We start from the raw sequence: 57,671 nt of genomic DNA on the forward strand, positions 1-57,671 counted from the left end.
TCGTCCCGTTTTAGCACCGGAGCGATGCTTCGCGCTGCCGCAAGCACGTAGCTGACATCCGGCTTGCGGTCCGGGGTGATCGGAGTTGGAACGGCAATAATATAGGCATCGGCCGGCTGAGGCGTGCTGAATGCCTTGAGCTTGCCATTGGCGACGACTTTCTGGATCAAACCATCCAGGTCCGGTTCGATGATGTGGATTTCGCCGCGGTTGACCTTCGCGACCACCGCCTCATTGATATCGATACCGATGACTTCGAGTCCGCGGCTGGCAAAAATGGCGCAGGTCGGCAGGCCGATATAGCCCATGCCGATAACGGAAACGGTTTTGATTTCAGCCATGATTCAGCAATTCCTCAACGATCCGGGTCGCAGCTTGGCCATCGCCGTATGGGTTGTGCCTCTCCGCCATGCCGCGATAGACGCTCTCATCATCGAGCAGGCTATTGGCATTGGCCAGAATTTTTTCGATATCGGTACCGACCAGCCGGGCAGTACCAGCGGCGATCCCTTCGGGTCGCTCCGTGTTTTCCCGCATCACCAGCACCGGCTTGCCGAGTGAAGGCGCCTCTTCCTGCACGCCGCCGCTGTCGGTCAACACCAGGTAGCTCTGTTTCTGCAGGTACAGGAACGGCAAATAGTCCTGCGGGTCGATCAGGTGGATGTTCGGCACCGTCCCGATTTCGGCGTCGACCACGGAGCGCACATTCGGGTTGGGATGGACCGGGTAGATGATCTGCACATCCCTGCGCGCCGACAATGCCTTCAGCGCGGTGCAGATCCTCTGGATGCCGCCATCGAAATTCTCACGGCGATGACCGGTGACGAGGATCATTTTCTTGGTCGGATCGATGAAGGGGAAACGAGCGGCGAGCTTGGCGTTCATCAGCTTGTCGGCATCGATCTCGCTGGAGAAATGCAGCAGCGTGTCGATCACGGTATTGCCGGTTACGAAGATGGTGTTCGCAGCCTTTCCTTCGGCGATGAGATTGTCGCGCGCCTCGGTGGTCGGCGCAAAATGCCAAGTGGCGATGTTGCCGGCAATCTTGCGGTTCAGTTCCTCCGGAAAGGGAGAGTTGATGTTGTGGCTGCGCAATCCCGCCTCGATATGGGCAACCGGAATCCGCTTGTAGAAGGCAGCTAGAGCCGCGGTCATCGCGGTGGTTGTGTCGCCCTGGACGATGACGATGTCCGGCTTCGCCTTCTCCAGCACCCCCGCCATTCCGAGGAGCACGCGCGAGGTCACGTCGAACAACGTCTGACCTGGCTGCATGATGTTGAGATCGTAGTGCACCGGCAGGCCCGTCAATTCAATGACCTGATCGACCATCTCGCGATGCTGGCCCGTCACACATATTTCCGTGGTAAAGCCTGGATGGGCGAGCGCGGCGCGCGCCACCGGAAAACATTTGAGCGCCTCCGGCCTCGTGCCGAACACGATCAGCAGTTTTCGCCTTGAGGGCAATCTCGGATGTGAAACGGCGTTCATGGTTGACCCTGGTCACCGAAAGCGTGGGCGCCCGGCTGACATGTGCTTTCAGCCTAACAATAGCGCCCTGAACCGCCTTCGTGTTCAAAAAAATTAACGTATGATTAACGCTAGAGTCCGCAGCCCCCCTTGGGCAACCCTTGCCAGGAACTGTGGGGAAAGATACCAGAGCAAGCCATTTTTGCTTTAACGAGAATAACTTGGGTTGACTAATATTTTAATCATCGGCCACGCCGTCGGATCCCGGCGCTGGGAAAATGAGCTTTTTATGCGGTTGGATGCGGCAGGTTACGTGGTCTCGAGTTGCCACGCGCCGGCGCCGGCGCCAACCGCTCGGGGGCTGGACACTGTCTTGGCGATCGAGAGCCGGCGTTTCGGTCCCTCGCTGGCGGGCCGGTCCGAGCCGTTGCCGCCCATCGATCGCGGCCCTCCGGACCTCGTCATAGATCTCACTGCCAGCGCAACGGGGCAAGACGCGCCAGTCCTGAGGCTCGAATTTTGCGGTCGCAACAGCTTTCCAGCCGGCGTTGCCGCAATGTTGGCGAGCGGACAATTGCCTGAACTTGGCGCTCGCCTCGATGGCGTTGTCGTGGCCCAGGCTAGACCGATGCTGGCAGACAGGCTCTGGCTATCCCGAAGCTGCAACGACCTGCTCGCCGGCGCCATGTCGCTGATCATGCAAACCGTCGCCCGCTTCTTTGCGGGCAAGCTTGTGCCGGTAAGCGACAACCCGGTGCCGATCCTGAAGAACGACAGTTTTGTTCGACACTATGTGCCCTTTTTTGGCAGGGCTTTGATCGATCGCGCCGTGCAAAAAATCAGGCGGGGACGACGCCCCTTCTATTGGCAGGTTGCCTATCGGGTGATCGACGGACCAGGCATCGCCGAAACCGGGCAACTCGACGGCAAACCGTTCACAGTCCTGCCGGACGATGGCCAACGCTTCTATGCCGACCCGTTCGTCTTCGAGGCCGACCGCCGCCATCATCTGTTTGTCGAGGAATTCCCCTACGCGACGAGTCGCGGCGTGATTTCCGTCGCCGAGCTCGGTGACGATGGCACTTTCGGTGTTCCAAGGGTTGTATTGGAGGAAGCGCACCACCTGTCGTATCCGCAGGTGTTCGCACACGATGGCGAGATTTTCATGATCCCCGAAAGTGGTTCGGCTCGCGAACTTGTGCTCTATCGCGCCGCGCAGTTTCCCGACCGCTGGGTCCGCGACACGGTGCTGATGGCGGACAGGGATTTCAACGACGCGACGCTGCTCGAATCCGACGGTCGCTTCTGGCTGGTTGGAACGGAGCGGTTCGGCTACGGCAGCGCGTCGGACACGATGGCGGTCTATTGCGCGCCCTCGCTGCGCGGGCCATGGGTCGCCCATCCGCTCAATCCCATTGCCGTCGATCATTCGGCCACCCGGCCGGGCGGCGCCTTTATCCGCCAGGACGATGCCCTGGTGCTGCCGGTGCAGAACGGAGCGAGGGCCTATGGCGGTGGTCTGGGGCTGATGCAGCTTGAGCGACTCGACGCGTCCGATGTCCGCTTCGCCTCGCCCCGGCCGATCGGCGCGGGTCCGGCATGGGCACGCACGGGCATTCATACGCTTAACCGCGCCGGCAATGTCGAGGTCGTGGACAGCGCGGGCTGACTGAAGCGCTGAAAGCCGTGACCGTCCCGTTGCTTGGCCTGCTTATTTGTTCTCCGTGGCAATATGAGGAAGCGGTGTGTTTCTCGTCTTCCTTTTGCCGTTCAGGGTCTGAAGAATCGGCTTCTCGATCATCTGGTAAATCACCAGACTGACGAGGCAGGCTGCCACGATGCTGACCACCGACACCAACAATACCGTTGTCGGATGCTCGTATCCGACGGTGCGTCTGGCCAGGTACGCCACAGCGCCGATCACGAAGATATGCGACAGATAAAGCGCGTAGGAAGCGTCGCCCAACTGCTCGAGAAGGCTCCAGTGCTTGAGTTTCGGCTCCAGAATGAGGCTGAGATGAAGTAGGCCCGCCGCCCACATTGCTTGTCCCGCGAAGCTGATCTGACCCAAGAGCGGCGTACCGTCATCGACGAATGAAAGCACCCCGCCCGCAGCGGTCATTACGCCGAATATCCAGGCATGGCGTATGTCGGAAGTGAAATCACCGTCCAAATAGCGCCGCCCTATCCACATACCGATGACGAATGCCACCGGAGAAGGGTTGAGATAGAACTGGATAACAGGGTTGGTGGGAGCCAGCCACAGCCCGGCTATCCACATCGCAATGAAAAAGACCGTCAGCACAAATACGCGCGAGGTCACGGACAGGAATGCGAACACCGCAAAAGCGATATAGAAAAATACCTCGTAATTGAGCGTCCAGCCGAGTGAGAGGATTGGACTGGCGCTATCCCGTCCAGGCGCTTCGTGAACAATGAAGAGGAGCGACTGAAGATAGTGGGGCCACGTAAAGACGGTCTTCTGGAAGAGACTTGGCGCGAGCGCCGCCAGAACCGCGGCGAGGCTGGTGAAAAGCCAGTAAAGGGGGATGATCCGGATTGCTCGGCGTTTCAGGAAGGTGGCAGCGGAAAACGGACCATCTCCCGTAATATGGACCATTATGAAACCGCTGATGACAAAGAACAGAACGACGCCCAGGCGGCCCGCCGTCACAATAATCAGATTGTCCACGCCAATCTGATAGGAAAAGGCGTGTGCGAACAGAACCAGCAAGGCGGCGCAGGCGCGAAGATACTGAATCGAATAGAACTTCTTCACCTTGATCTCCTGCGCTTTGCCGGCGCCTGATGCCATTGTGCCGTCCACAGGCAGCGCGTCGGGCGCCGTGCAAAGCATCGCCATCAATACGACCGGCCAATTAAGTGTGGGTTACCGACTTCATGAAATAGCCCATGCCGGGCATCGCCACTGTTAAGATCGGGTTATCCATATTCCTTTACGTTCGTGCAGGAAAATGTACCCGGGGGTGCGTTCGTCCCCTGCCATCTCAATCGCAAGCCGCAACGCTGGTCGGATAATCGTGAGTGTCACCCCCACAGAGCAACAGTTCGTGACCGCGCAGGCCAGCCGCCAAGACGCCCTCACACTCCTGTTCTTTCTCCTCGCGGCCTTCGCTTTCCTGCTCCGCTCGACCATCTCTCCGCAATTGATGAATATGGTGATGTCCTATTCGACGGAGGGGGGGTCGTTTCCCGAAAAGCTGCATATCGGGACCTATGCCATCTTTCTGCTGCTTGTCGTCATCGCCACGACCCGGCCAATTCGGCTCGAAGGCGATGAAGTCAGGCTGTTCAAGGCGACATTGTTATATTCGCTGCTGCTGTTGTGGCTGGTGCCTTATCTCTTCGTGATAGGCCGTGCCGGCTCGGCCGGCTTCATAATCGATTCCTATCTGGTCTCTTGTGCCGCGGCGATGATCATGCTTGCCCTGGGTGACCATGTGCGCAGGGCGCTTGGCAATGTCATCGTCGGCATGATTGTCCTCAGCGCCATCATCGGAACGATCGAGGCCGTCACCCAGCATCGATTCCTGCCCTATCCCCTCGTTGAGCTGGACTTTCGGCCGATCGGACTGTCGGCCCATCCGCTGGCGCTGGGCGCGCTTTGCACCACCGCCATAGGTTTCGTTGCATTGACGCGGTGGCGTATCTGGGTGTGCGCGCTTTGCATCTTCCTTCTCTTCATCGGCACGGCCGCTTCGGGCGCGCGCACCGCCCTGCTGCTCGCTTGCGGCGAGATCCTGTTCCTGCTCGTGTTCCTGCCTTGGCCGGACTTGTCACCCAGACATCAACGCCAGGCCAAACTCCTGGTGCTGATGCTGACGCTGGCCGGTGGCGCCATACTGATTGCGATACTCTTTTCGGCGGGGCTGCTGAACCGCTTCAGCAACACGCTCTTTGATCAAAATTACGACGCGCGCGTCAAGATCTACGATGTATTCAAGTTCGTTGAATGGAGGGACATCCTGCTTGGCATGAATCCCAACGAGTTGTTGAAGATCGTCAACGAAAAGCTCAACCTCCCCTTCATCGAAAGCACGCCGGTCGTTCTTACGCTTTTGTTCGGCCTGCCGATCGCCCTGCTCTTCGCGTTTGCTTTCTTCCGGTTCCTTTTCAAGCTCCTGCGCAATACGCCTCGGGCCGCCCATATCGCAGCGGCCGCGTCCATCCTCGCGGCATTGTCAAACAATGCCCTTTCTTCGAAGGCGCCGGATATCATGCTGCTCGTCATCTTGTTGCTCGCTTATCGAAAGCCGGATGGGCGCCAAACCGGCACGCCCCTTCAAGGCCAACCAGCATCAACAGCGACATGACGCCAAGCCCGCTCCTTGCGGGTGCCCTCGCGACGACCTCTTGTATTTCCATTTGAAACGCCTGCACGCTTTGCCAGGCTACGACGGGCGTGGCAGAATACCGACCAAGGGTGGATAGATCGCTGTTCCGGAACGCGCCTGACACGCCTGGAAAATGAAATGTTAACGATGTTTCCGTAAAGCAGGCTGTGCGTATTGAATATTAAAGGGTTAGCATGATGTCCGCCGCTTCCGGTCCTCCTCCAGCCGCGGCCGCCGCCGGCATTAGCCCCTATGAACGGATCGAAAATGCGCGGCGCGCCAGCAGGCCAAAGCCGCAACAAACCGCGCCGATCATGGCACATGCGGCGGCACCCGCTGTAACGTCGGCCCCTGTAACGTCGGCCCCTGTAACGTCGGCCCCTGTGTCGCCTGCACCCGTGGCGCCGCCTGTAGCCGAGCCCGTCACGACGGTGACGCTCAACAAGATCGGAACCTTTCTCGAACTCGATTTCGGGCGTCTGTTTGTCTGGCTGCGCGCCGGCCTCGCTCTGGTATGCCTGCTGGCAATAGCCGGCGGGATCATCGGCGGTGCCTACGCTCTGCTGAGCAAGCAGCGCTACACCGTGACCACGGACATCCTCATCAATCCCGCCAATCTTCAGGTTGTTCCGAACGATCTTTACCCGCAATCGGCCCAGGTCGATGGACAGCTGCTCAGCGCGCGCAGCAAAGAGCGCATCTTGACCTCGGGCAGCGTGCTTTCACGTGTTGTAGACGATCTTGACCTGGCCAGTGACCCGGAGTTCTTCGACGCGGACCGTAGCCGCACAGGGACGGACGGCGCCAAACCCGATCCAAAGCTTACCGCCCTGAAGAACCTGGCGGAACGGGTTGGCAGCATCGCGGATGAAAAGTCGTTTGTCACGACCTTGATGGTATCGGCGGAAACCCCCGCCAAGGCGATCCTGATTTCGCAGGATATCGTCAAGACTTTCCAGGAAGAGCTGGCCAGCGCCGAGGCTTCCGGCGCCAGCCGTGCCGCGGCGGCGCTGGACGGGCGGCTGGGCCAGCTCAAGAGCGATGTGCAGGCGGCCGAAGAGAAGGTCGAAGCCTATAGGCGCAGCCACAATCTGGCCACCAGCAATGGGCAGCTTGTTTCCTCGCAAACCATGACCCAGCTCAACGGCCAGATCGTGGAGACGCAATCGCGCGTCATCGCCGCGCAGGCAAGTTACGACGCCCTGCTTGCCGCCGGCGCAAACGGCACCAATTCCGGTCCCGCCACGTCGGAGGCGCTTGTGGCGCTGCGCGCAACGGCCAACGGCCTGCGCCAGCAGATCGATTCGCAGTCGATGACCTTTGGCCCCCGTCATCCGTCGATCGTCAGGCTGAAGACGGAGTACAACACGGTCAGCGCGCAACTCAGCGCCGAATACGCGCGCACCCTGCGCCTGGCGAAGGTCAATCTCGATGCCGCCAAAACCTCGTCGGCCTCCCTCAATGCCAAGATGAATGACTTGAAGGGCAACGTGTTCTCGGATAGCGATTCCGAGGTCGCCTTGCGTGAGCTTGAACGTGACGCCGCGTCGAAGACGGCTATCTATGAGAGCTTCCTGTCGCGGGCACGCCAGATAACCGAGCGCGAACAGATCGACAGCACCAATGTGCAGGTGATTTCCACCGCAGTGCCGCCAAAGGGCCGTTCATGGCCCCCGCGCACCGTCGTGATGATCGGCCTGGGGGCCATTGGCGGCATGATCCTCGGCATGTTGCTCGCCATTACCCTGGGTATCGTGCGCGACATGCGGCTTCCGCCGAACCGCCCGGATGTCATTGCCAGCCGCGCCTGAAATGGCGAAGCGGATTGTCTTTCACATTGCCAGCCTCAGGGGCGGCGGCGCCGAGCGTGTGTTCGTCCTGATAGCGAACGAGCTGGCATCGCGCGGCCACAACGTCACGCTTTTTACCTGGAACGCGCAGGGGCCCAATGCCGCCCTGCTTTCGCCTGCCGTGCATCTGGTCGATTTCGGCCTCCCCATTCGCGGCGAGGGTTATGGCAAGTGGGCGACATTGAAAGGCATCGTGCGAAGCGCGGGCCTGCTTGGCCGCCTTTCTCCCGACGCGATCTACAGCGCCCCGGAATTCGCCAATCTGGTCGTGGCGCTGGCGCTTTCCCTCGCGCGAAGCAGGGCGCGGTTCTTCCCGAGTTTCCACGCCGCCGCCTCACTGCCTTCCGGCAGCCTTGGCGCGAAAATGGCGGTCTGGCTTTCGGCCCTGGTTGCGGCCCGCGCCACCAGGGCCATCGCGGTTTCTGAGGGTGTCGGCGGCGATCTTGTGGCCCGAGGCTTCCCGAAATCCAAGGTCGTGGTCATCAACAACCCGCTGCCGCCGGCTGCGGCATCCCAGCAACGCGCCTACGCCTGGCAGGCAGAGCTCGCGGCGATGGGCGACGGCCCCATCATCATCACCGCCGGACGCCTGGTGCCCGTTAAGGATCATTGGACGTTGCTGCGGGCCTTCGCTGTGCTGCGCGCCGGGCGCCGGGCCCGGCTTGTCATCTTCGGCGAGGGTCCGCTGGCCGACGAGCTGCGCGCCTATGCCGAAGAATCCGGTATCGGCGCAGACGTTCTGTTTGCGGGCTATGTCAATGATCTGGCGGCCTGCTACGCCGTAGCTGACTTGTTCGTCCTATCATCGACCAGCGAGGGCTTCGGCAATGTTCTGGTCGAGGCCATGGCAGCGGGGATTCCGGTGGTCTCCACGGACGCGCCGCACGGCCCGCGCGAAATACTTGATGACGGCCGCTTCGGCGCCCTGGTGCCGGTCGGCGATGCCGCGGCCCTGGCAGTGGCGATGGCCGGAATGCTCGACCAGCCGACAACCGCCGCGATCCTGAAAAGCAGGGCGGCGGATTTCGAAATTGAAAAGATCGGAGACCGGTACGAGGCGTTGCTCTGAATTAGCGCATGGATCGGCTTGCGGCGGCACAGGAATCCGCCATTGATGGGACAGGACGCCGCCAACATAGGCCGGTTACTCCCAATCCAATCATGATCTTTAACATCAATTTACCCGGAGTTGGTAACAACAGGGAACCCGCGTTTTATCCTCAGGATAGGGATTTTCCTTGCCGCAGCATCACAGCCTTCCTGCCGGCCGTGCAAACGATCGCAATTGGCCGCGATTGCACCGCTTCATGCGGGTTGAGCTGGAACTCGCGCCTGACGTCCTGGTGCCGCGAGCCGAAACGGAACTGCTTGGCCGGACGGCCGCGGCCATTCTTGGCGAACAGGCGCACGAAACGATCCTGATCGACATGTGCTGCGGCAGCGGCAATCTTGCCGTGGGCATCGTCAGCGAATGTCCTCGGGCTCGGGCGTGGGCGGCGGACCTGACCGACAGCACGGTTTCGCTTGCCCGCCGCAATGTTGTGCGCCTCGCCCTGCAGGACAGGATCAAGGTCCGGCAAGGCGACCTATTTGCCGCGATCGAGGGTGACGGCCTCCGCGGCGCTGCCGACATGGTTGTGTGCAACCCGCCCTATATTTCCTCATCCCGTCTCGATAGCGAAAGCGCGCATCTGTTGGAGAACGAACCTCGGGAAGCTTTGGACGGCGGCCCTTACGGTATTTCGATCCTCCAAAGGCTGGTCCGGGATGCCGCAGCTTTCCTCAAGCCAGGCGGATGGCTGCTATTTGAGTTCGGCGAAGGTCAAGATCGTCAGATAGCAACCCTTTTATCGAGATCGAAATCCTACGAAACCCCAACCTTTGCCGTGACGGCCGACGGCCAGCCCCGTGTCGCCATGGCGCGCAAACATGGTGGCCGGGTTCCCGGAACCGGGAGCCCGGCGTGAGCGTCGTCCGCGCCCTCGATCAGGCCGACCTTGCGGCCGTCGCGGGCATGTTTCAACGCATGCTGCGCAAGAAGCGGGGGCCAGCGCCGGCCTCCCTCGTCGATTACATGAGGCGGTTTTATCTGGACGCACCCGACTGGGGCAGCGGGCTCCGTTCGCTTGTCCATGTCAATGACGCCGGCCAGGTTTCCGGGTTCGTCGGCGTTCATGCGCTGCCAATGAAATTCAACGGCCGGCAGCTCTACGCTGCCATCTGCAGCTCGCTGATGGTCGAGGATCACGAGACCGATCCGATGGCCGGTGCCCGCCTGTTGAAGGCCTTCCTCGATGGTCCGCAGGACATCTCCTTCAGCGAAACCGCCAATGATACGTCCGTGAAACTGTGGACGCGGCTTCGCGGCGTTGTGCTGCCGCAATACAGCCTTGACTGGGTTCGCGTGATGCGGCCGGCGACCTTCATGCTCAGCCTTTTTGCCAATCACATGAAGCTTGCCTGGATGTTCAACCCGCTCGCCCGGATCGTCGACCGGCTCTACCTTCGCAAAATGAAGGGCAGTCAACGACGCTGGACCGGCGTCGTCGCCAACGCATCGAGCCGGGGGGCATTTCGGGCCTCCGAGATCGACAGCGGCAGCTTTGCGGGGCTGCTGGAGCCGCTTTGCGCCCAATTTCCGCTACGTCCGCAGTGGGCGGAAGGTCAGCTCAACCATATTCTGGGCGATGCGGCGCAAAAGCCGGATTTCGGAGAGCTTGTCTACGTGTCGGTGGCATCGCCGAACGGCGCCAATGTCGGCGCTTTCGCCTATTACGCGCGACCGGACGGGATCGGCCGCGTGCTGCAGGTCCTCGCTCTTCCCGGCCAGGCCGGGCCGGTGATCGATTGCCTGGTCGAGCATGCCGCCCGGCGCGGTGTCTCCGGCTTGCGCGGCCGCGTCCAGCCCGCGCTTCTGGACGCCATGCTTGTAAGACGCATAGCCTTCATACCGGTCGCCTCGACCGTCGTGCATTCACGCGATCCCGAGCTTCTCGATGCCATGAAGAACGCGCAGGTCTTTCTGAACGGGCTTGCGGGCGAGCAGTGGAGCCAGTTGATCGGCGGCCGCTTCACCTGAAGCGTTCCGCCTACAGCAATTCCAGGAAAGGGTGCGCGGCTTTCCGTCCGGAATTGCGTAAAGACAAGAGCTTAGTATTTCTTTCATGCATGTCGTATCGCAAGACCGGATCACTTTTGCTCGATATGCATAGGTCAGGAGCCGACTTCGTCCACGCCGTCAACGAGCTGCGGGCGCAGGTGCAGATAGCGCGTTGCCTTTCGCTTGGCGGCGATGTCGGCCCAGACGCGTTCGATCTGTGAGGCGGTCAATCCCGCCGCTTGCCCTACCACCTCGGCGGACACGCCGTTGTTGAGGCCGTAGAGACACAGATCCATCCGATCGTAAGGCAGGGAGAAGTAGAATTCTTCCTGCGTCTGCGCCAGCGAGTAGGTGTCGGTGGTCGGCGGCCGGTTGCGGACCTCTTCCGGAATGCCGAGATAGGCGGCTAGCGCATAGACCTGCGTCTTGTAGAGATGCGCGATCGGCTTGACGTCGGCGGCGCCGTCGCCGTTCTTGACGAAGAACCCCTGGTCGTATTCCAGCCGGTTCGGTGTGCCGAGCACGGCGAAGTTCAGCCGGTCGGCATGATAATATTCGAGCTGCTTGCGGGTGCGCTGCTTCATGTTGGTGGCGGCAACGATGCCGAGATAGACAGCCACCGGCATCCGCAATTTCGTCTGCTTGCCTTGCGGGTCCTGCACCACCAGCGACGAGATGTTGTAGCCCTCGCCTTCGAGCACGTTCGCGATCACGATCTTCGAGGCCCAGCCCTTGCCATAGTCCGGGACCAATTCGCGGATGAAGGCGTCGCGGCGTTCATAGCAGCCCATTGCCCGCAGGGTCGGCCCGATATCCTCCACAACGGCCTCGACGCCGAAAGTGTCGGCGACCAGATAGCCGAGCCGCAGGCTTTCGGGGTCGGAATCGCTTTCCGGCATGAGGACGCACAGCACATTCTGGTGGCCGACGGCCCGCGCGGCCAATGCAGCCGAAACGCTGGAATCTACACCGCCCGAAAGACCGAGCACGAGTCCGCGCTTGCGAATGCCGCGCAACTGCTCGCGCAGGGCCGCCACGATCCTGTCCGTTTCGGCGGCGGGATCGATGGCCAGGGCTTGCGTGAAGGCCGGCGCATCCTGGGTTGAGCCGATGTTCATTGCTCGGCCTCCATCATCTCAGCCGCGAGCCGGCGGCTGACCTTGCCCGACTCCGTCTTCGGTAATTCGCTCCGGAACTCTATGATTTTGGGGACCATGAAATCCTCCAGGTGGCGCGCGCAGTGACGAATGATGTCCTTTCCGCCAAGCGCCGGATCGGACCGCACGACGAGCGCGCCAATCGCATGCCCCAGCACCGGATCCGGCACGCCGACGACCACCGCTTCCGCGATACCTGGATGGGCGTGGAGCACGGCCTCCACTTCCTTGGGGGCGACCTTCTCGCCACGCGTCTTGATGATGTCGTCCTTACGCCCGACAAAATAGAGAAAGCCGTCCTCGTCGGTCTGGAACAGGTCGCCCGTATAGAGCACCTTTTCCCAAGGGTTAGGCCCCGGCCGGAGCGCTCGTTCCGTCGCGGCCTTGTTGCGCCAATAGCCCTGCATCACGTGCGGACCGCGGATGACTAGCTCACCTGCCACGCCCGCCGGCACGCGTTGTCCAAGGTCGTCGACGACAAAGGCTTCCGTGTTGGGGATGGCTATGCCGACCGACCCTGGCCGGCGGTCAAGTTCCTCGGGTGGCAAATAGGTGCAGCGCTTGCATTCGGTCAGCCCATACATCGAATAGATCCGGACGCCGGGCAGCAGCGAGCGCAGGCGTTCTATGTGGGCTGGCGGCAAGGCGGCCGCGGTGTTGGAAATATAGCGGAGGCTGGGCAGGAAACCCGGCGCCAGATCACGCATCTGCAGGATCATCGCCGCCATGGTAGGCACCAGCGGAAGGCCGGTGACGCCCTCTTTGCGGATGCGTTCGAAGATCTCGTGCGGGAAGGCGAAGGACTTCTCGAGCACCAGCGTGGCCCCGAGCCTGACTGCCATCAGCAACTGGTAGAGGCCATAGTCGAAGGCAAGCGGGAGGACGTTCAGGATGATGTCGTCCGGCGCGTTGCGCAGATAGGTGGCGATCGACCCCGCGGCGGCGTCGCAATTGCGATGCGTCATCATCACACCCTTGGGCCGGCCGGTCGAACCTGACGTGTAGATCAGCATCGCAAGGTCGACGTCGATGCCGCGATGGTTTACCTCCGCGCCATCGAACGTCAGGCAGTCAGTCAGGGACGCGGCCCCTGCCGGGCATTGCCCGTCGGCCCCAGGGGTGGAAGCCACGAAGATGCCGGGCTTGCCTTGCGATGCGCAGGCTTCGGTGACCACGGGCATCAGCTTCGCCTGCGTCAGGACCGCCCTGGCGTCGCAATCGGCGATGACGTAACCGAGCTTGTCGGCCTTTGTGGAGGGGTTGATCGGACTGAAGGTCGCACCTGCCTTGAGTGCGGCAAAGATCGATACGGCGGCCTCCCAGCAATTGTCCATGAAGATCAGAACGCGGTCGTCGCGCCTGATCCCATTCATGAAGAGAGCGGTGGCCAGCCGGCTCGAAAGGTCGTCGAGTTCTTCGTAGCTCAGCCTTTTGCCCTTGGTGACCAATGCCGTCTTGGCCGGGTGGGCAGCAGCCTTCGCCACCAGAAAATGCTCGATCCGCACGGGACGTTCCTCGCCGTTGGCGCTTACGCTGCCAGCGTTTGTGCTCTCGCCTCGATGAAGGACGAGATGCGGTCAAGCGAGTCCAGGTTGGCCGGAACGATGTCGGCATCCACCATCGCGATGCCGAAATTGTCCTCGATGAAGGCCACCAGCTCAAGTACCGCAGTCGAGTCGATAATGTCGTTCTCGATCAGCGAGGCTGAATCCGACAGTTTGTAGGAGGTGTCGCCGAACAGGAAGTTGTCGACGATAAAGCTTCTGACCCTGTCCTTGATTGCCGTCATCATGTCTTTCCTTTTCCTCGCCGTCTCAGGCCGCTCTTGCCGCGCCGGCCGCTTGGCCGGCGAAATTCTTCTGCCACAGCTGCGTCGACAGAATGCCGACGAAGGCGGCGTTGTCGCGAAATCCGGTCGCGGTCTCAATGCGGCATTTCTCGTGGAGCTTGGCCACCGCCTTGGCGTTGAACAGGCCGCCGGCGGTAATGCTCGCCTCGCCCAGGCAGTCACGAACATAGTCTAGTTCCTCCGCCCCGACGAAGGAGCGGGCCTCCGGGGCGCGGTAAGGTTGCTTGGTGCGTTTACCGATCGCCGCCGGAAGGTGGTGCCTGGCCACCTTGCGCAATATGTGCTTCTCCATCAAGCCTTTCAGTTTCATCTCCGGCGGAAGTCTTGCCGCGAACTCTACCACGCGATGATCCAGGAAAGGAAACCGCCCTTCGATGCCGTGCGCCATGGCCATCCGATCGCCTTGGCTGGAGAGGATGTAGCCGGGCAGGAGGAAGCGGGTTTCGAGATATTGCGCCTGATGCAGCGGATGCCATAGGGAAAACGCCTCGGGTAGGCGGCTGGTCAGCTCTTCAGCTGCGTCATAACCCTTCAACGTCGCGCGCAGGTCGCCGGAAAAGAAGATTTTCGCCGCCGCCGTGGTCTTGAAGCGTGGCCGATGCGAGAACAGCGGATCGTCGAGGGCAGCGTTGCTGGTGCCGAAGAAGGCAGCCAGATACTCCACCGATTGCTGTTGCAGGCCCGGCAGATACGGGTAAAGCCGGCGGAACAGCTGCGGCCTTATGCGCGATGTGGGCTGCCGCCCGCAGAACCGGCGGACACGCGCCTCCTTGAAGACGTCGTAACCGGCGAAGACCTCGTCGGCGCCTTCACCCGTCAGCACCACCTTCAGGCCGGCCTGGCGAACCAGGGCGGACAATTTGTAGAGTGGCGCTGGCGCCGTGCGGATGATCGGCCGCTCGGCAAAGCGGATGACGTCAGGAAAGACGCTGGCGATATCGCGGGCGCCGCATTCTATGGCGTGGTGGCGCGTGCCGAGCGCCGAGGCCATTTCGGTCTGAAAGGCGCTTTCGTCATGCTCGGCGCTGTCGAAGGTTACGGAAAATGTCTCCAGTCTCCGAGGAGTCATGCCGGCGGCAAGCGCCGAAACGAGCGACGAATCGAGCCCTCCGGAAAGATAGGAACCGACCGGCACGTCGGCCCGCATGCGAAGCCTCACCGCATCGGTCAGAAGGGCTTGCAATTCCTCTGCCGCGTGGTCCTCGTTCGTGATCTTCGACGGCTCATCACGATGCGGATAGTCCAGGTGCCAGTACCGTCTGACCGTGACCTGCCCCTGCGTCGCGATCATCACACTTGCCGGTTCCAACTCGTGGATATTGCGGAACGCCGTGCGCGGAGCGATCGGCGCCCACAGCGTAAAGATCTGATCCAGCGCAATCGGATCAATTTCAGCGGAGACGCCCGGGACCTTCAACAGAGCTTTGATCTCCGAGGCAAAGTAAAGCACCCCGTCCTTACTTGTGTAGAAGAGCGGCCGGACACCCATCCGGTCTCGTGCAAGCACCATTCGTCGCTGCCGATTGTCCCATATCGCCAAGGCGAAATCACCGTTCAGGAGAGACAAGCAGTGTTCGCCCATCTCCTCATAGAGCTGAAGGATGACCTCTGTGTCGCTCGACGTCCGAAAGTGTCGGCCCTTGGCGATCAGCCCTTCGCGCAGTTCTATGTAGTTGAAAATCTCGCCGTTGAACGCAATCGTCAAATTGCCGGCCTCGTCGGACATCGGTTGCTGGCCGTCTCCGATGCCGATCACCGACAGCCGCGCATGCCCGAGCCCGGCATCGGGTGCTACGAATTTCCCTTGCTCATCCGGCCCACGATGGGCAATTGCGGCTACCATGTGCGTGAGCAAAGCTTCCGCATCCCGGATTGACCCGAAATAACCCCCGAATCCACACATCCCTTGAACTCATATTGAACGCTAAGGTACGGAACATAACCTCGATAGTGGCATCTGAGGTTAATCCGATAATTTCACCGAGCATGTGGTTAACAAGAAGTTTGCCACGATGGTCTCCCGTGGCTAGGACACGATGGCTCTCCATCACCTCGCGTTGCGTGTGTGGAAAACAATTTTGAGGCCGAGCCCTTCCAGGGCGTGCGGCCGTAATAGCCGGAACGATAGCCCAGGCGCTCCAACGTGGCGAACCGCCCTGGATACAAACGGACCGCGCGCAACGTGCTGGCGATCTTGAGGCAAATTCAACCGCAGGCTGCCGGGCTGACTATTATTGCGGTAGGTTTTTCAACGGTTGCAATGGCTTAGCGTTTTCCGACACGCCCTAGGCGCGAACGGACCAGAGCGTTTCCAAAAAAGTGTGACACGGTTTTCTCTGCAGAAGCGCGCGGCGCTTCTCAAGCAATTTGCCTCGAAATCAAGAGATGACGGGGGTTTCAACGTGTCTGTGGAACGGTTGATCGCTCTAGGCCTTTTGTCCGGGTTGGCATGGCTGGACGCGGGCGGCTAAGGCTGGAAATGTGATTGCACGTCTTCGCTGCCGGGGGGCTGGCCGGAGGACGAGGAGGATGGCGCTGAATTTCGAATATATTGCCGGCCATCCGGCGCTGCACCGTCATGTCGAGGCGCAGTCGAAGGCGCTGCTGCATATCTATGAAACGAGCCCACGCTTGGCCGCCGTATTCGCCACGCAACAGCGCTGGCTGCTGGCTCACACCGGCCTAGCCCTGCATTTCGCCCGCGACCCGCGCGATCCCCGCACGGAACTGACACTGGCCCGCTTCATCGATGCAGTGCTTCACTATTCCGTCGCCAGCCGCAACACGGCTGAAGCCTTCATCAAGGAGATGCTGCACTATCACATCATCGAATACCTGCCGCACACCGGTGATGGACGAGCCCATCCCTTTCAGGTGACGGCAGCGACGCTGAAGGAATTCGATGGCTGGGTGGTTGCGCATCTGCGCACGCTCGACGGTCTCGACAGCGGCAACCGCCTCGCCGCGTTTCTCGAGCAGCACGGCATGATTGCCAGGCTGCAGCCGATGGTGGCGGAAGGCCTGCTCTCCTCCAACCCTGTGCGTGAGCCCAAGCAGACGTTTTCGCTGTTCATCTGGCTCAACAATGGCGGCATCGTCATGGATTGGCTGATGTCCGGCATCGATCCCGACAATGCCGCCCTCGACCGGATCCCGACCAGCGTGGTTTCGATCGGCGAATTCGCCAGTTGGCTAAAACTCTCGCGCACCCATCTTGCGCGCAAATTGCGCGACGCCGAAAAGCTCGGCAGCGTCGGCTGGCTGGGCCGGCGCGGGCATTCCGTAATGTGGGTCTCGAACAGCTTCTACCAGGAATACATGACCGTGCAGGCCGCCAAACTTGCCGTCATCGATGCCGCGTTCGAAGCCTGCCGACCGGCGTCGCCGCACGCTGGCTGAACGTTCGGCGCAGACGCTGTTGCGCAGCCGATCGTGCCGACCGCGAGGACCCGTCCGGGCGCATGGCCGAGGTGGCCTTTCCGCCGTCGGGATACGGACATCTGGACAGCGGGGGCGAAGCCTTAAAGCGGAACGATCCGCGCGAGCGGCAGCGATCCGCCCGACGGGTTCGGGTGGATCAACTGGTCAAAAGCCGGGCGCAGCATCTCAATCGATGTCGAATGACACGCCCTGCGCCAGCGGCAGCGCCTTGGAATAGTTCACCGTGTTGGTGGCGCGGCGCATATAGGCCTTCCAGGCATCGGAGCCGCTCTCGCGCCCGCCGCCGGTTTCCTTCTCGCCGCCGAACGCGCCGCCGATCTCGGCGCCCGACGTGCCGATGTTGACGTTGGCGATGCCGCAATCCGAACCATCGACGCCGAGGAAGCGCTCGGATTCCTGCAGGTCGCGGGTGAAGATCGACGACGACAGTCCGGCGCCGACCGCATTGTGCTCGTCGAGCACGGCATCGAAATCGGAGTACTTCATTACATAGAGGATCGGCGCGAAGGTTTCTTCGGTGACGGGAGCCACCTGCTTCGGCATTTCGACTAGCGCCGGATGCACGTAATAGGCATCGGGATGGCCATTCTCGACCCGCGAACCGCCGGTCAGCTTGCCGCCGTGAGCGGTGGCTTCCTTGAGCGCCTTTTGCATGGCGTCGAACGCCGCCTTGTCGATCAGCGGCCCGACGAGCGAAGACGTCTCCAGCGGGTTGCCGACCGAGACGCTCTCATAGGCCTTCTTCAGCCGCGGCAGCAGCGTGTCATAGACGCTGTCATGCACGAACAGGCGCCGCAGCGTCGTGCAGCGCTGGCCCGCGGTGCCCATGGCGCCAAAGGCGATGGCGCGCAGCGCCATGTCGAGATCGGCGGTCGGGCAGACGATGCCGGCATTGTTGCCGCCGAGCTCGAGCACGGCGCGGGCAAAGCGCTTGGCCAGCCGCGGGCCGACATCCCGGCCCATGCGGGTCGAGCCGGTGGCCGAAACCAGCGCCACCTTCGGGTGGTCGACCAGGATCTCGCCGACGGAGCGGTCGCCAATCAGCACCGGTGCCAGGCCATGCGGCGCATCTGCGCCGAAGCGCTTGACCGCGCCGGCAAAAATCGCCTCGCAGGCGAGCGCCGTCAGCGGCGTCTTTTCCGAGGGCTTCCACACCACGGCGTCGCCGCAGACCAGCGCGAGCGCCGCGTTCCACGACCACACCGCGACCGGGAAGTTGAAGGCCGAAATGACGCCGACGACGCCGAGCGGATGCCAGGTCTCCATCATGCGATGTCCCGGACGCTCGGTGGCGATGGTTAGACCGTAGAGCTGGCGGGAAAGGCCGACGGCGAAATCGCAGATGTCGATCATTTCCTGAACTTCGCCGAGGCCTTCCGACGGGATCTTGCCGACCTCGATCGACACCAGCCGGCCAAGCTCGGTTTTGTGCGCGCGCAACTCCTCGCCGAGCAGCCGCACCAGTTCGCCGCGTCGGGGACCCGGCACCATCCGCCAGGCCTGGAACGCCGTGTGCGCGGCATCGATGGTCTTGGCCGCATCGGCCGGCGAAATCGTCTTCAGCGCCGCGATCTGTTCACCCGTCACCGGGCTGCGCACGACGAGGTCGCCGCCGGTCAGCGCGTCCTTGGCCACACCCAGTTTCGCCAGAAGTTCGGCCGTTTCCTTCGCTATCGTCATTTTTATCCCTTTCAGATCCGCTCGCCATCATAGGGCGGCGGTCGAGCCTTGGCGCCATTATCGCCCGCATGCCGCAGGCGCTGTCATGGCGTGCCATTACTCGTTTCAGGGGAAAATCGCCACCCCGGCATGGTCCAAGCCGGGATTGCACGATTGAGCCAGAGGAGGAACAGGCTTAGTGCGCTGTCTTCGCCGGCGCCTTCACGGCTCCGTCCCGCATCAGCCGGTCGATATGCATGCGGATATGGGCGGCTTCCGCTGCCGTGTTGGCCAACGCAATGGCGCGATCGAAGGCGACACGCGCCTCTTCGCCACGGCCGAGCTGCATCAACAGACCGCCCTTGAGGCCGAAGAAGTGGAAATAGCCGGACAGCCTCTCGCCAAGCGGCTCGATCATGGCAAGGGCAGCTTCCGGCCCGCGCACCTTGGCGACCGCAACCGCGCGGTTCAGCGTCACCACCGGCGAAGGTTGCATCGCCTCCAGCAGGCTGTAGAGCAGGTCGATCTCGGTCCAGTCGGTCTCCTCGGGGGTTGCCGCCCGCGCATGAAGGGCGGCGATCGCCGCCTGCACCTGGTAGGGTCCGGGCTTCTGGTGGCGCAGGGCCTTGTCGACCAGCGCCAGGCCTTCGTCGATCATCTTGCGGCTCCACAGCGAGCGGTCCTGGTCGTCGAGCAGCACGATCTCGCCATTCTCGTCGAAGCGGGCCGGCGCGCGCGCATGCTGCAGCAAAAGCAATGCCGTCAGGCCCATGATCTCCGGTTCGGTCTGGAACAGCCGCAGCAACAGGCGCGCCAGCCGGATCGCCTCCTCGCAAAGCGGCGCACGCGCCGGCGCCTCGCCGCTGTTGGTGGAATAACCTTCGTTGAAGATCAGATAGACCATGGCGGCAACGGCGGCGAGNGGCGGCGAGCCGCTCCGAGCGCTCGACCGCGCCGGGCGTCTCGAACGGCACGCCGGCATCGGCAATGCGCGCCTTGGCGCGCGTGATGCGCTGTTCCATGGCGCTTTCGCCGACCAGGAACGCACGCGCGATCTGCTTGACGGTGAGACCGGAGACGATGCGCAGCGCCACCGCGATCTGCTGCGTAGGCGGCAGATCCGGATGGCAGCAGATGAACAAGAGCCGCAATATGTCATCGCGGTAGTGCGCGCCGTCCAGCCGTTCGGCGATATCGCTCTCGGCATCTTCCAGGTCCGAGATCTGGTCCTCTTCCGGCATCGGCGCCTGCTTGGCGCGCTTGCGCACCGCGTCGATGCCGGTGTTGCGGCCGACAAAGATCAGCCAGGCCGCAGGATCGCGCGGCGGCCCGTTCTGCGGCCAGTTCTTGAGTGCCCTCAGGCACGCGTCCTGGAAAGCTTCCTCCGCCGTATCGAGATTGCGGAAATAGCGCAGCAGCGCACCCATACCCTGCGGGCGGGCAGCGCTGATCGCCGAGCTTATCCAGGCGAGGTCTGTCATGTGGCTACTCTGGTTGGGTTGAAGACGGAAACCGGTCGGATCTCATAGGATCCGCCGCTGGGATTGACCTCGGAAAGCTCGCGCGCGAACTCGACGGCCTCGTCGAGATCGGCGCATTCCAGCGTGTAGAAGCCGAGGAACTGTTCCTTGGTCTCGGCAAACGGGCCGTCGATGACGACCGATTCGCCCTTGACCTTGCGCAGCGTCGTCGCGGCGGTGGTGGGCAAAAGCCGCGCCACCGGCCCAAGCCGGCCGGCTTGAGCGTATTTTTCCTGCACATGCATGAGCTTTGCCATGACCTCGTCATCCTGTGCCTTGCTCCAGGAGGAGACGACATCTTCGGAGGCATAGCAGAGGATAGCGTAGAGCATGGGAGGTCCTTTTCTGTCTCAAAGGACGAAACAGTAGGGCCTATGCCGACATGGCGTCGACAAAAAAGTTACGCCATTTTGTCAGCCTTCGCTTGCCTTCAACCATCTCAGCACAAGAGCCTCTTCATCATCGAGACCGTCTATCGATCGCTTGCGCTTGTTGGCCTCGGTCATTTCGCTAAGCAGCCGCCCTTCCACCCAGGCTTCGAAAACCTGTGGATGGATGTAGCATTTGCGGCAGACGGCGCGTGTGTTGCCGAGCCGCTCGGCCACCTTGTCGATGACCGCGTTCATCACACGCTTGGTCTGCGCCTGGCTTTGGGGAAGCTCCGTCCGCGCAAACAGCGACGCGGCATGGATGGTGCCGCCCCAGGTGCGGAAATGCTTGGAGCTGAAATTGGCGCCGATCGCGTCGCGGATATAGCGGTTGACATCGTCGGAGCGCACTCCATGCCTCTCGCCGTCCTCGTCGAGATATTGGAACAGTTGCTGCCCCGGAATATCCTGCGCGCCGCGCACGACCCGGGCGATGCGGCGGTCGACCAGCTTCAACTTCCATTCCTTGCCGGACTTGCCCTTGAAGGCAAAGCGCAGGCTGGATCCCTTGATGTCGACGTGGCGGTCGCGTAGCGTCGTCAGCCCAAAGCTCTTGTTGTCGCGGGCATAGGCGGCATTGCCGACCCGGATCATCGTGTTGTCGAGCAGCCAGACAATTGCCGCCACGACGCGCTCGGCCGGCAGGCCACGGCGGCGCAGATCGGCATCGATCCGGCGGCGCAGCTCCGGCAGGCTTTCGGCAAAGGCGACAAGGCTGGAGTATTTGGCGCCGTCGCGCTCGGCGGCCCACAGCGGATGGTAGCGGTACTGTTTGCGCCCGCGCTGGTCGCGGCCGGTCGCCTGGATGTGGCCGGCGGGATCGGGCGAGATCCACACATCCGTCCATGCCGGCGGAATGGCCAGCGCCTTGATGCGGGCAATGGCTGCCGCGCCGACGGCCTGTCCTTTCGCGCCCTTGTAGGAAAAGCCTTCGCCCGCCTTCAGGCGCCGGATCCCCGGCTCGCTGTCGCTGATATAGGTGAGCGAGGCCTGTTCGGCAGCGGTCTGCGCGCCGTTCTTCGGCGCTCCATCGTCCCCCCGTCCGGCAGCCGACCGGCCGGATGGCGTCCCAGATTTGTCAAGCATGCCCGCTCCACGAAATTTTTCTCGTAGATAAGCGCCAAGCCGACTGCTGGTTCCACCCCGTTGCTATGGAATGTGGTCGGGTCCACCAATGGTGGCACCAGCCGGCACGGCCATCCAGAGGCCGCCATCGTCGACGTGAGGCGGATGGTAGTCGCGCCCGGGCGGAATCTGTTCGAACACGGCCCCTGCCTCATCGGCAAGGTAGTCATAGCCCACATCCTGCAGGAGCCCCTTTGGATCAAGGTGGTGGTAGAGATTGCGGCGGGCGATCCGCCGCTTCGGCTCCATCATCTTTAAATGATAGAGGTTGAGCCCGCTGTTGCGGGCCTTGAAACCAAGATCGGGAGGATACCAGAGCCCGTGCAGGTCCTCTGGTCGGTACTTCGCCGGATCGTAGGCTCTGAACAGACGATACTGGAACTTTTCGGCCCACAGCCCGTCGACCCGGTACTCGGTCGGCGAATACAATTCGCGGAGCCGGAACCCCCAGGCCATGCGCCTGTAATCCCCCGTCAGCTGTCCGATCAGCTCCGCGGTACCGCGTTCCAGCCGCTCATCGGGATCAATAGCCAGGATCCAGTCGGCGGCAGCTTCATGCGCTGCGTCGAGTAAGATCCGCCGCCGCTGCGGCTCGCTGCTGAACACGCCGGTCGCCCCGCGATCGTCATAGGCAATCCAGCCGTCAACGACCGGATCGATATTGGTGATCAGATCGGCAACCAGATGCGCGTCATAACGATAGCTGAAAACTGCGACCGTTCTCTGGCGCGTCCAGAACAGTCGGCTCCGTCGCCAGCGTCGAGGCTTGATTTGGCTCGTTATCATTTTCTTGTTGCCGCTTTCACGCGATTTCGCACGCCAATATAGACACCCACGGATTTGACCAGCAGGGCAAGCCAGACAATTGGCATCGACATCATCGCGAAAGTTCGATCCCGATCGGAAAGCCCGATCTTCGCCAGCTTGCGGGCATTCCGCCGATCGCGAAACGTGTCGCGAAAACACCGAAACGGAGTGTTCAGGGCAGAAGCTGCGAGGTAATCGCCGCGGCGACAGCCGCGCCTGTACTGATCGGCAAGCAATCTGGACAGCCGGGTTTCGTTGCGATGAACGGTTTGCACCTTAGGCTCCCACACCGGCTGCAGTTCCTGCGGCAGCCGCCCCAGGAATTCGGTGTCTTCGGCAGCAGGCATGGTTTCATCGAACAAGCCAAATTCATCGAACAGCCGCCGATCGAACGACACGCCGTAACGCAGCGCACGATCCGACGGCAGACCGGGAAGCCGTCGCATGAACATGATCAGATGAGCCGCACAGGCGATCAGATTGCGCGGATGGCTATTCACCATCGCGCTCGCCACGGCGCGGTCGCCAGCCAGATGCCGCTGCATCCGTGCCTCGGCCCAGCCCGAACAGGCGAGGCAATCATCGGCAAGAAAGGCAACGAAAGGCGCTTTGGTGGCCGCAATGCCGAGATTGCGGGCTGCGCCTACAAACAGCCTTCGACCGACCTCGATCACTGGCACCTTGACCCCGGCGCCGGTCAGCAGCGCCATGACCTCGCCTCCGCCCGAGTTGACCACCATGATCTCGAGCGGCTCATCCTGATCCAGCAGGGATGTCACCGCCTCGACGATTTGAGCCGGCGCGCGATAGCCGATGACAATGACGGCAAGCTGCGGCGGGGCTGATTCAGGCACGTTGCAACTGGACGCGCGGAGAGGAAAACCAGCGCCGCAGCGCCAGCTTCAGCTGGTAGCGCCTGCAGCGCCAGGTGTTCGACCGCACCTTCGGCGCCGCCGCCGCGATCCTCAGGAACCGCGCCGCCGTCTCCAGATCACCGCGCGCATAGTGAACCCGGGCGATCTTGAGGGCGACCAGCCCCTCCCTGGTTTTTAGCGACGACAGTGGGATGCCACAGTCAGTCAGCTCGCGCAGCGCCAGCCGCCAGTCGAGAAAGCGGCGCACCGGCCTGGTGATGAAGCGATCATCGGAACGCACTGCCGAAACGTGGTAGATCATGACGGGATGCACGATCAGGGCAAGCGACGCCCTGCCCATCAGCCTGGACCAGAACAGCGTGTCCTCGTCATAGGCAAGCCCGGTCGGGAAGCGCGTGTCGCCGACGACGCGCCGGGAAACCAGCGCACTGCCCACGGCGATCGAGCGAATGTGACCTTCCAGATAGGCCGAGGCATTGGCTATACCATCTTCTATGTAGCCGGCTGGAAGCTTGAGGTTCCGGTTCTCGCCATCGGTGCGCCGACGGTAGGCGCCGATCACCATGTCGGCGGCCGGCTGCGCCCCCGCCCGGACCAGCATCGACCGCAGCCCGCCCTCCAGATGCAAGTCGTCGGCGTCGATCAGGTAGATCCAGGAGCATTGCGCCTGCGCCAGCGCCACATTGCGGGAGCCGCCCGCGTCCCGGCAGTTGCTCATGAGCACGCGCAACGGCAACGAGAATTGCGTGGCGGCATTCAGCGCGGCTTCTGCCGTCCCGTCCGAGGAGGAATCGTCGACCAGCAGCACCTCGCCGATAACCTCGGCTTCGGAACGAAGCGAGGCCAGCGTGGCCGCTATGGTTGCCGCCGCATTGTGCGCCGGGATGATGACACTGATTGCCGTCAATACCGAACTCCGCATCAGCATGCCTGCCGACCGATCCTCCCCGAAGTTTCAACCGAGCATAACGGGCATCGCCGTTGTTGAGAAGCTGTGCTTCGAGGCTGTCAGGCCTTCTCGAGCGCGACCGGGATGACGTCGACGGCCTGGTCGCCGACCTGGCCGCCGGTGGTTTTCAGCACGCCGACGATCGGAGCCACGTCGGAATAGTCGCGGCCATAGCCAACGGTGATGTGGTCGTTGCTGGCCCGCATGCCATTGGTCGGGTCGAATTCCTGCCAGCCGGCATCGCGCCCACACCACACCTTGACCCAGGCATGCATGGCATCGGCGCCTTCGAGCCGCGGCTTCCCTTTCGGGGGAATGGTGCGCAGGAAGCCGCTGACATAACCCGCAGGAATACCTAGCCCGCGCAGGCCGGCGATCATGATGTGGGAGAAGTCCTGGCACACGCCCCGCTTCAAACCGAAGGCATCGCTGGCCCCGGTACGCACCGTGGTCGCTTCCCCGTCATAGGTGAAATCGCGGTGGATGCGGTTGCACAGATCGATGGCCATGCCGACCGTCGAGCCGCCGGCGCTGTCGCGGGCATAGGCGGTGATCGCCGCATCGATGCCGGCATGATCGCTGGCGGCGAGAAAGTGATGCGGTGCATCCGGCGCCAGTGACCGTACGGCGCCGAGTTCTTCCTGCAGGCGCTGCAGATCGGGCGACACGTCGAGCCCAGGCTCCGGCCGTGACACCGACACGCGCGCGCTCATTCTGATGTCGAGCCCGTCATGGACGTCGCGAAAGGCGATCGCGGTGACATTGTTGCCGAAGAAATCGGCAAAATCCGTGCGCTCCGATGGGGTCGGCACAAACGAAAGCGAGGCCGCGATCACGCGCTGCACGCCGGCAATGGTCGGCGGCAATACACGCACCTGATGCCGGCTGCCGCCGGCCGCGGCGTCATAATCGTAGCTGAGATGAAGCCTGATATCGTACAGCATGTTAACCAAAATACGCTTTAGCCAGGCTGCTATAGAGGTTGCCGATCTCAGTTGCGAGATCGTCCAGCACCTCCGCCGACATCTCCGATGGCTCCATGACGGCAATTGCCGTGTTGAGCTGCAGGATTTCCTTGGCCGCGACCGACATATGCCCCTCCGGCCCAACCGATGGCAACAGGCCGATCTCCGCCTTCAGCCGTTCGAGCTGGAACAGGATCGAGCGCGGGTTGAGTGGGTCGAGCGCCAAGAGGTCGATCACCGTGCGCCGTCCGGCCCGCACCGGATATTGCCGGCGGTGGGTCATGACGCTGTCGCCGATCTCCAGCATCATGTCGAGCGAGCCGTCCGGCGCACCGGACCTTGTCAGTCGGGCTAGCGTACGGGCGATCTGGATGCCGCGCTCGATCCGCCGGCCGATCTCGAGGAAACGCCAGCCGGTGAAACGGTACATATTCTCGTGCAACAGGCCAGAGAAACCGGCGAGCTTGCGCAGCATGACCGTCATCGCCCGTGTCGCGTCGTCACCCGGCGCCACCGTGGTGGCGAACTGATGAATGGTCTTCGACAGGTCCTTCAGCGCCAGCCAGCCATCGGGCGAAAAGCGGTCGCGGATCTGTCCGGCGCTGTAGACGGCGCTGTCCAGCGTGCCGATCAATCCGGGCGGAATGGCCGCTTCGAGATCGACGCCGAAGGGTTCGAGATAGTCCCTGATATCGGCGAGCAGCAGCATGTCAGGATCGGACGTCTCGGCCAGCCGCACATGATAGGCGCGCAGGATGCGAACCGTATCCTCCGAGCGCTCGATATAGCGGCCGAGCCAGGTCAGGTTTTCCGCCGCGCGGCTGGGCAGGCTGCCCGGCATGGTGCGGACAAAGCTGTCATGCTCCTGCGGCAGCAGCGTCTCGCGCTCGACCGACCGGTCGCTGACCACCCAGACGTCGGCCGCCTGGCCGCCGCGCTGCATGGCGATGGCCGTCGGGTCGAGCGAAAGGCCGACACGGGCGAAACCGCCCGGCATTACCGTCCAGCCATCGGGCGTGCGCGCCAGATAAACGCGCAGGCTTGCCGGTCGCGGTTCCAGCCAGCCGCCGACATAGACCGGCGTCGTCGACAGCGTCACCGCTTCCTGGCCGACGAAACCGCTGCCATCGCTCTCGATGCGCGCGATCAGCGCGATGCGTTCCTCCGGCGTCAGTGCCGAACCGAGCCTGGTCTGGCCGTCATCCTCGAAGGCCAGCCGCGTCGACAGCGCCGGACCGATCACCATGCGATCGATATTGGCAAGCACATGCGCCCGTTCGGTTGCTTGCCCGCACCACCAGGTGGCCACGCTTGGCAACAGAAGCTCTTCGCCGCGCAATGCGCGCGAAATCTTCGGCAGGAAGGCGAGCAGCGCCCGGGTTTCCATCAAGCCCGACCCCAGCGCATTGACCGTAGACACGGTGCCGCGGCGGATCGCCTCGACCAGCCCCGGCGTGCCGATATGCGAGTCCGACCTCAGTTCCAGCGGATCGGCAAAGGCGGCATCGAGCCGCCGCCACAGCACGCTGATCGGCATCAGCCCGGAAACCGTGCGCACCATCAGCTTGCCGCCGGAGACGGTCAGATCCTCGCCCTCGAGCAGCATGATGCCGAGATAGCGGGCGATATAGGCGTGCTCGTAATAAGTCTCGTTGAGCGGCCCCGGCGTCAGAATGGCGACGCGGCCGTCATTCTCCTTCGCCATGCCGATCAGCGCATCGCGAAAGCGGCGGAAGAAACCGGCCAGGCGATGCACATGCATCTCGCCATAGACGTCGGACAAAGCCCGCGTCGTGGCGACGCGGTTTTCCAGCGCAAAGCCGGCGCCCGACGGCGCCTGCGTGCGGTCGCCCAGCACCCACCAGCTTCCATCCGGCCCACGACCGAGCTCGAAGGCGCAAAAATGCAGGAAATGACCGCTGGCCGGCATGGTGCCGACGACGGGGCGCAAAAATTCGGGGCTCGCCGCAATCAGGCCTGCCGGCAGGATTCCCTTCTCGATCAGCCGGTTCGGGCCATAGATATCAGCGACTATCTCCTCGAAAAGCTCGGCGCGCTGGACGAGACCGGCGCTGATCCCGGCCCATTCCTTGTCTTCGATCAGCAGCGGGATATGCGCCAGTGGCCATTCGCGCTCGTTGGCGCCGGCCTTGTCGTAGACGCGATAATAAACGCCGGCGTCGCGCAGATACTGGTCGGCGCGGGCAAAGCGCTGGCCCAGCTTTTCGGGACCCAGCTCCTCCAGCGCCTCGATGAAGGGCGCCCAGGCCGGACGCGGATGGCCCGAAGCATCGACCATCTCGTCGACGACGCCGTCAATCGGCTGGTAGTGCTCCAGCAGACTGTGCCTCAGCGGCTTGCCGCGGACCTTTTTCTGATTCCCCTTTGCCATCGCTGATCAGAGTCTTGCTGGCCGCCTGAGGTCAAGGGTCATGGGGAAGTCTTCAGAGGCTTCTTCATTGCGCAGCACATAGGCCGACGGCGTATGGCCGCGCGGCTCGAAGCGGGCGAGACGCCTCGCCTCGGCCTCATTGCCGTTGACCGGGAAAGTGTCGTAGCTGCGCCCACCTGGATGCGCGACATGGTAGACGCAGCCGCCCACCGCCCGCCCCGACCAACGGTCGTAAATGTCGAAGACCAAAGGCGTGTTGACCGGCAGCGCCGGATGCAGGCCCGACGAAGGCTGCCAGGCCTTGAAGCGCACACCGGCCACCGCGACCTCGCGATTGTCGGTGACCTTCATCGGCACGATTCGGCCATTGCAGACAATGGCATGACGTTCCGGGTTGAGGCCTTCGGTCCTGACCTGCAGCCGTTCGACCGAGGAGTCGACGAAACGCACAGTGCCGCCGATTGCGCCTTGCTCGCCCATGACATGCCACGGCTCCAGCGCCTGCCGCAGTTCCAGCTTGATGCCGGCATGCTGGACTTCGCCGCAGAACGGAAAGCGGAACTCCAGCTGGGCATCGAACCATTCCGGCCGGAATTCGAACCCGTTGAGCTTGAGGTCGTCGAGCACGTCGAGGAAATCCGCCCAGACATAGTGCGGCAGCATGAAACGGTCATGGAGCGAGGTGCCCCAGCGCACGAAGCGGCCATCAAGCGGGTTGTTCCACGCACGGGCGATGATGGCGCGTACCAGCAATTGCTGCGCCAGCGACATGCGCGCATTGGGCGGCATCTCGAAACCGCGGAACTCAACAAGCCCAAGCCGGCCGGTCGGGCCATCGGGCGAAAACAGCTTGTCGATGCAGATTTCCGAGCGGTGCGTATTGCCGGTGACATCGGTCAACAGGTTGCGAAACAGTCGGTCGACCAGCCAAGGCAGCGGTGGGTTGCCCTGGCCCGGGTGCGGCACCTGCGCCATCGCGATCTCGAGTTCGTAAAGCGAATCGTGCCGCGCCTCGTCGAAGCGCGGCGCCTGGCTGGTCGGGCCGATGAACAGGCCGGAGAATAGATAGGACAGCGACGGGCGCCGCTGCCATTGCAGCACCAGGCTCTTCAACAGATCGGGCCGGCGCAGGAACGGGCTGTCATTGGGCGTCGCGCCGCCGACGACGACATGGTTGCCCCCGCCGGTACCGGTGTGGCGGCCGTCGATCATGAACTTGTCGGCGCCAAGCCGCGTCTGCCGTGCTTCCTCGTAGATCGCCGTCGTCGTCGCCACGCAGTCCTGCCAGTTGGCAGCCGGATGGATGTTGACCTCGATGACGCCGGGATCGGGTGCCACCCTGATGACGTTGAGGCGCGGATCGTGCGGCGGTCCATAGCCTTCGATATGGACGGGAAGGCCGATCGCCTTGGCCGCGTTTTCGGCGGCTGCGACGAGTTCGAGATAGTCTTCCAGCGCCTCGACCGGGGGCATGAACACGCACAGCCGCCCGTCGCGTGGCTCGACCGAAAGTGCTGTACGCACCGCGCCGCCGATCTCGGTGATCTCCTGTTCGACCCTATCCTGCTGGCCGGTCGTCGCCGTGAAAGAAATCGCCTGCTGGCGTCGTGCCATCTCGTCGGCGCCTTCCAGCTCGGCCGGAGCCGGTTCTGGCAGTATGGCTTCCCGCGCCGGCAGCGGTCCACGCGGCAGCGACGGATCGACCGGCACAATATAGGGGAACTGCGCCGGCGGCACATAGGGCAGCGTGCCCAGCGGCAGGCGGTAACCGACAGGGGAATCGCCCGGCACCAGGAACAGCCGCCCGCGCCGGGTCTTCCACTTCTCCGAGCGCCAGCGCGGGTCCGAAGCCTGGCTGTTCCAGCGCTGCACCGGCAGCACGTAGCCCGACGGCTTGGTCAGCCCGCGCTCGAACACTTTCGCCATGCGGCTGCGCTCTTCCGGGTCTTCCAGCTTGGAGTTGGACGGATCGACATTGTCGGGCAGCTTGCCTTCTTTCAGCAGCCATTCGGCCGGGTCCTCATAGGCCTCGCTGACCATCGCCTTGTCGATGCCGAGTTCGCCGGCGATTGCCGTCAGCAAGCTCTCGGCCTGCTGCGGCCCCACCTTTGCGTCGCTCTTTTCGCGTGCGATCAGCGACGGATCGCTCCACACCGGCTGGCCGTCGGTGCGCCAATAGAGCGAAAAGGTCCAGCGCGGCAGGCTTTCGCCCGGATACCATTTGCCCTGGCCGTAGTGGAGGAAGCCGCCCGGCGCGAAGCGTTCGCGCAATTTACGGATCAGCGCATCGGCCTTTTCGCGCTTGGTCGGGCCGACGGCGGCGGTGTTCCACTCGGCGGACTCGAAATCGTCGATGGAGACAAAGGTCGGCTCGCCGCCCATGGTCAGCCTGACGTCGCCCGCTTGAAGTGCGGCGTCGACCTTGTTGCCCAGCGCATCCAGCGCCTGCCAGCTTTCGTCCGAGAATGGCTTGGTGATGCGCGGATGTTCGGCAATGCGGTCGACACGCATGTCGAAGCCGAACTCGACATTGGCAAAGCTCGCCATGCCGGAAATGGGCGCGGCGTTGCGGAAATGCGGCGTGGCCGCCAGCGGCACATGGCTTTCGCCGGTGAGCAGGCCGGACGTCGGATCGAAGCCGATCCAGCCGGCGCCCGGCAGATAGACCTCGCACCAGGCGTGCAGGTCGGTGAAATCGACAGCGGTTCCGGCTGGGCCATCGAGCGCGACCAGATCGGGCTTCAGCTGGATCAGATAGCCGGAGACGAAACGCGCGGCGAGGCCGAGATTCCTGAGGATTTGCACCAGCAGCCAGCTCGAATCCCGGCACGATCCCTTTTTCGCGGCCAGCGTTTCCTCCGGCGAGAACACGCCGGTTTCCATCCGCACGATATAAGCGATCTCCCGCTGCAGCCGCGCATTGAGGTCGACGACGAAATTGACGGTGTTGGTGGCGCTACGGTCGATGGTTGCGAGGAAAGCAGACAGCAGCGGCCCCGCCGGCTCCGGCGTGCGGTAGATGGCGAGATCGTCCCTGATGTCTTCGGGGTACTCGAACGGGAAGGTCTCGGCCGATGGCTCGACGAAGAAATCGAACGGATTGTAGATCGTCATGTCGGCGACGAGGTCGACCTCGATCTTCAATTCCGTCACCGGTTCCGGGAAGACGAAGCGGGCCAGGAAATTGCCGTAGGGGTCCTGCTGCAGATTGACGAAGTGGTTCGCCGGCCCGACCTTCAGCGAATGGCTGAGCACCTTGGTGCGGGAATGCGGTGCCGGCTGCAGCCTGATGACCTGGGGCCCGAGAACCACCGGCCGGTCATATTTGTAATGGGTCAGGTGGTAGACGGCTGCCAGTATTGCCATGGGGCCCCGGAGATCGGCGTTTCTTCAGCCGAACCCTGACACATCTATTGGCCATTCTCCAAGCAGAGATGTTGCGCTGCACCTAAATTAAGCAGCCGAAGCCGGCTACGCTGTGTCGAGATTCAGGTCAGGCCGAGTCGAAAATGGCTGATACCGAGAACCGGAGCAGAGCGTACTTTTGGTACGCGAGCACCGGAAGCGCAGACATCGGCCATTTGCAGGCCGGCCTCACCTGAACATCGGCACAGCTTTAGAAAAACGCCTGTATCCCCGTCTGAGCCCTGCCAAGGATCAGCGCATGCACGTCATGCGTGCCTTCATAGGTGTTGACCGTCTCCAGGTTCTGCGCGTGGCGCATGACGTGGTAGCCGATCTGGATGCCGTTGCCGCCATGCATGTCGCGGGCCTGGCGGGCGATGTCGAGCGCCTTGCCGCAATTGTTGCGCTTGACGATCGAGATCATCTCCGGTGCCATCTTGCCCTCGTCCATCAGCCTTCCGACCCGCAAGCTGGCCTGCAGGCCCAGCGCGATCTCGGTCTGCATGTCGGCGAGCTTTTTCTGGAACAGCTGCGTGCCGGCGAGCGGCTTGCCGAACTGCTTGCGGTCGAGTCCATACTGCCGGGCCCGGTGCCAGCAATCCTCGGCGGCGCCCATCGCGCCCCAGGAAATGCCGTAGCGGGCCCGGTTGAGGCAGCCGAATGGGCCGCCGAGGCCCCTGGCGTTGGGCAGCAGCGCGTCTTCGCCGACTTCGACGCCTTCCATCACCACCTCGCCGGTGATCGAGGCCCTAAGGCTGAGCTTGCCGCCGATCGTCGGCGCCGACAGCCCCTTCATGCCCTTCTCCAGCACGAAACCGCGGATTTCGTCCTTGCCGTTGTCGCCCTTCAGCTTCGCCCAGACCACGAACACGTCGGCGATCGGCGCGTTGGATATCCACATTTTCGAGCCGGAAATCTTGTAGCCGTTCGCCGTCTTCTCGGCCCGCGTCTTCATGCCGCCCGGATCGGAACCGGCATCCGGCTCGGTCAGGCCGAAACAGCCGATCCATTCGCCCGAAGCCAGCTTCGGCAGGTATCTCTTGCGCTGCTCTTCCGTGCCATAGGCATGGATGGGATACATCACCAGCGACGACTGCACGGACATCATCGACCGGTAGCCGGAATCGACCCGCTCGACCTCGCGCGCCACCAACCCGTAGGTGACGTAATTGGCGCCGAGCCCGCCATATTCCTCGGGAATGGTGATGCCGAGCAGGCCGGCCTCGCCCATCTCGCGAAAAATGCCGGCGTCGGTCTTTTCCTCGAGATAGGCCTCCTCGATGCGCGGCGCGAGCTTGTCGGCGGCAAAGGCGGCCGCGCCATCGCGCACCATGCGCTCATCCTCGGAAAGCTGGTTCTCGATCAGGAAGGGGTCTTCCCAGACGAACGCGTTCTTGTCGGCGGCCATGGCTTCGCTCTCTCCCAAAATCTTGAAGTGCTCGGGCTTATCCACCTCCGCTTCGGAAAAATCAAACAAAATTGCATCACAGATCAATGAGGTTTAGTAATGGATCATGAACGTCCAACGCCGGCTTTTACCCAGCACCAGCGCCCTTGCCGCCTTCGAGGCCGTGGCCCGCCTTGGCTCCTTCACCGCTGCCGCCCAGGAACTCGATTTGACCCAAGGGGCCGTCAGCCGCCAGATAGCACTTCTGGAGGAACAGTTCGGCCGCCGGCTGTTCGAGCGCGACAGCCGCAATGTTCGGCTGTCCACGGCGGGCGAAATCTATGCCGAAGCCGTGCGGGCGGCACTCGGGCAATTGCGCGACGCCGCGCTCGGATTGATGAGCAATCGGCATAGCGGCATGCTGAACCTCGCCATACTGCCGACCTTCGGCACGCGCTGGCTGATGCCGCTGATCCCGGATTTCGTCGCAGAAAACCCTGACATCAGATCGGAAGAGCACACGTCTGAACTNCGGTGGTCTCGCCAGACTTCCTTGCCAGCCGCGATATCACCACGGCGGCCGACATCAGCCGCCTGCCGCTGCTGCACATGGCGACGCGTCCCGGGGCCTGGGGCGAATGGTTCGAGGAACAGGGCTTGAGCGCAGCGATCGGACCCGGCATGCAGTTCGAGCAATTCGGCACCGTTGCCCAAGCCTGCATGGCGGGGCTTGGCGTCGCGCTCCTGCCGCAAGTTCTTATCGCCGGCGAATTGCAGCGCGGTCAGCTCGTGCCGGCACCGGGACAGCCGATGCAAAGCCGCAGCGCCTACTACCTCGTCGTCCCGAACGACAAGCGCGGCCACCCGCCCGTCGTCAGTTTTCGCGACTGGCTGCTGGGCCAGGTTGACAAGGAACCGGCCGTTCTGGCCTGGTAGCTACTTCCGCTTCATCGGCTCGGTTTCCGGCTGGAAGCGCAGCGTTTTTGCGACTTGCGTTCGGCAACTTTCGCATCGAGGTTGCTTTTGATCCGGGCGAAAGCCTGGTCTCCATCGACCGAACTGCCACTCGCCATGCCCTCGTCCCAAAGACGCCCCAACTCTTGGACACTCACTTTCTCGAAACTTGCCATATCGCGCGTATCTCCACACAAGGATGGTAGATAACGCTCTAGCGATTGCAAGGAACCATTCGAGGCTACGTCCGCTTCAAGGCATCGGCCAATGCTGCGCCAAACGCGCCTTGCTGTGCACGTCGTTCCGGCTGACGCTGCGGCATCGGCGAAGGTTGCGCCGGCTTGCCGCCGCCATTGTCGCGCGGCCCCTTCGGCGTCCCGCCCTCGCCGCCGTCCTTGCGCATGGACAGCGCGATGCGCTTGCGCTTGATGTCGACATCGACGACCCGCACCTTCACCACGTCGCCGGCCTTCACCACCTCATGCGCGTCCTTGATGAAACGATCGGCCAGTTGCGAGACATGCACCAGCCCGTCCTGGTGCACGCCGATATCGACGAAGGCGCCGAAGGCAGCGACATTGGTAACGGTGCCTTCCAGAAGCATGCCGGGCTTCAGATCCTTGATATCGTCGACGCCGTCGGCAAAGGTTGCGGTCTTGAAGCCGGGGCGCGGATCGCGGCCGGGTTTTTCCAGTTCGGCAATGATGTCGCGCACCGTCGGCAGGCCGAAGCGTTCGTCGACGAAGACTCGCGGATCGAGCGCCTTGAGCGCTGCGCTGTCGCCCATCAGCGAGCGCACATCGCGGCCGCAGGCGGCTACGATCTTCTTGGCCACGCCATAGGCTTCCGGATGGACCGACGAGGCGTCGAGCGGCTCGCTGCCATTGGCAATGCGCAGGAAGCCTGCGGATTGTTCGAACGCGCGCGGTCCGAGCCGCGCCACCTTGAGCAGTTCCTTGCGGCTGGCGAACGGCCCGGTCGCATCGCGATGCGCGACAATGGCATCGGCAAGCGACGCGCCCAGGCCTGACACGCGGGCCAAAAGAGGCGCCGAGGCAGTGTTGAGATCGACGCCGACGGCATTGACCGCGTCCTCCACCACCGCCTCCAACGAGCGGCCAAGCCGGTACTGGTCGACGTCATGCTGGTACTGGCCGACGCCGATCGATTTCGGTTCGATCTTGACCAGTTCGGCGAGCGGATCCTGCAGCCGCCTGGCTATGGACACCGCACCGCGCAGCGACACGTCGAGCCCGGGAAACTCAGCCGCCGCTGTCGCCGAGGCCGAATAGACGGAGGCGCCGGCCTCGCTGACGATCACCTTGAGCGGCTTTGGCCCACCATCCGAAGGCATGTCGGACAACATGTCGGCGACCAGCTTTTCAGTCTCGCGGCTGCCGGTGCCGTTGCCGATCGAAATCAGCTCGACCTTATGCTGGCGGATGAGTGCTGCGAGCTGGGCCTGTGTGCCGCGCACATCGTTCCGCGGCGGAAATGGATAGACGGTCGTCGTCGCCAGCACCTTGCCGGTGCCATCCACGACAGCGACCTTGACGCCGGTGCGGATGCCGGGATCGAGGCCCATGGTCGGCCGCGAGCCGGCGGGTGCTGCCAGAAGCAAATCCTTGAGGTTGCGTGCAAAGACATGGATCGCCTCTTCCTCCGCCCGCTCGCGCAGGTCGCGCATCAAATCGAGCGTCAGGTGCAGCGAAAGCTTGATCCGCCAGGTCCAGCCGGCCACTTCCATCAGCCAGCGGTCGCCCGGCAGGCTGCCGCCGATGGCGTAGGCATTGGCGATCATCCGCTCGACCGGCTTCACCGGCGAGGCATCGTCGGCATCGACCTCGATGTCGAGCGACAACACCTCTTCGTTGCGGCCGCGCAGCATGGCCAGCGCGCGGTGGCTCGGAACATTTGCCCAACGCTCGACATGCTCGAAATAGTCGGAGAATTTCGCCCCGGCCTCCTGCTTACCGTCGACGACACGGGCACGCATGAAAGCGCGCTCCTTCATGTAGGTGCGAAGCTTGCCGACCAGATCGGCATTTTCCGCAAACTGTTCCGACAGGATGTCGCGTGCGCCTTCCAGTGCGGCCTTGGCGTCGGTCACATCCTCGGTCACATAAGCCAGCGCCGCCTCGGCGGGCACCAACGACCGGTTGGCCAAAATAGCCTCCGCCAATGGCCCCAGCCCGCGCTCCCGGGCGATCTCGGCCTTGGTGCGGCGCTTGGGCTTGTAGGGCAGGTAGATGTCTTCCAGTTCAGCCTTGGTGGCGGCAGCCACAATTTTGGCCTCTAGTTCCTCGGTCAGCTTGCCCTGCTCGCGGATCGAACCGAGAATGGTGTCGCGGCGCGCATCGAGTTCGCGCAGATAGGCCAATCGCTCGGCAAGGTCGCGCAATTGGGTGTCGTCGAGCCCGCCGGTGACCTCCTTGCGGTAGCGCGCCACGAACGGCACCGTCGCGCCCTCATCGAGCAGCCCTATAGCTGCTGATGCCTGCTCCGGCCGCGCCCCGATCTCTGCCGCGATGATGGATGCGATGCGTTTGCTGTCTGCTGCCATGCTGGTCCCTGTCGCAAAGAGCGGCGACCATAGGCGCTGATGTCCGTCACGCCAACCGCAGTGTTCTCAAGCGTCAAAGAGGTCCACAGGAAAGCGCCTTGCTTTGGCTCGTCCTCAGACCATCCCGCTCAGCGCCTCGAAAAAGGCAACGATCTCGCGTTCGAGCGGATAATCTTCAGGCACCGGCTGCGACCCCATTTTTGCAATCACCACTTCCATCTTCGGATCGACGTAGAGCCATTGGCCGTGGATGCCGATGCCGCAGAAAGCACCGTTTGCCGCACCCGTTTGGTACCACTTGTTGCGATAGCGGCCCTTCGGGAACAGATGCACCATCGTGCCGCGCTGCCAAGCCTCCGCGCTGCCGCCGGCAACGGTCGTATCGCGCACCCAGCCTTCCGGCACGATGCGCCGGCCATTGGCCGTGCCGCCCTGCCGCATCATCTCGCCGATACGCGCCAGGTCGCGCGGCGTCACCGAAATGCCGCCGGCGGTGCGCGCCGTACCTTCCATGTCGACGCCGATCGAAGCCTCGCTGACAGCACCCAGCGGTAGCCACAGTTTCTCGCGCATCAGGTCCGGGAAGCGCTGGCCGGAAGCTCGTTCGAGCAGCAGGCCGAGCAGATCGGAATTGGGCGAACGGTAGCGGAAGGTTTTGCCGTGCGGTTCTTCGAGCCGCTGCAAGGTCAGAATGAATTCGCGCAAGCTTTCAGTGCCGCCGCCCGGATTCCACAGCGTCGCGCGGCGGTAACGGGCAAAGGCGCTTTCGGGATCGAGATAGGCCTCCTCGAAATCGAGGCTGACGCTCATGTCGAGCACATGCCGGCAGCTTGCATCGGCATAGGCCGAGCCGGCGGCTTCCGGAATGTACTGGGTCACCGGCGCTTCCGGGTCGAACACGCCCTCGCCTTCCAGTATTCCGGCGATGATCGCGGTGACCGATTTGCTGATCGAAAAGATGATGTGACGGGCGCCGAAATCCATATTGGGCGCGAACCAGTCGCCGATGACCTTGCCAGCCTTCATCACCGTCAGCGCGTCGCTGCTCGAACGTGTGAGGAATTCGGCCACCGTCTCCGGCGCGCCGGCGACGGAGACGTTTTCGCCGAGCAGGCCGCTCAGGTCCCGCACCGGCGCTTCGACGCTTCCCGGCGTCGCCGCCACGGGGGCGGTAGGCACCAGCTCGCCAAGGTTCTGGAACGACCAGCGGTTGAACGGGCTTTCGCGCCAGTTGGAGAGCAGCACCTCATTGCGGGCAAAGCCGTAGCGGGTCTCGAACGCGGTCTTGCCGGTCATGAACGTTTCCTCAGAGGGTGATTTGTTGTGGGTCAACCAAGCGCCATGGCGATGGTGTGCACCGCCTTCAGCGTTGCCACCGAATAGGCGACATTGCTGAAATCCGGATAGGTCGAAAGCTTGACCACGAGCATGCCGGTGTCCCAGTCGATATGGATCATCTGCCCGAACACGCCTCGGCACATCAAAGCGCGCGTGCGCGGATTCTCGATCCAGAACTGGTTGCGATAGCTGCCCTCCGACAGGCTCGGATTGAAATCCGGCGCATGCCTGCCGTTGCGCGTCGCCTCGATCCAGTCGGCCGGCACGATGCCGCGGCCCTTGTCGAGGATCAGCTGGCCGAAGCGGGCGTAATCGCGCAGCGTCGCGTTGAAGCCGCCATCGGCCAGCGCATAGCCGGCGCTGTCGACCGTGAAGCAAGCGCTTTCGTCGGCGCCGAGCTTTTGCCACAGCTCCTCGGACACCAGCTGCGCCAGCCGTTTACCGGTGACCCGCTCCATGATGAAGGCAAGCACGTCGGTCTCGATCGAGCGGTACTCGAACGCGGCGCCATGCGGCCGCACCTTGTCCTTCAGCTGCAGGATCAACTCGAACAGATGCGGCGGCCATTGGAAATCCGGATCGCTGTCCGGCGGCACCGGCTTCCAGCCCGTGGCGACATCAACCTGGCCGATGTCGGAGTAACGGTCGGTGTAGTCCTCGGAAAACCGCACGCCGGTGGTCATATCCAGCACATGCTGCACGCTGGCGCCGTCCCAGCCGGTCGCGCCGAGCTCCGGCAGATAGGCGGTCACCGGTTTGGCCGGGTCGATCAAGCCGCGCCCAACCAGAATACCGAACACGGTGCCTGTTACCGACTTCGCCATCGACTGCGACAGATGCAGCGTGCGCTCGGCCATGCCGTTGAAATAGCGCTCATAGGCGACCTTGCCGTCTTTGAGCACCAGGAAGCCGTCCGTGTAGGTCTCGTCGAGCAGGCCAACGAGCGTCGTCGGACGGCCCTTGCTGTCTTCCACCGGCAGCGCGTCGAGATCGGTCTCTGCGCGCTCAAGACGATGGCGATGGCCGTTACCGCGCCAGACCTCGATGGTCGGCAGGAATTCGCGGATGTGTTGGAAGGCCCAGCGATTCCATGGCGGCCGGTCCCAGTCGAGCTTCGGCAGCACCATTTGAGGCGGCGAGCCCTGCATGATCGACGGCCGCGGATCGCTGTTGCGATAGGAGTCCATGAAAGCCATTCCGGAAAAGAAAAGACCCGGCGGCGCATGCCGCCGGGTCTGTCAGACTGCGGTTATTTCTGCAGTTCGGTCCAGATCTTGGTGTAGATGTCCTGGATCTCAGGCGCGCACATCTTCTGGAATTCGCCTTGTGCCTTCGCAGCCTCCGGAATGACGACTTCCGGGGCATCCTTCATATCGGCCGGCATGTACTTGTCCGAGCCGGTAATTGCGTTTGCGTAGCGATGGAAGGCCGAGAGGCCGGCCGCGTTTTCCGGATCCATGATGAAGTTCTGGAACAGCTTGGCGTTCTCGACATTTTTGGCTTCCTTGAGAACGACGACGTTATCGCTCCACAGGCCGTAGCCTTCCTTCGGATAATTGTAATGGATGGCCGGATTGGCCAGCCGCTGACGCAGCGCCGAACCGTTCCAGTCGCTGGTCGCCTTGAAGTCGCCGGCGCCCATCTTTTCGATGGTGTTGTATTCCATGGCGATCCAGTTCGGCTTGGCCGCGACAAGCGTGTCGCGCACCTTCTTAAGCACCGTCTTGTCGTCGGTGCACTGCTGGCCGCCGACATATTTGATCGCCGCGAAGATAACGTCATTCATCTCGGGAACGACATTGGTCTTGCCCTTCAGCTCGTCCGGCGTGTTGAAGATGATGCCCCAGCTGTCGGCTGGTCCCTTGTAGGCATCGGTGTTGACGACGACGCCAACGGTGCCCAGCGCCCACGGCACGGAATATTTGCGGCCGGGGTCGAAGTCTGGATTGGCCCATTCCGGCGCCACGTTCTTGAAGTTCTCCATCTTGCCCGGATCGGTCTCCTGCACGAGGCCCTCCTTGATCCAGATCGGCACGTAGGTTTGCGACGGAACGGCGATGTCGAAGCCGGTGCCGCCCTGGCGTACCTTGGCGAGCGCCGTATCGTTGGAATCGTAATCGGTGATCGTCACCTTGACGTTGTATTTGGCTTCGAACTTTTTGATCACATCGGGGCTGGTATAGTTGCCCCAATTGTAAATGTTCAGCTCGCCATCGGCGCGGGCCAGGCTCGTCGTTGCGAGCAGCGCCAACCCGATGGCGGCTGTCGTTGTTTTCCAGTTCATGGTTTTAGCTCCCATTTGTCGGTTCAGTCTCTTTTCCTGCTGACGAAGAAAAACAACGTGACGATCGCGACCGAAAGCAGCAGGAAGGCGGTCGATATCGCGTTGATCTCAGGCGTGATGCCGCGGCGGATCTGGCCGAGCATGTAGGTGGGCAGCGTATCCTGGCCGCCCGATTTGACAAACTCGGTGATGACGACGTCATCGAGCGAGATGACGAAGGCCAGCATCAGTCCGGCCAGTATGCCGGGCCACAAAAGCGGCAGCGTGATGCGGCGGAAGGTCTTCCAAGGCGTCGCGTACAGATCGGCGGCCGCGCGCTCCAGCGTCAGGTCCATGTTTTCCAGCCGCGCCCGGATCGGCAGATAGGCGAACGGGATGCAGAACGCCGTGTGCGCGGCGATCAGATAGCCAATGCCGGAATAGCCGGTGAAGATCTTGATGCGCGAGAAGAAGATCAGCAGCGCCACGCCCGTGACGATCTCGGGCACCATCAGCGGCTGGTTGATCGCCGCATATTTGAAGGTGAGGCCCGGATAGGACGCGGTGCGCGTGGTGGCGAGCGCGGCCATGGTGGCAAAGATTGTCGACAGCACCGCAGCGACGGCGCCGATCTGGAACGAGCGTAGCGTCGCGTCGATAACTTGCACGTTCTGCCAAGCCGACTGGAACCAGCGCATCGAAAAGCCGCCCCATTCGGACGTCGAGTTCGCCGCGTTGAAGGCATAGGCGACCAGCACGATGATCGGCANGCATCGAAAAGCCGCCCCATTCGGACGTCGAGTTCGCCGCGTTGAAGGCATAGGCGACCAGCACGATGATCGGCAGATAGAGCACGATAAAACAGGTCGCAGCGATCACCGTGAAGCCGGTCTGGTGCTTGATGGAAAAGTTCTTAGCCATGCCGCGCCCCCGACTTGCCGGCATTGCGCACATAGGCAAGCAGCGCCACCATGACGATGATCATCACCGTGATCGACAGCGCCGAGCCGAGCGGCCAGTTGCGGCCTTGGCCGAACTGCAATTCGATCAGGTTGGACAGCATCATATTCTTGCCGCCGCCAAGCACGCTCGGCGTCACATAGGCGCCAAGGGCTGGAATGAAGACCAGGATGGAGCCGGCAATGACGCCGGGTTTGACCAGCGGGAAAATGATCTTCCGCAATACCTTGAATCGGGTCGCGTAGAGGTCGTAGCCCGCCTCGACGAGGCGAAAATCAAGCTTCTCCATGCTGGCATAGATCGGCAGCACCATCAGCGGCAGATAGACATAGGCCATGCCGATCAGAATCGCCGTGTCGGTGAAGAGGATCTGCACCGGCGCTGAGACGATACCAAGCTTGATAAGGATGGTGTTGATGATGCCTTCGTTGCGGATGATCTGCAGCACGGCGAAGGTGCGGATCAGAAGGTTGGTCCAGAACGGAATGGTGATCAAGAACAGCCAGAGATCCCTGGTTTTCTCGCTGCGCGTCGCCATGAAATAGGCGGTTGGAAACCCCAATGCCAAAGTGGCGATCGTCGTTATCACCGCCAGCTTGATCGAGCGCCAGAAGATGGTGACATGCGCTGCCGCAAGCGAAAGCGTATCGTCGAAAATGTCGCGTTCCATGAACACCGACAGCCAGGCATCGGGCGAGAACTGCCACTTCACATCGCCATAGGGGCCAGGCGTCAGGAACGAGTAGATCAGCACGATCAGCAAGGGGCCGGTCGCGGCGAGGAAGATCACCAGCAAGGCTGGCGCTGACAGCAGCCAGCGGTCGCGCACATCGCGTCGCTGCGCTGCCTTGGCGACTTGTTCCGCGGTCGCCATGATCAGTCCTTCAGCACTTGCGCGGCGTCGTTGCCGATCGTGATGCCGATCTGGCCGCCCTGCACGAAGCCGTCACCGGCGCCGCGGCTGTTCTGACGCCGCACGATGAACGGCTCGCCACCGGCAAGGCGCAGATGGAAGTGCGTGTCGGTGCCGAGATAGACGATGTTTTCGACGGTGCCGGACAGCGAAGCGCTCGGGCTGGCCGTGCCCAACTGCGCATGCTCTGGACGCACGACGATGGTGACCTTGCCGCTGGGGCTGAAGCCTTCCGGCAGCGAGGCTGGGATTTCCACACCAGACGGCAGCTTCACCGTCGCCCGGCCACCAGTCGCGCTAACCACATCCGCCTTGAGGAAGTTCGACTCGCCGATGAAGTCGGCGACGAAACGCTCGGCCGGCCGGTCGTAGATGTCGCGCGGCGAGCCGACCTGCAGGATTTTGCCCGACGACATCACCGCGATGCGATCCGACATGGTCAGCGCTTCCTCCTGGTCGTGGGTGACGAAGATGAAGGTGATGCCCGTCTCGTGCTGCAGCCGCTTCAATTCGATCTGCATTTCCTTGCGCAGCTTGTAGTCGAGCGCCGAGAGCGGTTCGTCGAGCAGGAGCACCTTGGGCTGCGGCGCCAGCGCCCGGGCGAGCGCCACGCGCTGCTGCTGGCCGCCGGAGATCTGGCTGGTGCGGCGGCCCGCCAGCGCCTCCATCTTCACCAGTTTCAGCATCTCGGCGACGCGCGCCTTGATCTCGGCCTTCGGCTTGCCCAGCATTTCCAGGCCAAAGCCGATATTGTCGGCGACCGTCATATGCGGGAACAGCGCGTAGGATTGGAAGACGGTGTTGACCGGCCGCTTGAAGGGCGGCAACGGCGCGATGTCCTGACCGTAGAGGAGGATTTCGCCGGCGGTTGGAAAGTCGAAGCCGGCAATCAGCCGCAGCAACGTGGTCTTGCCGCAGCCGGATGGTCCCAGCAGGGTGAAGAACTCATTCTCGCGGATGGATACCGAGACCGTATCGAGGGCAGCGACCTGCCCCTCACCCGATCCGAAAATTTTACTGACGTTTACGACTTCAATTGCATTCCGATCCGGTTTTTCCGGCACGATACGCCTCACTGTTGACCCCGCTCTTGCTGGCGGAGTTTTTCCCCTGTTCGATGTGACCACACGGCCGGTAGGTTGGCAAGTCCGGCATTGAATCACAGTTCAGTCGGTCATTTCGTCTTGCAAGCGGCAAGCTGTGCAAGCCGCATGCCATTGTCAGGCCTGGTAGGTGACCTTGCCACCGCAGACCGTCGTCACCGGTCGCAGCTTGTGCAGATCGGCGGGCGCCGTCTTCTCGATATCGGCCGACAAAACCACCAGATCCGCCATGTAGCCGGGTTTCAGAACGCCTTTGCGATGCTCGGCGAATTCGGCATAGGCGCCCTCGACCGTGTAGGCGGCAATCGCTTCCTGCAGCGAGAAACTCTGGTCAGGATCGCCTTCTGCCCATGGTTTGCGCTGCACTGCCGCCTGAATGCTCAGGATCGGGTCGATCGCCGCCACCGGCCAGTCCGAGGCGAACACGACATGGGCGCCAGCGCTTTTCAGGGTGCGCCAGGCATAGCTCAGCGGCCAGCGGGCCGGTCCGATGCGTGACACCGTCGGCTCCAGTGGAAAATCCATGGCGCCGGGCGGATGCGACGGCTGCATCGAGGCGATGACGCCGAGTTCGGCAAAACGCGGCACGTCGGCTGCTGTGGTGACCTCGATGTGCTCAACCCTGTGCCGGCTGTCGCGCTTGCCATTGAGCTTCTGCGCCGCCTCGTAACCGTCGAGCACTGCGCGCACCGCGCCGTCACCGATCGAGTGCACCGCGATCTGCAGCCCGCGTTTGTCGATAGCCACGGCGAGATCGATAAATTGCTGCGGCGTGAACAGCGGCTCGCCGACCCAGTCGGGACGATCCGCATAGGGTTCGACCATAACAGCGGTCCAGGAATCGAGCACGCCGTCATAGAACACCTTGACCATGCCCGATGACAGCCACTCACTGTGGTAGCGCTCGGCCATGACGGACGCCTTCTCGAGCATGTCGAGTGTCATGAAATTCTTGTAGTGGAACGGGATCTTGACGCGGCAGGGCAATCCCTCCTCGGCCTCGATCTCGGAAAGCAGTTCGAGCTGGTAGAGATTGCCGTCCATGTTCTGGATCGAGGTGATGCCGTGGCGCGCGCACCATGCAAGCCCGCGCCGCATGATGTCACGGTCAGCGGCCCGCTCGGCGGCCGACGGCATTGGGTCGGGCTCACCGCCGGTCGACAGCCCCAGCCGCACCCGGCTTTCGCCGGCAAGGTCGAGCACCGGACCGAAGGCCTCGCCCTCGCGCAATTCGCCCGCGGCCAGGCCGTCGCCACCCATCACGATCTCGTTGCCCGGACCGAGCGTGCGTCCCTTCAGGATGCCGGCTATCTCCAACGCCTTGGTGTTGGCCCACATCGTATGGTGGTCGGGCGCTGCCATGCAGAAGGGGCGGTCGGGCAGGATGGCGTCGAGATGATGGCGTGTCACCCGCTCGTCGCCGAGCACGGTGTAGTCGACGCCCTGGCCCACAAGCATTTTCGCCTCGGGCCGCGTCGTTGCGTAGTCGCGGATGGCGCTTTGAAGCGCCTCGAAGCCATGGATACCGCCGAGTTGAAGATGCGCGAGCTCGGCCCCTCCCGAGAACAGATGCATGTGGGCTTCGATGAAACCGGGCAGGACCGAACCGCCCTTGGCGTCGATCACCTCTGTGGTCGTTCCCTTGAGTTTTTCGATGGCGGCGTGGTTGCCTATGGCGATGATGGCGCCGTCCTTGACGGCAATCGCCTCGGCGGCGGGATTGTCATCGTCCATGGTCCGCACGCGACCATTGATGACGATCAGATCAGCATTTTGACCCGCACCCGTGACAGACATCGCGACTCCGCGCTTTTGACGACTGGCTGAGACCGACAACCCTCTTGTCCGACAAGCTGCCACTCCGCTGGAGCGGCGTTATCGGACGAAAACTGATGCCAGTGCGCTGTTTCGAAATTCCCCTTGTGATCTCTCAAAACAGCGTGGATAAAAGAATGCGACTAATTATTCGCGTTTGTCAACGTGCCGAATTTCGAATGTATTGTGGACAACACACCACGCCAATGTTGAGACCGGGACCTGTGTTGAAACCGGCAGGGAACGAAGGCATCAATCCGTGAAGCGCAGTCTCAGCCGCGAAACCAGGATGGCGCTCGAACCGCGCAAGCAGCCGCGGCAGGAACGGTCGAGCAAGGTGGTCGACCGGATACTCGACGCGGCTTTGATCCTGACGCGGGAGCAGGGAACCAAGACGCCGACGACGCTCGCCATTGCCCGGCGCGCGGGCCTGTCGGTCGGTTCGGTCTACCAGTACTTTCCCAACAAGGAAGCCATTCTCCTCGACCTCGCCCGGCGCTGGCTGTCGTCGTTTCCCGAGGTGATCGCCAGGCGCATCGAGGTCACCCCACCCACCAACCGCGACGAGTTTCGGCAGGAGGTGCGCAAGCTCTTCATCGATACCTCCAGAATATATCTCGAAAACGCCACCCTGATGCCGGTGATCGAGGCGATATCCGGCAATGCCGACCTCAGGCCGATCCAGGACGAATATGACGAGCAGATCATCGCGCTTTACGCCGCGTGGCTGCAGCATGTGAACCCGGCCCTTGAAGACAAGATCGCCAGCCGGCTCGGCGTGCTGATGATGGATGTCGGGCACGCCTGCCGGCTTGTGGGGTTGAAGCGGGATCGCAAGACATACGACCTCATCGAGGACGATGTGGAAAGAATGTGGCTCGCTTTGGTCACCCCCTATCTCAACCTTGACTGATTTCGCTATTTCGAGAGGAAATTCATGAAGACTGTCTATTCGCCGCTTCATACCGGCCATGCCGGCCAGATGGAACTGGTCACGTCGGCAATCGTGCCGGGTTTCGAAAAGCCGTCGCGGGCCGAGTTCATCAAGGCGCGGGTCGAGAGCGAGAAGCTGGGGCCGATCATCGGACCGGTCGAGCACGATCTCACAGCCGCCAAGCGCATCCACAAGGCCGACTATATCGACTTCCTGCCGACCGTCTGGCCGGCGTGGAAGGCCGCCGGCTTCGAGGGCACGGCGATGCCCTTCACCTGGCCGACGCGCGGCCTGCGCGGCGACGTGCCACCCAAGCGCGTCGACGCCTTGCTCGGCTACTATTCCTTCGACGCCGGCGCCACCTTCGTCGAAGGCACATGGACCGCGATCAAATCGTCCTACGACGTGGCGCTGACGGCGGCGGCCTTGGTCAAGGGTGGCGAGCGGTCGGCCTTCGCGCTCTGCCGCCCGCCCGGCCATCACGCCGGTGCCGGGTTCATGGGCGGCTACTGCTACATCAACAATGCCGCGGTCGCCGCGCAGTGGTTCCTCGATCAGGGCGCAAAACGCGTCTCGATCCTCGACGTCGACTATCACCACGGCAATGGCACGCAGGAGATCTTCTATGAACGCGCCGACGTGCAGGTTCTCAACCTGCATGGCGATCCCATGGTGGAGTATCCGTTCTTCCTCGGCCATGCCGATGAACGCGGCGCCAGCGCCGGCGAAGGTTTCAACGTCAATTATCCCATGCCCTTCGGCACCAATTGGGACGCCTGGAACGCCTCGCTGGAGGACGCTTGCGCCAAGCTCGCCGCCTACGCCCCCGATATCGTCATCGTGTCGCTCGGCGTCGACACCTTCGAGAAGGACCCGATCAGCCAGTTCAAGCTGAAAAGCCCGGACTATCCGAAGATCGGCCATCGCATCGCCAAGCTCGGCCTGCCGACGCTGTTCGTGATGGAAGGCGGCTACGCCGTCGAGGAGATCGGCATCAACGCCGTCGGCGTGCTCACCGGCTTCGAGGACAAATAGGAAAGCAATTCCAGGATAAGTGTGAGGCGGTTTTCCGGCCGGAATTGCGCCAAGGAGATATGGGGCGGCTCCGGCCGCCCCGACCATCTAGGCGGCCGCAGCCGGGTTGGGTGCAACCACCGGAACGGCTGGCCTTCGCGACCGGCCGATGCGGTAGACAATCACCGCCGCAATCACGCCTGCCGCCAGGATGGCCACCGCCAGCAACGGCCGGTACCAGAACCAGGCAATCGCAATCGTCACCGTGCCGACCAGGATCGCCAGGACGAAGGCGATAATGCCGGTACCCATCCGCGCCATGCTGCCGAGGAAGGGTATGACATCGAGGATCACCCCGATCGGGCTGAGGAACAGCGCAAAGCCTATGGTCAGCAACAGCAAGCCGGCGCCGCGCAGCAGCCAGGTGATCAGCGTGTTGGCGCTGACGGCGTCGGCGAACATCTTTTCGGCCGGGACGTTGCCGGTGTCGACCATCAGCAGCGCATCGCCGGCTTGCGTCTGGTAGGGCTCGAAGCGGCTGCCGGCCTGGCGCGCGATGATACTGACCACGCCCAGCGGCGCCAGTTCGTAGCCGATTCGATAGTCACCCAAAGCGGGCGTCGTGTTGTCATTGCCGAGAAAAATCTTGCCATCGACGATGCTGAGCGGTTTCGTTCCGGTATAGGCAGCCTTTATCGCCGCCGACTGGTCGGCTGAGAGCGAATAGTCCTTGTCACCCTCGATACGGTCCAGCACCGGCGTATCGAGATCGAAGGCGACAAGCTTGCCCTCAGGAATCTGGAAGGTCCGGCCGTGGATTTCCATCGGCGGATTCTGGTGGCCGTCCGGCTTCTTGAAGTCCGACGAGTCGATCTGGCTGTCGTCCCACACCTTGGAATAGCTGTAGGTGGTCACCGTCTCTTCGCCACCGCCGAGCTTCTTGGTCGTCTCCGACTTGGACTCTTCCTTCCACTGATACATCTCGACACTGCGCGACAGCCGCAGCCCTTGCGTGGCGATGCCGAAATCCGGATCCGCCAGGCCGCTGTCCGCCGTCACCAGTCCGCTGACATGAACCAGCTTGCCGTCATTGGCGGTATCGACGCTGTCGGCGCCGACCGAAACCACCGCTCCAGAACCTTCGGCCAGCGAGCGCGCCGTCTGCACGGCGCGGCCTTCGTTCCAGAACAGCCCGATCACCATCAGCACGATCAGGATAAGGCCGAAGATGACCCCGCCGACCGCGCGCTTGATCCGCCCGAACCACGAGACGGACGTTACTTCCCGAAATGAATCGCTCATCGTTTCCCCCGAAACAAAGTTATCCCAAAATTACAACGCCGCCGGCGGCTGCGCGTTTAGCCCGTCAATCGGCGTGGATCTGCGCGCCGCAATCCCTTTCGCCGGCGCAGGCGTGCACCGCGCGCGTCGTGCCGCCATCGCCAACCCGCCACGGCGAGGCAGACAGCGGCGCCTGGCGATTGCCCCCGAGAAGATCGAGCGCCCGCATCGCCGTCTCTTCACCAGCCTCGTCACGCTTGACGATCTCGACGTCCTTGAGGCCGATCGCGGCAAGCTGCGGCATCACCACATCGGGGTCGCCCGCCACCACGATCAGCGACGGATCGAGCGACGCCAGGGCCAGCGCCTGTTTCTGAACCGCATCGAGCGTCAGCTTTGTGCGCGCCGCCATGCGGGTTTGCTGGTCCTCCAGCGTCGATCCGCTGCCGACCGCGCCAATCAGCGAGGAGAACAGACCAGCCGACGTCTCGGCCGATCCAGCCAGCGCCCGGCGATAGACAGTCACCGTGCGGTCGACTTCGTCCTGCGCCACCGGCAAGGTGGTCAGGCCGGCAAATCCTTTCAGGACTTCGGTAATCGCCGGCCCGGTGTTGGCGCGCTCGACGGTGGTTGCCACGACCAATCCCGAGCCGGCCTTCATCGGGCTCATCAGATAGCTCGACACGCCATAGGAGTAGCCCTTCTCCTCGCGGATCACCGAATTCAGCCGGCTGGAGAAATCGGCGCCAAGCAGGTTGGAGACCGCGGTCGATTCGGCGCGCTCGCTCTCGTCGGTGCCGGGCGCCGGCCGCGCCACGAACAGCGCCGACTGGCTGGCGCCGGGTTCGGGCACCAGCAGCACTTTCTGTCCCCCGTTGAAATGCGCCGCCGGCGACGGCTCGACGGCATAGCCGGCGGTGTCGCTTGTCCACGCGCCGAATGCTTTTTCAAGGCTGGCGGCGACGGTCGCGACCGGCATCGGGCCGACGCTGTAGAAGGTCACCGCCTTCGGCGTGAACGCCGCCTTGAATGCGTCCCTCGCCTCGTCGAGCGAGATCGAGGCCAGCGCCTTTGCCGACCAGTCCACCGCTGCCTTGCCCGGCACCTGCGGGATCAGCGTCGCCTTTGCCATGCGGCCGGCAACGCCGGGCAGATCCGCCTCGCGGCCGTTTAGCCAGTCGACCGTCTGCGCCATCAGCACCGTCCATTCGGTCTTGTCGAAACGAGGCTTCAGTACCGCGTCGGCGAGCAGCCCAATACCCTGGTCGAGCTTTTCCGGCGGCACGCCAAGCGTCATCATCGTGGCCAGCGTTCCGGCCTGGTGGCTGACGCCGGCGCCGATGTCGCTGGCCGCCTTGGCGAAATCAGCCGAGCCGCGATCGGCGGCCCCGCGTGTCGCCATGCTTGCTGCAAGCTCCAGCAATCCCTCCTTGCCTTCCGGCACGCTGTTCCAGCCGCCGGCGGCACTGGCCGCGACATAGACCATCGGCGCTTCCGGCATTGTGTAGTGGACGAGTTTGATGCCGTTCGAGAGCGTCGCCGTTTCCATGGCGGGCAGTGTTGCCGAAGGCGCTTGCCCGGCCGCATGCTTCGGAATGTCGATCGCCGCTCGCTCCGGCGCGGTGAACGGCTGCGGTGTGCCAGACGAGCCGATCAGTGCATCGGGATAGCCGCCGCGCGGGCCGGGCTTCAGCACCAGCACGCTGGCGTCTTCCGGTTTCAACAGCCGCTTCATCGTTGCCTCGAGATCCGCCACGCTGGCGTCCTTCACCCGCGGGTCGTCGACCAGCGCGCTCTGCGCATCGCCGAGCACGTCGGCATTGTAGGAGACGACGCCGGCGCGATCCTTCAATGCTTCGCTGCCGAGCCGCGCTGCCTGCAAGATGCCGGTGCGCGCACGCTCGACATCGACCGGATCGAGCGGGGTCTTCAGGAAATCCGCAAACGCCGTTTTCATCGCGCTTTCCAGCGCTTCCGGCGCCACATCTTCGGCGGCACCCGCCTCGAAGGTAAAGCGGCCACCGAGCAGACCGCCGGTCCAGCTCGCGCTGGCATAGGTGGCAATGCCCAACTGCGAAACCAGCCGGTTGCGCAAAAAACCATATTCGCCGTTGCCGAGCAGTTCGGCGGCAATGCTGAGCGCACCATTGTCGGGCGACTGCGCCACCGGGCCACTGAAGCCGACCACAACGATGGGGCTTGGCACGCGATCCTCGAGCACCAGCTTGAGCCGGGCCTGCGTCGGTTCCGGCACGGCGGGCCGCGCCACATCGGCGCCGCGCGCCACGCGGCCGAACGTGTCGGCAATCAGCGCCTTGGTGTCGTCGATCTCCAAGTCGCCGACCAGCACCAACACCGCATTGTTGGGCAGATAGTAGCTGTTGAAGAAACCCCTGACATCGTCGAGCGTCGCCGCATCGAGATCGGNGAGCCGATGACCATGCGGCTATAGGGATGCGGCTTCGGGAACAGCCCGGACCAGAAAGCTTCCCAGCCGGATGCGCCGGCCTTGTCGAGCACGTTCTGGCGCATCTCGTTCTTGACCACCGAGCGCTGCAGATCGAGCTTGGCCTGAGTCACCGAGCGGCCGAGATTGGCCATGCGGTCGGCCTCCAGCGACAAGATCATCGGCAGTGACGACGACAGCCCGTCGACGTAATAAACCGTGCCGTCTTCGGTGGTCCAGGCATTGATCTCGTTNCATCGGCAGTGACGACGACAGCCCGTCGACGTAATAAACCGTGCCGTCTTCGGTGGTCCAGGCATTGATCTCGTTGCCGAGCGCGGCGTGCGCGCCGAACACGTTCGGCCAGGCCGGCGTGCCGGAAAACATCAGATGTTCGAACAGATGCGCAAAGCCCGAGCGTCCCGCGGGTTCATTCATCGACCCGACGCGGTAGCGCAGGTTCATCACCACCTTCGGCACGCGATGGTCGGGCACCAGCACCACCTGCAGCCCGTTGTCGAGCGCATAGGTAACGGTCGGCTCAGCCTTGGCGGGCGCTGCCATGCCGGCAAGAGCCGCAAGCACCACCGTGAACGCCAGGAAAACCTGCTTCATCATGACCCCCGATGCTGATGGCCGCGAGCAAGCGCCGCCAAATCCGCCGTATGACCGAAGGGATGCCCACCCCTGCCGGCTGCCGAGACCCTATCGGAATCGATCGGCCCTCGATACGGCAGTATCGCAACACCCTCTGGCTTTTTCGTGTCGGCGTTTCAGGCCTTTTGCGGCGGAAAAGGCCGCGAGAGCAGCCCCTGAGTCGCTTGAGTCCAATAATATTGATTTTGTCAAATCGCGTTTGATGTCGGATTCATCTGCAGGTAGATTAGACCCGAATCAGCCGGTCCTTGGGGGGCGCGGCGACCACCCAAAGTCTCAAGTTCCGGCCAATGACCGGCACCAGACGCGGACGGCTTCGCGTTCCCTGAATGGATTCGGCGATCAGCGCGACCGCCGCGCCGTGTGAGTGCTTCGTAAACGTGATGCGTCTTCAAGTTCGGCCGCTGCTAACCCCAGCGTCCGGGCTCAAGAAAAGACTCCGGCCATGACATACAACCAAAGCATCCAATGAGCAGTTCCGCCGCGCTTCTCCAATCCGATACGTTAGGCTCGCGCCTTGAATCGCGCGGCGATCTCACCTCCTTTTTCATGCAGCTCGCCGCCGAGATCGGCGCCGACAGCTACATGCTCGTCGCCATCGTCCACGACCAAGATCGCAACGACGCCCGCATCGTCTCATCCAACTGGATCTTCGACGCCATTGAACTGATCGGCAAGCGGCTGATCGCCGGCCTTGCCCAGGGACCGCTGACCGTTGCACCTGGCATCCGCCCGAGGCCACTGGTCGCCGCCGCGGCGCCCGACGCCGGCGGACTGCTCACCGGCGAAGAGGCGCGCCTGCTCGACGTGCTTGGCCATGCCGAAGTCTATTCACTGCGGCTAAATGTCGGTCGCCAGCGGCTGTTTGCGCTTTTCTCGGCGGCCGAGGCCGGCAGTATCGACCAGCCGGCGCTGATGAAGGCTCAGTTGAAGTGCTGCTACGCGCTGTCCGCTATCCCGCAATTGATCGCCGCCGCCGCCATGCAGGACCCGCTGTCCGACCGTGAGCGCGAATGCCTGTTCTGGGTGTCTGAAGGCAAGANAGGCAAGACCACCGATGAGGTCGCGGTGATCCTCGGGGTCTCGTCCAACACCGTCAACAGCTACATCACCCACGCCATCCAGAAATTCGCGGCCTCGAACCGCGCGATGGCCATCGCCACGGCGATCAGGAGCGGCATCATTTGAAACACGCTGACATCAAGGCGGCGGCCGAAGCCCTTTTCAACGAGCAGCGCAATCCGTTCGGCGCCTTCTCCATCGGTTCCGAGACGCACCATGCCGTTACCATCCCGGACGCGGTGCGCCGCTGCCGCTGGATCGCCGTCGACATCAACGCGTCGGCGTTTGGCCTCTATTTCGTCAGCCCCTCGCCGGAACGGGCGCGCCTGGTGCCGAGCTTCGATTCCGACTATCCAGCCACTGCGGTGACAACCAAGTTCATCGCCGGCGCCAATGGCGAGGAGATGGTGCGCCACAGCGGCGCCTCGACAGCGCCGCGCTGGTGGGCCGATGACGGCATCGCCGGCTCGGACGCCGTCTTCCAGAACCTCGCCTGGGCGGAGCGGACGGCGCCGCTGGCGCCGGGCACCAACGGCATTGCCTTTCCCGTCCATGCCGATCGCGGCCATTGCGGGCTGGTGGTGTTCCTCGGCTCGACGATCGCTCTGCCGGAGGACACGCTCTACGAAATCCACGCCCGCTGTTTTTCGCTGTTCGCCGCCGTCGCCCGCATTCGTCCGAACGATGCCGGCCGGATGCGGTCGATCTCCAAGCGTGAACTGGAGTGCCTGAAGCTGACCGCCAACGGCAACACCAGCGAAGAGATCGCCAGGCTGCTGAAGCTGTCGGTCCACACCGCCAACCAGTATCTCACCCAGTCGACGCAGAAGCTCAACGCCGTCAACCGCAACCAGGCGGTGGCCAAGGCGCTGCGGCTGGGGCTGATCGAGTGATCCGAGTTGCCCAAAAAGCGGTTTTGGGAGAACAACGTTGAGCAATGACAAACAAGTCACGGGGAACATCGGCGTCTACTATGTAGCGTGGCAGCTGTCGCGGATTGGCTGGAATGTCATGCTCACGGTTCGGAACGCGAAAGGTGCCGATATGTTCGCCGTGTCCGAAGACGAGAACACCCAGCATCCGATTCAGGTTAAGGCTCATGCAGCAAAACCACAGGACACGTTCCTTGGCCTTCAGCCTGAGAAGCACGTTACCCGATGGTGGATGTTTGTCGCGTTTGCGCGCAGCGCCGAACCGGTGTGCTATGTCGTGTCGCTGGACGAGGTTCGTGTCCGCATGGGCCGCGATCCAGGTACCCGATCAGGCAAAACCGAACTTGAGCGCTCGTTCTGGCTTGATCGTCGCTACTACACCCCCGGATCAGACCGCGAGATGATCGAGGCGCGCAACGCTTGGCACCGTCTCGGACCGGCTAGGACGACCATATCGCAGATTTAGTTCTCTATGTCTGCCGCGAACGGTACCTGCCATACCCTGCGGGTACACGTCTCAGACTTTGCCGCTAAAATGCCAACGGCTCGGTCCGGCGAATCCGCGCCTCTTCGATCACTGTCTCCAGCAAGGCGGTGTTGTGCTCGGGGTCCTCCCCGGGCTTTTCGAACGACACATAGTTGACCGCGACCGAAGACCTCTCCTCGCTCAGCGTCAGCTGGAAATAGACGGTGACGCCCGGCGGCCGAAGCTCAAGATCGAGCACGATGCGCGGGCTGCCGCTCCAGTCGACATGTGCCTCTCCGCCATGGCCGAGCCTGAGCGTGCCCGGCAGGAAAAAAAGCTCCACAGCCGAATCCACCAGATCCGACAGGCAAGCGAAATGCTCGAGCCGGATGAAGGCGATGTAGTCGGCGACGTCGATCAGCCGCAACTCGTCGACCACCTGCTCGATGGCCTTGGCGACGATGAGTTCGCGGGATTTTGCGTGCGGTTGGCGGTTCATGAAATTTGTCTCCGCTCAGCCTTTTTGGAGTAGACGATCCGCACCAGTTCGGCGACGGCCTGGTAGAATTGCGACGGGATCACGCTATCAACCGAAACTTGCTTGTACATGGAGCGGGCGAGCGCCACGTCCTCGAAGATCGGGATGTTGTGCTCCTTGGCAATCTCGCGAATCTTGAGCGCCACAAGGTCCTGGCCCTTGGCCAGCACCATGGGTGCTGAATCCTCGTCGCGGACATATCTGAGCGCGATGGAAAAGTGCGTCGGATTGGCGATGATCAGCGTCGCGCGCGGCACCGCCGTCATCATCCGCTTGCGCGCCCGGTCACGCGCCAGCGAGCGCAGCCGCGACTTGATGATCGGGTCGCCCTCGGACTGTTTGAACTCGTCCTTGACCTCCTGCTTGGTCATCCGCAGATCCTGCTTCCAATGGAAGCGCGACCAGACGACGTCGACCGCCGCGATCAGCCCCATGACGAAGACGATCGCCACCAATATGTCGACGGTGATGCTTTTGATGACGAGGCCGAAAGCGACGGGGTTGGTGATCATGCCGGCCAGGAGCTGGCGGTAGTCCTGCGACAGCGTGAAGTAGAGCACGATACTGGCGAAGCCGAGCTTGCCCAGCGATTTCAGGAATTCTACCCAGCCCTGAATACCGAACATCCTGGTCCAGCCTTTGGCTATCGAGATGCGCGACAGTTGCGGCCGGATCCGCTCGCCGACGACTTGCGGCATGTTCTGCAGCACCGAGGCGCCGATGCCGGCCACCACCAGCAGCACCAGCAGGCTGACGACGGCGTTGCCTATTTCCATCATCACGGTCTTGTAGAGCGCGATGACGTCGGTCTCGGTGTCCATCGGCCACGCCTCGGGCTTTTCCAGGAACATCGACAGGAACATGCCGAGATCAACGACCGCGTCCTTGGCGTAGAAGACGGTGAACACCAGTATGGCGATGAAGGACGCCAGAAGTGCGGCCTCTCGCGAATGGGGCAGCTTGCCCTGTTCGACGGTGTCGCGGATCTTCTTTTCGGTCGCGTCTTCGGTTTTGGAGTCTTTGTCCGCCGCTTCAGCCATTCAGCGCTCGGCGTTAAGCCGCTTCGCTCTGCTGCGATGAGGGCAGTTCGAAAGCCCCCTCGCGCGAAAGCCGGATTGTCGCCACCGCGATGTTCTTGCGCGCCGTCATGATGTCGGCAAGCTGAATGCCTTCCGAGCCCTGTCCGAGCTCGGACTCGATCATGCGCCGCGACCGTGCGCCGATCGCCGAGAGCGCCGATTCCGTCAATGCGGGTGGTGCACCGCGCAGCGCCAGCGTAATCAGTTCGGTCGACAGCCCGTCGAACAGAAGCACCCGCGCCTTCTGCGTCAAAAGCGGCAGATCGTCGAAGGCAAACAACCTGGAGCGGACACCGCCGAGGTCCGGCGTGCCGGCCTCTTCCAGATCCTGCATGACCTCTTCCAACTGAGGCTTGTCCATCTCGTTGAGCATACTGGCGACGCGCGCCTGTCCCGCCGAGATGTCCTTGGTCGCTGTCTGCGCCAGCACGCTGGCGCGCAGCTGGTTCTCGATGATCCTGGTCGCCGCGTCCGGAATGGTCGCCATCGTCACCATGCGCTTGATGATCTCGCTGCGCATCGGCTTTTCCATCGTCAGCAAAATGTTGGCGGCGGCCTGCGGCGCAAGCTTCGACAGCACCATGGCCGCGGTCTGGGGATGCTCGGCGGCAAGGAACGTGCCCAGACGCGTCGGCTCGAGCTTTTCCAGCTCCGGCCAGATCGGCGGTGGTCCTTCCGGCGCAACCTCGAAGCGCTTGTCGCCCATGATGGCGCTCATCTCTTCGGGCGACAGCGATTCATTGAGAATCGTGTCCATCCGGTCGGCGGAATCGAGCAGGCCCGCACCTTCGGTGAACTCGGCCTCGAATTCGGCAACGATGCGTTCGAGGTCGCTTTGCGGAATGGTGCGCAGCAGCCGCGCCCCTTCGATCAGTGCCTTCAGTTCTTCTTGCTTGAAGAATTTCAGCAGCCGGCTGGCCGAAGGCTTGCCCATCGCCACCAGGATGGCGGCGGCCTTTTGCGGGCGCGTGAGCGTCACCGGCGTCGTCATGGCATAAGCTCCGATCGCTGCTGAGACCGCATGTCGTCTAATCCTCAGGCGCTCTTGGCGGCAGCGATGATTTCGGTCAACCTGATGCCAAAGCGCGACGGATCGCTTTCCAGCACGGTGATTTCGCCGCGCGCGATCTTGCGGCCGTTGACCACGACATCGACCGGTTCGCCGATGCGCCGGTTGAGCGCCACCGTCGAGCCCTTCTGCAGCGCCATCAAGTCCGACACCGACATTTCCGTGCTGCCGAGGATGATCTGCACATCGACGGGGATGCTCATGATGATGTTCGAATTGGCGCCGGACGTGGCAGCCCGCAAGGCGGCGTCGGGGCGCTTTTCCTCCTCCTGGAGGACACCGCGCAATTCCTCGATGGCGCGGTCGAGCTGTTCGTCCGGCTGGTCGATATTGGCTTCCACCTTGGTCTTGGCCATCACTCGTCTCCAGATGCTTGGGCTTGCCCGGCGTCAGCCCGGCATGAGCCCATCGATAAAATCCTGACCGGCATCGTAAGGATGCCTGATCCGGACGGTGTAGTTCTGCCCGAGTTTACCGAACTCGCAGACAAACAGCGTCTTGTCGCGCGCGCTCAGCTTGGCTTGGGACTGCGCCGTCTCCTCGAGCTCGATGATCTGGCCCGGCTCGAAGCCGGCGAGGTCGCCGAGCGTCAGGCGGGCCAGCGGCATGGTCGCTTCGAGCGTCACCGTCGAGCGCATCACTTCTTCGGAAAAACGTGCCCGCCAGTCGGAGGTCGTGCCTTCGCTGTCGTGGACATCGGCGATACCGCGTGTGGCCAGCAGGATGCGCTGCGGGATCATCACCGTGACCGTTCCGCTGTCGGTCGGCGTCGAGATGCCGAAGACGATGCGCACCGCCGCGCCATCGCGCAGCACGCGGCGCTTGGCTTCGCTGCCCGAAAGCGCCCGCGGCACCGGCAGCCGCAGCTCGAGCGAGCGCCGGCCCGATCCGTTCAACGCCTGCGCAACTTCCTGGAAGATCGTGGTCGCGACATCGGTCTCGATCTGCGACAGAGCGCGCTCGATCGGCGAAACCGGCTGATCCGGATCGCCGCCGAACAGTGCGCACACCATCACGGCGATGGCCGGCGCATCAGCCACCAGCGTCATCGCATCCGAAGACGTCGGCGATGCTATGATGGCCATGGCAAAGGCATCGCCGGCATTCGTGCGGGCATCGGGAACACGGCTGATCTCGACCGCGCGCAGGTCGACGGTGACCGGTGCGCCGAGTTCGCCGGCCAGGCTCTTCTGCAGCAGCGGCAGGGCGCGCTCGCCCATCGAGCGCCCGGTGCCGATGACGTGAGCGGCCTCACCGCTGTCACCGACCAGACGCTCGATGATCAGCGAGCGGGCTTGCGAGGGGCTGCCAGGACTTGTCATGACGGCGTGCGGTCCTGTCTGTCGTCATGCATGGCTCAAGCCGCTTTCTTCTCGGCGGAAGCTGTGTTCATCGTGCTTTGCTCGACGGCATCGATCGTCGGCCGCTCATAGGACGAGATGGTCTTGCGACCGAACTCGATCGCCACCTGCGGCAGGGCGCCGTTCATGTAGGCAAGCAGCGTCTGCTTGACGATGATATAGAGGCGGTTCTTCTTCTCGCGCACCGTCTTG

At 62.9% G+C, this 57,671-nt stretch carries 46 protein-coding genes and 3 pseudogenes (2 of these 49 only partly in view); 12 read left to right on the forward strand and 37 right to left on the reverse strand.

The window, feature by feature from the left end:
- Together wecC and wecB are read right to left on the reverse strand one after the other, a co-directional pair.
- A protein-coding gene (gene wecC / locus X757_RS161890) for a UDP-N-acetyl-D-mannosamine dehydrogenase (protein WP_023725123.1) crosses the window boundary here: on the reverse strand, window positions 1–341 show its 5' end (the start). Its footprint begins 997 nt before the window's first position; only the first 341 of its 1,338 coding nucleotides appear in the window; it begins with the start codon at window positions 339–341; its stop codon lies beyond the left edge, outside the window.
- Window positions 334–1,488 carry a non-hydrolyzing UDP-N-acetylglucosamine 2-epimerase gene (gene wecB / locus X757_RS161885; RefSeq protein WP_023671798.1) on the reverse strand — a complete coding sequence of 385 codons (1,155 nt, stop codon included), beginning with the start codon at window positions 1,486–1,488 and terminating at the stop codon, window positions 334–336. The genes wecC and wecB overlap by 8 nt, the downstream gene beginning before the upstream one ends.
- 607 nt (window positions 1,489–2,095) lie before the next feature.
- Between wecB and X757_RS0133230 the strand changes: the two genes are divergently transcribed.
- Window positions 2,096–3,136, forward strand: coding sequence for a hypothetical protein (locus X757_RS0133230; RefSeq protein ID WP_023725125.1), 1,041 nt, complete (start codon window positions 2,096–2,098; stop codon window positions 3,134–3,136).
- Window positions 3,137–3,178: 42 nt separating this feature from the next.
- Here the strand turns inward: X757_RS0133230 and X757_RS26545 are convergent, their stop codons facing one another.
- Entirely contained in the window at window positions 3,179–4,282 is a 1,104-nt protein-coding gene (locus tag X757_RS26545) for an acyltransferase (protein WP_198024378.1), read from the reverse strand.
- Window positions 4,283–4,538: 256 nt separating this feature from the next.
- Between X757_RS26545 and X757_RS161880 the strand changes: the two genes are divergently transcribed.
- The 5 genes from X757_RS161880 to X757_RS161860 all read left to right on the forward strand — a co-directional run bounded on the left by X757_RS161880 (window position 4,539) and on the right by X757_RS161860 (window position 10,751).
- Window positions 4,539–5,801 (forward strand): VpsF family polysaccharide biosynthesis protein, encoded by a 1,263-nt coding sequence (locus X757_RS161880; protein ID WP_023725126.1) that lies wholly within the window; start codon window positions 4,539–4,541, stop codon window positions 5,799–5,801.
- 218 nt (window positions 5,802–6,019) lie between these two features.
- Window positions 6,020–7,633, forward strand: coding sequence for a GumC family protein (locus X757_RS161875; protein ID WP_031196492.1), 1,614 nt, complete (start codon window positions 6,020–6,022; stop codon window positions 7,631–7,633).
- Complete coding sequence (locus tag X757_RS161870; RefSeq protein ID WP_245275025.1) at window positions 7,611–8,741, forward strand: glycosyltransferase; 1,131 nt, start codon at window positions 7,611–7,613, stop codon at window positions 8,739–8,741. Before X757_RS161875 ends, X757_RS161870 begins: the two co-directional genes overlap by 23 nt.
- Before the next feature lie 169 nt (window positions 8,742–8,910).
- Window positions 8,911–9,639, forward strand: a complete 729-nt coding sequence (locus X757_RS161865; RefSeq protein WP_031251018.1) for a HemK/PrmC family methyltransferase — start codon at window positions 8,911–8,913, stop codon at window positions 9,637–9,639.
- Window positions 9,636–10,751 (forward strand): hypothetical protein, encoded by a 1,116-nt coding sequence (locus X757_RS161860; RefSeq protein WP_023671790.1) that lies wholly within the window; start codon window positions 9,636–9,638, stop codon window positions 10,749–10,751. The genes X757_RS161865 and X757_RS161860 overlap by 4 nt, the downstream gene beginning before the upstream one ends.
- A 134-nt stretch (window positions 10,752–10,885) precedes the next feature.
- Here the strand turns inward: X757_RS161860 and nadE are convergent, their stop codons facing one another.
- The 4 genes from nadE to asnB are packed head-to-tail and all read right to left on the reverse strand — an operon-like array spanning window position 10,886 to window position 15,681.
- On the reverse strand, window positions 10,886–11,890 hold the full coding sequence (gene nadE, locus X757_RS161855; RefSeq protein WP_023725129.1) for an NAD(+) synthase: 1,005 nt from the start codon (window positions 11,888–11,890) through the stop codon (window positions 10,886–10,888).
- Window positions 11,887–13,434 carry a class I adenylate-forming enzyme family protein gene (locus X757_RS161850; RefSeq protein WP_023683447.1) on the reverse strand — a complete coding sequence of 516 codons (1,548 nt, stop codon included), beginning with the start codon at window positions 13,432–13,434 and terminating at the stop codon, window positions 11,887–11,889. The genes nadE and X757_RS161850 overlap by 4 nt, the downstream gene beginning before the upstream one ends.
- Before the next feature lie 23 nt (window positions 13,435–13,457).
- Window positions 13,458–13,721, reverse strand: coding sequence for an acyl carrier protein (locus X757_RS161845; RefSeq protein WP_023671787.1), 264 nt, complete (start codon window positions 13,719–13,721; stop codon window positions 13,458–13,460).
- A gap of 22 nt (window positions 13,722–13,743) precedes the next feature.
- A complete protein-coding gene (gene asnB, locus X757_RS161840) occupies window positions 13,744–15,681 on the reverse strand; it encodes an asparagine synthase (glutamine-hydrolyzing) (RefSeq protein ID WP_023725130.1) in 1,938 nt (645 codons plus the stop codon).
- A gap of 626 nt (window positions 15,682–16,307) precedes the next feature.
- On the opposite strand from asnB, the gene X757_RS161835 reads away from it, so the two are divergent.
- The gene (locus X757_RS161835) at window positions 16,308–17,177 is read left to right on the forward strand and encodes a hypothetical protein (RefSeq protein WP_023683449.1); all 870 of its coding nucleotides are present in this window, start codon (window positions 16,308–16,310) and stop codon (window positions 17,175–17,177) included.
- Between the two features lie 207 nt (window positions 17,178–17,384).
- Here X757_RS161835 and X757_RS161830 read toward each other — a convergent pair whose 3' ends face one another.
- From X757_RS161830 to X757_RS161745, 20 genes and pseudogenes are all read right to left on the reverse strand, one after another.
- A complete protein-coding gene (locus tag X757_RS161830) occupies window positions 17,385–18,899 on the reverse strand; it encodes an aldehyde dehydrogenase family protein (protein WP_023691701.1) in 1,515 nt (504 codons plus the stop codon).
- A gap of 175 nt (window positions 18,900–19,074) precedes the next feature.
- Window positions 19,075–20,359: pseudogene (locus X757_RS01000000164455) on the reverse strand (RNA polymerase sigma factor).
- Window positions 20,356–20,730 carry a YciI family protein gene (locus X757_RS161825; protein WP_023725131.1) on the reverse strand — a complete coding sequence of 125 codons (375 nt, stop codon included), beginning with the start codon at window positions 20,728–20,730 and terminating at the stop codon, window positions 20,356–20,358. The pseudogene X757_RS01000000164455 and the gene X757_RS161825 overlap by 4 nt, the downstream one beginning before the upstream one ends.
- An 81-nt stretch (window positions 20,731–20,811) precedes the next feature.
- Window positions 20,812–21,912: a DNA topoisomerase IB gene (locus X757_RS161820; protein ID WP_023725132.1), complete on the reverse strand. Its 1,101-nt coding sequence runs from the start codon at window positions 21,910–21,912 to the stop codon at window positions 20,812–20,814.
- A 63-nt stretch (window positions 21,913–21,975) separates the two neighbouring features.
- A complete protein-coding gene (locus X757_RS161815) occupies window positions 21,976–22,737 on the reverse strand; it encodes a hypothetical protein (protein ID WP_023725133.1) in 762 nt (253 codons plus the stop codon).
- Window positions 22,734–23,612: a glycosyltransferase family 2 protein gene (locus X757_RS161810; RefSeq protein ID WP_023725134.1), complete on the reverse strand. Its 879-nt coding sequence runs from the start codon at window positions 23,610–23,612 to the stop codon at window positions 22,734–22,736. Before X757_RS161810 ends, X757_RS161815 begins: the two co-directional genes overlap by 4 nt.
- A complete protein-coding gene (locus X757_RS161805; RefSeq protein WP_023725135.1) occupies window positions 23,605–24,540 on the reverse strand; it encodes a glycosyltransferase family 2 protein in 936 nt (311 codons plus the stop codon). Before X757_RS161805 ends, X757_RS161810 begins: the two co-directional genes overlap by 8 nt.
- A 101-nt stretch (window positions 24,541–24,641) precedes the next feature.
- Window positions 24,642–25,526, reverse strand: a complete 885-nt coding sequence (locus X757_RS161800) for a transglutaminase family protein (RefSeq protein ID WP_023725136.1) — start codon at window positions 25,524–25,526, stop codon at window positions 24,642–24,644.
- Between the two features lies 1 nt (window position 25,527).
- Window positions 25,528–27,939, reverse strand: a complete 2,412-nt coding sequence (locus tag X757_RS161795; RefSeq protein ID WP_023725137.1) for a circularly permuted type 2 ATP-grasp protein — start codon at window positions 27,937–27,939, stop codon at window positions 25,528–25,530.
- Window positions 27,940–27,945: 6 nt separating this feature from the next.
- Entirely contained in the window at window positions 27,946–31,305 is a 3,360-nt protein-coding gene (locus tag X757_RS161790) for a DUF2126 domain-containing protein (protein WP_023725138.1), read from the reverse strand.
- A 250-nt stretch (window positions 31,306–31,555) separates the two neighbouring features.
- Entirely contained in the window at window positions 31,556–32,752 is a 1,197-nt protein-coding gene (locus tag X757_RS161785; protein WP_023725139.1) for an acyl-CoA dehydrogenase, read from the reverse strand.
- Window positions 32,753–33,678: 926 nt separating this feature from the next.
- Window positions 33,679–33,861 carry a hypothetical protein gene (locus X757_RS1000000165615; protein WP_023725140.1) on the reverse strand — a complete coding sequence of 61 codons (183 nt, stop codon included), beginning with the start codon at window positions 33,859–33,861 and terminating at the stop codon, window positions 33,679–33,681.
- A 65-nt stretch (window positions 33,862–33,926) separates the two neighbouring features.
- Window positions 33,927–36,248 (reverse strand): Tex family protein, encoded by a 2,322-nt coding sequence (locus tag X757_RS161780; RefSeq protein WP_023725141.1) that lies wholly within the window; start codon window positions 36,246–36,248, stop codon window positions 33,927–33,929.
- Between the two features lie 114 nt (window positions 36,249–36,362).
- Complete coding sequence (locus X757_RS161775; RefSeq protein ID WP_023725142.1) at window positions 36,363–37,544, reverse strand: serine hydrolase; 1,182 nt, start codon at window positions 37,542–37,544, stop codon at window positions 36,363–36,365.
- Between the two features lie 32 nt (window positions 37,545–37,576).
- Window positions 37,577–38,773, reverse strand: coding sequence for a serine hydrolase (locus X757_RS161770; RefSeq protein ID WP_023725143.1), 1,197 nt, complete (start codon window positions 38,771–38,773; stop codon window positions 37,577–37,579).
- A gap of 62 nt (window positions 38,774–38,835) precedes the next feature.
- The gene (locus tag X757_RS161765; protein WP_023671767.1) at window positions 38,836–39,870 is read right to left on the reverse strand and encodes an extracellular solute-binding protein; all 1,035 of its coding nucleotides are present in this window, start codon (window positions 39,868–39,870) and stop codon (window positions 38,836–38,838) included.
- Between the two features lie 23 nt (window positions 39,871–39,893).
- Window positions 39,894–40,770, reverse strand: a pseudogene (locus X757_RS161760) (ABC transporter permease).
- Entirely contained in the window at window positions 40,763–41,683 is a 921-nt protein-coding gene (locus X757_RS161755) for an ABC transporter permease (RefSeq protein ID WP_023696888.1), read from the reverse strand. Before X757_RS161755 ends, X757_RS161760 begins: the two are co-directional and overlap by 8 nt.
- 2 nt (window positions 41,684–41,685) lie before the next feature.
- Entirely contained in the window at window positions 41,686–42,786 is a 1,101-nt protein-coding gene (locus X757_RS161750; protein WP_023699750.1) for an ABC transporter ATP-binding protein, read from the reverse strand.
- A 156-nt stretch (window positions 42,787–42,942) separates the two neighbouring features.
- A complete protein-coding gene (locus X757_RS161745) occupies window positions 42,943–44,622 on the reverse strand; it encodes an amidohydrolase (protein ID WP_023683468.1) in 1,680 nt (559 codons plus the stop codon).
- Window positions 44,623–44,899: 277 nt separating this feature from the next.
- Here X757_RS161745 and X757_RS161740 point away from each other — a divergent pair, with 277 nt between their 5' ends.
- Window positions 44,900–45,553, forward strand: coding sequence for a TetR/AcrR family transcriptional regulator (locus X757_RS161740; RefSeq protein WP_023686329.1), 654 nt, complete (start codon window positions 44,900–44,902; stop codon window positions 45,551–45,553).
- Between the two features lie 24 nt (window positions 45,554–45,577).
- Window positions 45,578–46,609: a histone deacetylase family protein gene (locus X757_RS161735; protein WP_023725145.1), complete on the forward strand. Its 1,032-nt coding sequence runs from the start codon at window positions 45,578–45,580 to the stop codon at window positions 46,607–46,609.
- An 87-nt stretch (window positions 46,610–46,696) separates the two neighbouring features.
- Here X757_RS161735 and X757_RS161730 read toward each other — a convergent pair whose 3' ends face one another.
- From X757_RS161730 to X757_RS161720, 4 genes and pseudogenes are all read right to left on the reverse strand, one after another.
- Window positions 46,697–47,890: a TMEM43 family protein gene (locus tag X757_RS161730; RefSeq protein ID WP_023725146.1), complete on the reverse strand. Its 1,194-nt coding sequence runs from the start codon at window positions 47,888–47,890 to the stop codon at window positions 46,697–46,699.
- A 64-nt stretch (window positions 47,891–47,954) separates the two neighbouring features.
- Window positions 47,955–49,604, reverse strand: coding sequence for a pitrilysin family protein (locus X757_RS1000000169510; protein ID WP_306413581.1), 1,650 nt, complete (start codon window positions 49,602–49,604; stop codon window positions 47,955–47,957).
- Between the two features lie 165 nt (window positions 49,605–49,769).
- Window positions 49,770–50,270: pseudogene (locus X757_RS1000000169350) on the reverse strand (M16 family metallopeptidase); the annotation flags it as partial.
- A 45-nt stretch (window positions 50,271–50,315) separates the two neighbouring features.
- The gene (locus X757_RS161720) at window positions 50,316–50,933 is read right to left on the reverse strand and encodes a pitrilysin family protein (protein ID WP_023725148.1); all 618 of its coding nucleotides are present in this window, start codon (window positions 50,931–50,933) and stop codon (window positions 50,316–50,318) included.
- A gap of 507 nt (window positions 50,934–51,440) precedes the next feature.
- Here X757_RS161720 and X757_RS161715 point away from each other — a divergent pair.
- From X757_RS161715 to X757_RS0133260, 3 genes are read left to right on the forward strand one after another with little or no spacing between them, the layout of a single operon-like run.
- Window positions 51,441–52,160, forward strand: a complete 720-nt coding sequence (locus X757_RS161715; protein WP_023725149.1) for a helix-turn-helix transcriptional regulator — start codon at window positions 51,441–51,443, stop codon at window positions 52,158–52,160.
- Complete coding sequence (locus tag X757_RS161710; RefSeq protein WP_023686334.1) at window positions 52,157–52,927, forward strand: helix-turn-helix transcriptional regulator; 771 nt, start codon at window positions 52,157–52,159, stop codon at window positions 52,925–52,927. Before X757_RS161715 ends, X757_RS161710 begins: the two co-directional genes overlap by 4 nt.
- A 37-nt stretch (window positions 52,928–52,964) precedes the next feature.
- The gene (locus X757_RS0133260; RefSeq protein ID WP_023725150.1) at window positions 52,965–53,432 is read left to right on the forward strand and encodes a hypothetical protein; all 468 of its coding nucleotides are present in this window, start codon (window positions 52,965–52,967) and stop codon (window positions 53,430–53,432) included.
- Between the two features lie 64 nt (window positions 53,433–53,496).
- Here the strand turns inward: X757_RS0133260 and X757_RS161705 are convergent, their stop codons facing one another.
- The 6 genes in view from X757_RS161705 to motA are tightly spaced (at most 44 nt apart) and all read right to left on the reverse strand, a layout consistent with a single transcriptional unit that may run on beyond the window.
- A complete protein-coding gene (locus X757_RS161705; RefSeq protein WP_023725151.1) occupies window positions 53,497–53,931 on the reverse strand; it encodes a hypothetical protein in 435 nt (144 codons plus the stop codon).
- Window positions 53,928–55,010, reverse strand: a complete 1,083-nt coding sequence (gene flhB / locus X757_RS161700; RefSeq protein ID WP_023683475.1) for a flagellar biosynthesis protein FlhB — start codon at window positions 55,008–55,010, stop codon at window positions 53,928–53,930. The genes X757_RS161705 and flhB overlap by 4 nt, the downstream gene beginning before the upstream one ends.
- Before the next feature lie 13 nt (window positions 55,011–55,023).
- The gene (locus X757_RS161695) at window positions 55,024–56,040 is read right to left on the reverse strand and encodes a flagellar motor switch protein FliG (RefSeq protein ID WP_023725152.1); all 1,017 of its coding nucleotides are present in this window, start codon (window positions 56,038–56,040) and stop codon (window positions 55,024–55,026) included.
- Between the two features lie 44 nt (window positions 56,041–56,084).
- On the reverse strand, window positions 56,085–56,474 hold the full coding sequence (gene fliN, locus X757_RS161690; protein ID WP_023725153.1) for a flagellar motor switch protein FliN: 390 nt from the start codon (window positions 56,472–56,474) through the stop codon (window positions 56,085–56,087).
- Window positions 56,475–56,507: 33 nt separating this feature from the next.
- Window positions 56,508–57,440, reverse strand: a complete 933-nt coding sequence (locus X757_RS161685; RefSeq protein WP_023725154.1) for a FliM/FliN family flagellar motor switch protein — start codon at window positions 57,438–57,440, stop codon at window positions 56,508–56,510.
- 35 nt (window positions 57,441–57,475) lie between these two features.
- A protein-coding gene (gene motA / locus X757_RS161680; RefSeq protein ID WP_023671751.1) for a flagellar motor stator protein MotA crosses the window boundary here: on the reverse strand, window positions 57,476–57,671 show its end. The gene runs 680 nt beyond the window's last position; only the last 196 of its 876 coding nucleotides appear in the window; its start codon lies beyond the right edge, outside the window; it ends in the stop codon at window positions 57,476–57,478.

The sequence above is a fragment of the Mesorhizobium sp. LSHC412B00 genome (assembly GCF_000503035.1).
Lineage (GTDB): Bacteria > Pseudomonadota > Alphaproteobacteria > Rhizobiales > Rhizobiaceae > Mesorhizobium.

Coding starts and splice junctions, on each gene's coding strand:
- X757_RS161705 (WP_023725151.1), bottom strand. CDS start 53,931: ATGAACCGCCAACCGCACGCAAAATCCCGCGAACTCATCGTCGCCAAG.
- X757_RS161730 (WP_023725146.1), bottom strand. CDS start 47,890: ATGAGCGATTCATTTCGGGAAGTAACGTCCGTCTCGTGGTTCGGGCGG.
- X757_RS161820 (WP_023725132.1), bottom strand. CDS start 21,912: ATGCTTGACAAATCTGGGACGCCATCCGGCCGGTCGGCTGCCGGACGG.
- X757_RS161790 (WP_023725138.1), bottom strand. CDS start 31,305: ATGGCAATACTGGCAGCCGTCTACCACCTGACCCATTACAAATATGAC.
- X757_RS1000000169510 (WP_306413581.1), bottom strand. CDS start 49,604: ATGAAGCGGCTGTTGAAACCGGAAGACGCCAGCGTGCTGGTGCTGAAG.
- X757_RS1000000165615 (WP_023725140.1), bottom strand. CDS start 33,861: ATGGCAAGTTTCGAGAAAGTGAGTGTCCAAGAGTTGGGGCGTCTTTGG.
- X757_RS161815 (WP_023725133.1), bottom strand. CDS start 22,737: ATGATAACGAGCCAAATCAAGCCTCGACGCTGGCGACGGAGCCGACTG.
- X757_RS161755 (WP_023696888.1), bottom strand. CDS start 41,683: ATGGCGACCGCGGAACAAGTCGCCAAGGCAGCGCAGCGACGCGATGTG.
- flhB (WP_023683475.1), bottom strand. CDS start 55,010: ATGGCTGAAGCGGCGGACAAAGACTCCAAAACCGAAGACGCGACCGAA.
- nadE (WP_023725129.1), bottom strand. CDS start 11,890: ATGAACATCGGCTCAACCCAGGATGCGCCGGCCTTCACGCAAGCCCTG.
- X757_RS161825 (WP_023725131.1), bottom strand. CDS start 20,730: ATGCTCTACGCTATCCTCTGCTATGCCTCCGAAGATGTCGTCTCCTCC.
- X757_RS161685 (WP_023725154.1), bottom strand. CDS start 57,440: ATGACAAGTCCTGGCAGCCCCTCGCAAGCCCGCTCGCTGATCATCGAG.
- X757_RS161785 (WP_023725139.1), bottom strand. CDS start 32,752: ATGGCCGCCGACAAGAACGCGTTCGTCTGGGAAGACCCCTTCCTGATC.
- X757_RS161765 (WP_023671767.1), bottom strand. CDS start 39,870: ATGAACTGGAAAACAACGACAGCCGCCATCGGGTTGGCGCTGCTCGCA.
- X757_RS161800 (WP_023725136.1), bottom strand. CDS start 25,526: ATGCTGTACGATATCAGGCTTCATCTCAGCTACGATTATGACGCCGCG.
- X757_RS161835 (WP_023683449.1), top strand. CDS start 16,308: ATGGCGCTGAATTTCGAATATATTGCCGGCCATCCGGCGCTGCACCGT.
- X757_RS161845 (WP_023671787.1), bottom strand. CDS start 13,721: ATGATGACGGCAATCAAGGACAGGGTCAGAAGCTTTATCGTCGACAAC.
- X757_RS161870 (WP_245275025.1), top strand. CDS start 7,611: ATGTCATTGCCAGCCGCGCCTGAAATGGCGAAGCGGATTGTCTTTCAC.
- X757_RS161795 (WP_023725137.1), bottom strand. CDS start 27,939: ATGGCAAAGGGGAATCAGAAAAAGGTCCGCGGCAAGCCGCTGAGGCAC.
- X757_RS161875 (WP_031196492.1), top strand. CDS start 6,020: ATGTCCGCCGCTTCCGGTCCTCCTCCAGCCGCGGCCGCCGCCGGCATT.
- X757_RS161780 (WP_023725141.1), bottom strand. CDS start 36,248: ATGGCAGCAGACAGCAAACGCATCGCATCCATCATCGCGGCAGAGATC.
- wecB (WP_023671798.1), bottom strand. CDS start 1,488: ATGAACGCCGTTTCACATCCGAGATTGCCCTCAAGGCGAAAACTGCTG.
- X757_RS0133230 (WP_023725125.1), top strand. CDS start 2,096: ATGCTGGCAGACAGGCTCTGGCTATCCCGAAGCTGCAACGACCTGCTC.
- X757_RS161770 (WP_023725143.1), bottom strand. CDS start 38,773: ATGGACTCCTATCGCAACAGCGATCCGCGGCCGTCGATCATGCAGGGC.
- X757_RS161745 (WP_023683468.1), bottom strand. CDS start 44,622: ATGTCTGTCACGGGTGCGGGTCAAAATGCTGATCTGATCGTCATCAAT.
- X757_RS26545 (WP_198024378.1), bottom strand. CDS start 4,282: ATGGCATCAGGCGCCGGCAAAGCGCAGGAGATCAAGGTGAAGAAGTTC.
- X757_RS161735 (WP_023725145.1), top strand. CDS start 45,578: ATGAAGACTGTCTATTCGCCGCTTCATACCGGCCATGCCGGCCAGATG.
- fliN (WP_023725153.1), bottom strand. CDS start 56,474: ATGGCCAAGACCAAGGTGGAAGCCAATATCGACCAGCCGGACGAACAG.
- asnB (WP_023725130.1), bottom strand. CDS start 15,681: ATGTGTGGATTCGGGGGTTATTTCGGGTCAATCCGGGATGCGGAAGCT.
- X757_RS161830 (WP_023691701.1), bottom strand. CDS start 18,899: ATGACGATAGCGAAGGAAACGGCCGAACTTCTGGCGAAACTGGGTGTG.
- X757_RS161775 (WP_023725142.1), bottom strand. CDS start 37,544: ATGACCGGCAAGACCGCGTTCGAGACCCGCTACGGCTTTGCCCGCAAT.
- X757_RS161695 (WP_023725152.1), bottom strand. CDS start 56,040: ATGACGACGCCGGTGACGCTCACGCGCCCGCAAAAGGCCGCCGCCATC.